Origin of the sequence: Comamonas sp. SY3, assembly GCF_041730275.1 — a bacterium.
GTDB classification, from domain to species: domain Bacteria; phylum Pseudomonadota; class Gammaproteobacteria; order Burkholderiales; family Burkholderiaceae_C; genus Comamonas; species Comamonas sediminis.
In genome coordinates, this window is the sequence record NZ_JBGTYN010000009.1 from 55,347 (window position 1) to 112,212 (window position 56,866).

The 56,866-nt window shown below is 64.7% G+C and carries 49 protein-coding genes and 1 riboswitch (2 of these 50 only partly in view); of the genes, 25 read left to right on the forward strand and 24 right to left on the reverse strand.

Annotation, left to right across the window (positions count from 1 at the left end; genetic code table 11):
- The 8 genes from ACCQ08_RS13510 to ACCQ08_RS13545 form a co-directional block, all read right to left on the reverse strand.
- Positions 1–662 carry the 5' portion of a histone deacetylase family protein gene (locus ACCQ08_RS13510; protein ID WP_373450085.1) on the reverse strand. The gene continues 391 nt to the left of window position 1, outside the view, so only the first 662 of its 1,053 coding nucleotides appear in the window; the start codon lies at positions 660–662; its stop codon lies off the left edge, out of view.
- An 8-nt stretch (positions 663–670) separates the two neighbouring features.
- Positions 671–2,053, reverse strand: coding sequence for an aspartate aminotransferase family protein (locus tag ACCQ08_RS13515; protein ID WP_373450086.1), 1,383 nt, complete (start codon positions 2,051–2,053; stop codon positions 671–673).
- Between the two features lie 55 nt (positions 2,054–2,108).
- Complete coding sequence (locus tag ACCQ08_RS13520; RefSeq protein ID WP_373450087.1) at positions 2,109–3,143, reverse strand: 2-hydroxyacid dehydrogenase; 1,035 nt, start codon at positions 3,141–3,143, stop codon at positions 2,109–2,111.
- Complete coding sequence (locus ACCQ08_RS13525) at positions 3,140–4,795, reverse strand: dipeptide ABC transporter ATP-binding protein (protein WP_373450172.1); 1,656 nt, start codon at positions 4,793–4,795, stop codon at positions 3,140–3,142. Before ACCQ08_RS13525 ends, ACCQ08_RS13520 begins: the two co-directional genes overlap by 4 nt.
- A gap of 38 nt (positions 4,796–4,833) precedes the next feature.
- Complete coding sequence (locus ACCQ08_RS13530; protein ID WP_312835045.1) at positions 4,834–5,733, reverse strand: ABC transporter permease; 900 nt, start codon at positions 5,731–5,733, stop codon at positions 4,834–4,836.
- 14 nt (positions 5,734–5,747) lie between these two features.
- Complete coding sequence (locus tag ACCQ08_RS13535) at positions 5,748–6,722, reverse strand: ABC transporter permease (RefSeq protein ID WP_373450088.1); 975 nt, start codon at positions 6,720–6,722, stop codon at positions 5,748–5,750.
- Positions 6,723–6,964: 242 nt separating this feature from the next.
- Positions 6,965–8,527 carry an ABC transporter substrate-binding protein gene (locus ACCQ08_RS13540; RefSeq protein WP_373450173.1) on the reverse strand — a complete coding sequence of 521 codons (1,563 nt, stop codon included), beginning with the start codon at positions 8,525–8,527 and terminating at the stop codon, positions 6,965–6,967.
- 120 nt (positions 8,528–8,647) lie between these two features.
- Positions 8,648–9,460 (reverse strand): class II aldolase/adducin family protein, encoded by an 813-nt coding sequence (locus tag ACCQ08_RS13545; RefSeq protein WP_230777563.1) that lies wholly within the window; start codon positions 9,458–9,460, stop codon positions 8,648–8,650.
- Between the two features lie 375 nt (positions 9,461–9,835).
- A riboswitch (TPP riboswitch) is annotated at positions 9,836–9,927 on the forward strand.
- Positions 9,928–9,992: 65 nt separating this feature from the next.
- Here ACCQ08_RS13545 and ACCQ08_RS13550 point away from each other — a divergent pair.
- The 6 genes from ACCQ08_RS13550 to ACCQ08_RS13575 are packed head-to-tail and all read left to right on the forward strand — an operon-like array spanning position 9,993 to position 15,974.
- Positions 9,993–11,075, forward strand: a complete 1,083-nt coding sequence (locus ACCQ08_RS13550; protein ID WP_373450089.1) for a long-chain fatty acid--CoA ligase — start codon at positions 9,993–9,995, stop codon at positions 11,073–11,075.
- Positions 11,072–12,577, forward strand: a complete 1,506-nt coding sequence (locus ACCQ08_RS13555; RefSeq protein WP_373450090.1) for an acyl-CoA reductase — start codon at positions 11,072–11,074, stop codon at positions 12,575–12,577. The genes ACCQ08_RS13550 and ACCQ08_RS13555 overlap by 4 nt, the downstream gene beginning before the upstream one ends.
- Before the next feature lie 10 nt (positions 12,578–12,587).
- On the forward strand, positions 12,588–13,334 hold the full coding sequence (locus ACCQ08_RS13560; protein WP_373450091.1) for an ABC transporter ATP-binding protein: 747 nt from the start codon (positions 12,588–12,590) through the stop codon (positions 13,332–13,334).
- Positions 13,331–14,104: an ABC transporter permease gene (locus tag ACCQ08_RS13565; RefSeq protein WP_373450092.1), complete on the forward strand. Its 774-nt coding sequence runs from the start codon at positions 13,331–13,333 to the stop codon at positions 14,102–14,104. The genes ACCQ08_RS13560 and ACCQ08_RS13565 overlap by 4 nt, the downstream gene beginning before the upstream one ends.
- 39 nt (positions 14,105–14,143) lie before the next feature.
- Positions 14,144–15,187 (forward strand): ABC transporter substrate-binding protein, encoded by a 1,044-nt coding sequence (locus tag ACCQ08_RS13570; RefSeq protein ID WP_373450093.1) that lies wholly within the window; start codon positions 14,144–14,146, stop codon positions 15,185–15,187.
- A gap of 1 nt (position 15,188) precedes the next feature.
- Entirely contained in the window at positions 15,189–15,974 is a 786-nt protein-coding gene (locus ACCQ08_RS13575) for an SDR family oxidoreductase (RefSeq protein WP_373450094.1), read from the forward strand.
- Between the two features lie 33 nt (positions 15,975–16,007).
- Here the strand turns inward: ACCQ08_RS13575 and ACCQ08_RS13580 are convergent, their stop codons facing one another.
- The 3 genes from ACCQ08_RS13580 to ACCQ08_RS13590 are packed head-to-tail and all read right to left on the reverse strand — an operon-like array spanning position 16,008 to position 18,507.
- On the reverse strand, positions 16,008–16,610 hold the full coding sequence (locus tag ACCQ08_RS13580) for a hypothetical protein (protein WP_373450095.1): 603 nt from the start codon (positions 16,608–16,610) through the stop codon (positions 16,008–16,010).
- A complete protein-coding gene (locus ACCQ08_RS13585) occupies positions 16,611–17,519 on the reverse strand; it encodes a glycosyltransferase (RefSeq protein WP_373450096.1) in 909 nt (302 codons plus the stop codon).
- A complete protein-coding gene (locus ACCQ08_RS13590; protein WP_373450097.1) occupies positions 17,449–18,507 on the reverse strand; it encodes a UDP-glucuronic acid decarboxylase family protein in 1,059 nt (352 codons plus the stop codon). Before ACCQ08_RS13590 ends, ACCQ08_RS13585 begins: the two co-directional genes overlap by 71 nt.
- 277 nt (positions 18,508–18,784) lie before the next feature.
- Between ACCQ08_RS13590 and ACCQ08_RS13595 the strand changes: the two genes are divergently transcribed.
- From ACCQ08_RS13595 to ACCQ08_RS13625, 7 genes are all read left to right on the forward strand, one after another.
- On the forward strand, positions 18,785–21,862 hold the full coding sequence (locus tag ACCQ08_RS13595; RefSeq protein WP_373450098.1) for a hypothetical protein: 3,078 nt from the start codon (positions 18,785–18,787) through the stop codon (positions 21,860–21,862).
- Complete coding sequence (locus ACCQ08_RS13600; RefSeq protein ID WP_373450099.1) at positions 21,816–22,790, forward strand: UbiA family prenyltransferase; 975 nt, start codon at positions 21,816–21,818, stop codon at positions 22,788–22,790. Before ACCQ08_RS13595 ends, ACCQ08_RS13600 begins: the two co-directional genes overlap by 47 nt.
- 197 nt (positions 22,791–22,987) lie before the next feature.
- Positions 22,988–25,390, forward strand: a complete 2,403-nt coding sequence (locus ACCQ08_RS13605) for a glycosyltransferase (RefSeq protein WP_373450100.1) — start codon at positions 22,988–22,990, stop codon at positions 25,388–25,390.
- On the forward strand, positions 25,387–27,963 hold the full coding sequence (locus tag ACCQ08_RS13610) for a phytanoyl-CoA dioxygenase family protein (protein WP_373450101.1): 2,577 nt from the start codon (positions 25,387–25,389) through the stop codon (positions 27,961–27,963). The genes ACCQ08_RS13605 and ACCQ08_RS13610 overlap by 4 nt, the downstream gene beginning before the upstream one ends.
- The gene (locus tag ACCQ08_RS13615; RefSeq protein ID WP_312451122.1) at positions 27,963–28,811 is read left to right on the forward strand and encodes an ABC transporter permease; all 849 of its coding nucleotides are present in this window, start codon (positions 27,963–27,965) and stop codon (positions 28,809–28,811) included. The genes ACCQ08_RS13610 and ACCQ08_RS13615 overlap by 1 nt, the downstream gene beginning before the upstream one ends.
- A 28-nt stretch (positions 28,812–28,839) precedes the next feature.
- Positions 28,840–29,592, forward strand: a complete 753-nt coding sequence (locus ACCQ08_RS13620; RefSeq protein WP_373450102.1) for an ABC transporter ATP-binding protein — start codon at positions 28,840–28,842, stop codon at positions 29,590–29,592.
- A gap of 74 nt (positions 29,593–29,666) precedes the next feature.
- The gene (locus ACCQ08_RS13625) at positions 29,667–31,124 is read left to right on the forward strand and encodes a deoxyribodipyrimidine photo-lyase (RefSeq protein WP_373450103.1); all 1,458 of its coding nucleotides are present in this window, start codon (positions 29,667–29,669) and stop codon (positions 31,122–31,124) included.
- 53 nt (positions 31,125–31,177) lie between these two features.
- Here the strand turns inward: ACCQ08_RS13625 and ACCQ08_RS13630 are convergent, their stop codons facing one another.
- The 3 genes from ACCQ08_RS13630 to ACCQ08_RS13640 form a co-directional block, all read right to left on the reverse strand.
- Positions 31,178–31,702 carry a GNAT family N-acetyltransferase gene (locus ACCQ08_RS13630; protein WP_373450104.1) on the reverse strand — a complete coding sequence of 175 codons (525 nt, stop codon included), beginning with the start codon at positions 31,700–31,702 and terminating at the stop codon, positions 31,178–31,180.
- Between the two features lie 170 nt (positions 31,703–31,872).
- Positions 31,873–32,118: a hypothetical protein gene (locus ACCQ08_RS13635; protein ID WP_373450105.1), complete on the reverse strand. Its 246-nt coding sequence runs from the start codon at positions 32,116–32,118 to the stop codon at positions 31,873–31,875.
- A gap of 88 nt (positions 32,119–32,206) precedes the next feature.
- Complete coding sequence (locus tag ACCQ08_RS13640) at positions 32,207–32,371, reverse strand: hypothetical protein (protein ID WP_373450106.1); 165 nt, start codon at positions 32,369–32,371, stop codon at positions 32,207–32,209.
- 214 nt (positions 32,372–32,585) lie between these two features.
- Between ACCQ08_RS13640 and ACCQ08_RS13645 the strand changes: the two genes are divergently transcribed.
- The 3 genes from ACCQ08_RS13645 (at position 32,586) to ACCQ08_RS13655 (ending at position 34,757) form a co-directional block, all read left to right on the forward strand.
- Entirely contained in the window at positions 32,586–32,840 is a 255-nt protein-coding gene (locus ACCQ08_RS13645; protein ID WP_373450107.1) for a hypothetical protein, read from the forward strand.
- A gap of 161 nt (positions 32,841–33,001) precedes the next feature.
- Positions 33,002–33,544: a Chromate resistance protein ChrB gene (locus tag ACCQ08_RS13650; RefSeq protein WP_239812316.1), complete on the forward strand. Its 543-nt coding sequence runs from the start codon at positions 33,002–33,004 to the stop codon at positions 33,542–33,544.
- Complete coding sequence (locus ACCQ08_RS13655; protein WP_373450108.1) at positions 33,528–34,757, forward strand: MFS transporter; 1,230 nt, start codon at positions 33,528–33,530, stop codon at positions 34,755–34,757. The genes ACCQ08_RS13650 and ACCQ08_RS13655 overlap by 17 nt, the downstream gene beginning before the upstream one ends.
- 203 nt (positions 34,758–34,960) lie before the next feature.
- Here ACCQ08_RS13655 and ACCQ08_RS13660 read toward each other — a convergent pair whose 3' ends face one another.
- Positions 34,961–35,455: a hypothetical protein gene (locus ACCQ08_RS13660; RefSeq protein ID WP_312409311.1), complete on the reverse strand. Its 495-nt coding sequence runs from the start codon at positions 35,453–35,455 to the stop codon at positions 34,961–34,963.
- Positions 35,456–35,733: 278 nt separating this feature from the next.
- Here ACCQ08_RS13660 and ACCQ08_RS13665 point away from each other — a divergent pair, with 278 nt between their 5' ends.
- Together ACCQ08_RS13665 and ACCQ08_RS13670 are read left to right on the forward strand one after the other, a co-directional pair.
- On the forward strand, positions 35,734–36,648 hold the full coding sequence (locus ACCQ08_RS13665; protein ID WP_312451139.1) for a transglutaminase family protein: 915 nt from the start codon (positions 35,734–35,736) through the stop codon (positions 36,646–36,648).
- Between the two features lie 394 nt (positions 36,649–37,042).
- Positions 37,043–38,689 carry an IPTL-CTERM sorting domain-containing protein gene (locus ACCQ08_RS13670; protein ID WP_373450109.1) on the forward strand — a complete coding sequence of 549 codons (1,647 nt, stop codon included), beginning with the start codon at positions 37,043–37,045 and terminating at the stop codon, positions 38,687–38,689.
- Positions 38,690–39,736: 1,047 nt separating this feature from the next.
- Here ACCQ08_RS13670 and ACCQ08_RS13675 read toward each other — a convergent pair.
- Both ACCQ08_RS13675 and ACCQ08_RS13680 read right to left on the reverse strand, forming a co-directional pair.
- Positions 39,737–40,744 (reverse strand): Bug family tripartite tricarboxylate transporter substrate binding protein, encoded by a 1,008-nt coding sequence (locus ACCQ08_RS13675; RefSeq protein ID WP_373450110.1) that lies wholly within the window; start codon positions 40,742–40,744, stop codon positions 39,737–39,739.
- A 20-nt stretch (positions 40,745–40,764) separates the two neighbouring features.
- A complete protein-coding gene (locus ACCQ08_RS13680; protein WP_373450111.1) occupies positions 40,765–41,946 on the reverse strand; it encodes a M20 aminoacylase family protein in 1,182 nt (393 codons plus the stop codon).
- Between the two features lie 128 nt (positions 41,947–42,074).
- Here ACCQ08_RS13680 and ACCQ08_RS13685 point away from each other — a divergent pair, with 128 nt between their 5' ends.
- A complete protein-coding gene (locus ACCQ08_RS13685; protein ID WP_373450174.1) occupies positions 42,075–42,983 on the forward strand; it encodes a LysR family transcriptional regulator in 909 nt (302 codons plus the stop codon).
- Between the two features lie 49 nt (positions 42,984–43,032).
- Here the strand turns inward: ACCQ08_RS13685 and ACCQ08_RS13690 are convergent, their stop codons facing one another.
- The 7 genes from ACCQ08_RS13690 to ACCQ08_RS13720 form a co-directional block, all read right to left on the reverse strand.
- Positions 43,033–43,659: a LysE family translocator gene (locus ACCQ08_RS13690; protein WP_373450112.1), complete on the reverse strand. Its 627-nt coding sequence runs from the start codon at positions 43,657–43,659 to the stop codon at positions 43,033–43,035.
- A 129-nt stretch (positions 43,660–43,788) separates the two neighbouring features.
- Positions 43,789–44,169 carry a DUF4440 domain-containing protein gene (locus tag ACCQ08_RS13695; RefSeq protein WP_373450113.1) on the reverse strand — a complete coding sequence of 127 codons (381 nt, stop codon included), beginning with the start codon at positions 44,167–44,169 and terminating at the stop codon, positions 43,789–43,791.
- Positions 44,170–44,224: 55 nt separating this feature from the next.
- On the reverse strand, positions 44,225–45,994 hold the full coding sequence (locus ACCQ08_RS13700; protein ID WP_373450114.1) for a cytochrome c biogenesis protein DipZ: 1,770 nt from the start codon (positions 45,992–45,994) through the stop codon (positions 44,225–44,227).
- A gap of 29 nt (positions 45,995–46,023) precedes the next feature.
- Positions 46,024–47,046 (reverse strand): alpha/beta fold hydrolase, encoded by a 1,023-nt coding sequence (locus ACCQ08_RS13705; RefSeq protein WP_373450115.1) that lies wholly within the window; start codon positions 47,044–47,046, stop codon positions 46,024–46,026.
- Positions 47,047–47,424: 378 nt separating this feature from the next.
- A complete protein-coding gene (locus ACCQ08_RS13710; RefSeq protein WP_373450116.1) occupies positions 47,425–48,174 on the reverse strand; it encodes a response regulator in 750 nt (249 codons plus the stop codon).
- Between the two features lie 29 nt (positions 48,175–48,203).
- Entirely contained in the window at positions 48,204–49,517 is a 1,314-nt protein-coding gene (locus tag ACCQ08_RS13715) for a sensor histidine kinase (protein ID WP_373450117.1), read from the reverse strand.
- 33 nt (positions 49,518–49,550) lie between these two features.
- On the reverse strand, positions 49,551–49,970 hold the full coding sequence (locus ACCQ08_RS13720; RefSeq protein WP_373450118.1) for an Ohr family peroxiredoxin: 420 nt from the start codon (positions 49,968–49,970) through the stop codon (positions 49,551–49,553).
- A 245-nt stretch (positions 49,971–50,215) separates the two neighbouring features.
- On the opposite strand from ACCQ08_RS13720, the gene ACCQ08_RS13725 reads away from it, so the two are divergent.
- The 6 genes from ACCQ08_RS13725 to ACCQ08_RS13750 all read left to right on the forward strand — a co-directional run.
- Positions 50,216–50,530 (forward strand): type II toxin-antitoxin system RelE/ParE family toxin, encoded by a 315-nt coding sequence (locus ACCQ08_RS13725; RefSeq protein WP_369461166.1) that lies wholly within the window; start codon positions 50,216–50,218, stop codon positions 50,528–50,530.
- A gap of 3 nt (positions 50,531–50,533) precedes the next feature.
- Positions 50,534–50,830: an addiction module antidote protein gene (locus ACCQ08_RS13730; RefSeq protein WP_259164108.1), complete on the forward strand. Its 297-nt coding sequence runs from the start codon at positions 50,534–50,536 to the stop codon at positions 50,828–50,830.
- 255 nt (positions 50,831–51,085) lie between these two features.
- Positions 51,086–51,637, forward strand: a complete 552-nt coding sequence (locus ACCQ08_RS13735) for a sigma-70 family RNA polymerase sigma factor (protein ID WP_373450119.1) — start codon at positions 51,086–51,088, stop codon at positions 51,635–51,637.
- Positions 51,638–51,681: 44 nt separating this feature from the next.
- Entirely contained in the window at positions 51,682–52,839 is a 1,158-nt protein-coding gene (locus ACCQ08_RS13740) for a FecR domain-containing protein (protein WP_373450120.1), read from the forward strand.
- A gap of 244 nt (positions 52,840–53,083) precedes the next feature.
- Positions 53,084–55,414: a TonB-dependent siderophore receptor gene (locus tag ACCQ08_RS13745; RefSeq protein ID WP_373450121.1), complete on the forward strand. Its 2,331-nt coding sequence runs from the start codon at positions 53,084–53,086 to the stop codon at positions 55,412–55,414.
- Positions 55,415–55,480: 66 nt separating this feature from the next.
- Positions 55,481–56,866, forward strand: partial view of an ABC transporter permease gene (locus ACCQ08_RS13750; protein WP_373450122.1) — the 5' portion only. The gene runs 576 nt beyond the window's last position; only the first 1,386 of its 1,962 coding nucleotides appear in the window; the start codon lies at positions 55,481–55,483; its stop codon lies off the right edge, out of view.

The window sequence follows — 56,866 nt, forward strand, 5'->3', positions numbered from 1 at the left end:
ACATCGTCCCGGGCGTAGAAGATGCTCTGCGTGCCATCGCCATGGTGGGCGTCGACATCGAGCACGGCCACCCGCCCAAAATGCGCGGCCAGGCGCGCGGTGGCGCAGGCGTTGTTGTTGACATAGCAAAAGCCGCTGGCCCGGTCCCAGTGCGCATGGTGGCCCGAGGGACGGCACAGCGCATAGGCCATGCGGTCGCCGGCAATCACCGCATCGGCAGCGGCCACGGCACTGTGGGCCGAACGCAGGATGGACTGCCAGCTGTCCGGCCCCAGCGGGCAGGACAGATCGCCCAGGTAGTAGCCGGTTTGCGGTACCAGCGCCGGCGATGGGCAGCGCGGGCGGCGCTGGCCGGCAGGCACGCCGGCGTAGGGCGCGAGGTTGGCCATCACCTCGGGGCCGGCATTGGCGCCGCTGGCCAGCATGGCTTGCCAGCGCGGCCAGGCGGTTTGCAGGTAGTCCAGGTAGTGCGGGGCGTGCACGGCCTCCAGCGGCGCGCGGCCCAGGTCGGGCGGGGTGCTGACGGCCAGGCCCGCCTGCTGCAAGGCATCGGCCAGGGTTTCGGCGCGGCTGGGCAGATCGGGCGCGGGCACCAGCTTGCCCAGCCGCATGAACTGGCTGGGGTGGTGCAGCGCTTGGTCAGGGCTGTAGAAGGCTTGCATGGCGGCGCTCATGGCAGGGTGGCCTGCAGCTTGTCCAGCGCCCGGTCCAGGCGCGCGAACATCTCGGCCATCTCGGCTTCGGTGATGATCAGCGGCGGGCACAGTGCCACCGCGTCGCCCATGGCGCGCACGATCAGGCCTTCTTCCTGTGCGTACTGGGCCAGGCGGTAGCCCAGCTTCAGCGCCGGGTCAAAAGGCTGGCGCGTGGCCTTGTTGGCTACCAGCTCGATGGCACCGATCATGCCCATGCCCCGCGCCTCGCCGACATGGGCGCGCTCCAGGTAGCCGCGCAGGCGGCCTTGGAAGATGGGGCTGAGCCGGTTGACATGGGCCAGGATCTGCTCGTCCTCGTAGACCTTGAGCGTCTCCAGCGCCACCGCCGCCGCCACCGGGTGGCCAGAATACGTATAGCCATGGCCAAAGGTTCCGATCTTGCCGCTGTTGGCGGCCATGGCCTCGTAGATCCTGGGCGAGACCATGACGGCCGATATCGGCACATAGCCCGAGGACAGCGCCTTGGCGCAGGTCAGGATGTCGGGCTGGATGCCGAAGGTCTGCGAGCCAAACATCTGGCCGGTGCGGCCAAAGCCGCAGATGACCTCGTCGGCCACCATCAGCACCTCGTACTTACGGAGCACGGCCTGAATTTTTTCAAAATAGGTCTCGGGCGGCACGATGACGCCGCCAGCGCCCATCACCGGCTCGGCAATGAAGGCGGCGACGGTATCGGGCCCCTCCTGCAGAATGCGCTGCTCCAGCGCATCGGCCAGGCGGGTGGCAAAGTCGGCCTCGCTCTCGCCGGGGTTGGCATAGCGGTAGTGGTGCGGGCATTCCACATGGCCGATGCGCGCAATCGGCAGGTCAAAGTCCTGGTGGTTGGCGGGCAGGCCGGTCAGGCTGGCGGCCGCCACCGTCACGCCGTGGTAGCCGCGCTGGCGCGCCAGGATCTTTTTCTTGGCGGGTTTGCCAATGGCGTTGTGGTAGTACCAGATGATCTTGATGGCTGTGTCATTGGCTTCCGAGCCCGAGTTGGCAAAGAAGACCTTGGCCATCGGTGCCGGGGCCAGCTGGATCAGCCGGTCCGCCAGCTGGGCAATCGCCGGGTTGGAGCGGTGGTTGAAGGTGTGGTAGTAGGGCAGCGTCTTGAGCGCATCGATGCCGGCCTGCACCAGGCGCGGGTGGCTAAAGCCCAGCGAGCTGCACCACAGCGCCGACATGCCCTCGATGTACTTGCGGCCTTGTTCGTCGATCACATGGATGCCATCGCCCCGCGTGATCATCAGCGGGCCCACGTCCTCATGCGCGGCCAGGTTGGTGTAGGGGTGCAGGTGGGCGCCAATGTCCTGTGCGTCCAGCGCGCTGCGTTTTGGGGTGTTGTCTGCTGCGTTCATGTCCAAATCTCCTGGGGGCTGGGTGGTGCTTACTCTCTAACGGGCTTGCGGGGCGTCAGTAACCGCGTCCCAGGTCCACGGCCACCTCGGCGGCCTGGCCTGCACGGATGCGGCGGAAGTTGTGGGCGGTCTGCCGGGCGATGACGCGCGGATCGGTGCGGGTGGCGATATGCGGGGTCACCAGAATGCGCGGGTCCTGCCAGAACGGGTGGTCCGCTGGCAGCGGCTCGGTGCTGAAGGTGTCCAGGGTGGCGGCGCCAATCTGGCCTTCGGCCAGCGCGGTCAGCAGATCGGCCTCGACCAGGTGGGCGCCCCGGCCCACATTGACCAGGTGCGCGCCGCGCGGCAGCTGGCGCATCAAGGCCAGATCGAGGAAGCCCTGGGTCTCATCGGTCAGCGGCAGCAGGCAGACGAGGGTGTCGCAGCCGCTCAGGAACTCCGCTTTCTGCGCCTGGCCGTGGAAGGTTTGCAAGCCTTCCAGACCAGCGGGCAGACCCTGCTTGGCCGACCGGCTCCAACCGCGCACCTGGTAGCCCATGGCCAGCAACGCGCGGGCACAGCCTTGGCCCAGGGTGCCTAAGCCGGCAATGCCCACTCGGTGCTGGCTGGGGGCAATGATGGGCTCCTCGCGCCACTGGCGCTGCGCTGCATGGGCCACATAGCGGTCCATATGGCGCTGGCGGTGGATGACGGCCCAGCTGACAAACGCTGTCATGCCATAGCCCATGGTGCTGTCCACAATGCGGCACACGGGCGTGCTTGCAGGCAGCGCCTGGGTGTCGATATGGTCAATGCCGGCGGCAATCGATTGCACCAGCTGCAGGCCAGCGTCCCGGGTCAGCTGCGCGAGTTGGGCAGCGGGCGGGTGCCAGCATACCGCTACCTCGATATCGCTGTGCTGGCCAGCGTCAAGCAGCGCCTGCAGCTCGGCACCCAGCAGCAGCCGGCTGCCGGGGAACTGCGCCTGGTAGGCGGGCAGCAAGAAGTCCATCGCAATGCTCTTGCTCAGAAAAGCGATGCTCCGGGGCGTATCCCCCGGGGCGTTGCCAGGCGCGGCGGCCTGGGCATCGGTGCTGGGCATGGCGGTCATGCGCGGCTCCGCTGTTCTGCGCCGGCCTCGTCGCTGCGGTGCTCCAGCGAGGGGATGGCGTCGATCAAGGTTTGCGTATAGGGGTGCTGGGGGTTGCCCAGCACCTGGGCGGTGGGGCCGTATTCCACAATGCGGCCCCGCTGCATGACCGCCAGGTGGTCGCACATCTGGCCCGCCACGCGCAGGTCATGGGTGATGAAGACCATGCTGAGCTGAAAGCGCTCGCGCACCTCTGCAAACAGCTTGAGCACCTGGGCCTGCACGGACACATCAAGCGCAGAGACCGGTTCGTCGGCCACCAGCAACGAAGGCTCCATCGCCAGTGCGCGGGCAATGCCGATGCGCTGGCGCTGGCCGCCAGAGAACTCATGCGGGTAGCGCTCGGCCGCCTCGGGCCCCAGGCCGACCAGCTCCAGCAGCTCCATCGTGCGGCGCAGGGCCTCGGCCTTGGGGACACCCTGGGCAATGGGGCCGCTGGCAATGGCCGCGCCAATCTTGTGGCGCGGGTTGAGCGATGCATAGGGGTCCTGGAAGACCATCTGGATCTTGCCCTTGGCCTGGCGGCGCAGCGCGGCGCCCGAGCTCAGGCGCTGGCCGTTGAAGAGGATGTCGCCGCTGTCAAACGGTGCCAGGCCCACAATGCAGCGGCCGAGAGACGACTTGCCCGAGCCCGACTCGCCCACCACGCCCAGGGTCTGGGCGCGGCCCAGGTCAAAGCTGATGCGCTCGGCGGCCACCACCTCACGCGCGGGCCGCAAAAAGCCGCCGCCAGTGCGGTAGACCTTGCACAGGTCCTTGACCTGCAGCACCGGCTGCGCGGTGCTGGCCTGGGTCTCGCGCACATTGCCATGCGGAATGGCGGCCAGCAGCTTCTTCGTATAGGCATGTTGGGGATTGCGCAGCACCTGGCGGGCCGGGCCGGCTTCGACCACGACGCCGGTCTGCATCACCACCACATGGTCGGCAATCTCGGCCACCACGCCAAAGTCGTGGGTGATAAAGAGCATGGCCATGCCGCGCTTTTTCTGCAGCGCACGCATCAGCTGCAGGATCTGCGCCTGCGTCGTCACATCCAGCGCGGTGGTGGGCTCGTCGGCAATCAGCAGGCTGGGCTCCAGCAGCATCGCGATGGCGATCATCACGCGCTGGCGCTGGCCGCCCGAGAGGCGAAACGGGTAGGCATCGATGAGGCGCTCGGGCTCGGGCAGGCGCACGTCGGTCAGCGCGGCGATAATGCGGCGGCGCTTGTCGGCAGCGGGCAGCTGCAGGTGGGCATCCAGCGCCTCGGCCATCTGGTCGCCAATGCGCATCACCGGGTTCAGCGCCGTCATCGGCTCCTGGAACACCATGGCCATGCGGCTGCCCCGCAGCTCGCGCAGCTGGTCTTCGCTCAGGCGCAGCAGGTCTTGGCCGTCAAACAGGATCTCGCCAGCCACCGGCTCCACCTTGGGGCGGGGCAGCAGGCCCATGATGGCGTTGGCGATCATCGACTTGCCCGAGCCCGATTCGCCGACCACACAGAGGGTCTGGCCGGGCAGGATCTGCAGGTTGGCCTGGGTGACGGCCAACGCGCGGTCGGCGCCCAGCGGCAGGCGGATGTCCAGGCCGCGCACGGTCAGCACCGGCTCCGGAGTAGTGGGCTGGTCAGGCATGTGTGCAAGCATATGCAGGGCTTCGGGTGAGTAGGCGTTCATTTCGTCTTCCCGTCCTGGCGCGCATTGAGTCCGTCGTTCAGCCCTTCGCCCACCAGGTTGAAGGCCAGCACGGTGAGCAGGATGGCGACGCCGGGGAACACGGCCATCCACCAGGCCTGGCGCAGCACGGTGCGGGCCGAGCCGATCATGTAGCCCCAGCTCATCAGGTTGGGGTCACCCAGGCCCATGAAGCTCAGGCTCGATTCGAGCAGGATCGCGGTGGCCACCATCAGCGAGGCCATCACCACGATGGACGAGGCCGCATTGGGCAGGATCTGCGCCAGGATGATGCGCGGCGTGCTTTGGCCGGCCAGCTGGGCGGCGGCGACAAAATCTCGCTGGCGCAGGGTCAAAAATTCGCCGCGCACCAGGCGCGCCACCGGCGGCCAGGAGACCAGTGCAATGGCCACGATGATGGAGTTGACCGAGGGCTCAAAAATGGCCACCAGCACCAGGGCCAGCGCAAAGCTGGGCACGGACTGGAACATTTCGGTAAAGCGCATCAGGCTGGCATCGACCCAGCCGCCAAAGTAGCCCGAGATGGCACCGATGCCCACACCGATCAGCAGCGACACCAAGGTGGAGATCACCGCAATCAGCAGCGAGATGCGGGCGCCCAGTACCAGGCCCGAGAGAATATCGCGGCCCATGGTGTCGGTGCCCATCGCAAAGCCTTCGCGCTCCATCGGCGGCAAAAACGGTTGCTCGACCATGTCCCAGGGGTTGTGGGCGGCCAGCAGCGGGCCAAAGCAGACCAGCAGCGCCACCAGCAGCAAGATGGCCAGGCCCAGCAGCGCGCCACGGTTGCGGCAAAAGCGGCGCCAGAAGGTGGACCGGTGCTTGTTCTTGGCGGGGGGCGTGTCGGCCGCCAGGGCCGGTTCAGAGAGGGCAGTCATCGCAAGGCTCCGTTTCAGCCCAGCTCGATCCGGGGATCGACCAGGGTGTAGACAAAATCAGTGATCAGGTTGAACAGCACTGCCACGGCGGCTGCGACCAGGAAGCAGCCCAGCAGCAGGTTGTAGTCGCGCTGCAGCAGGGCATCGAACATCAGGCGGCCAATGCCGGGCCAGGCAAACACGGTCTCGGTCAGCACCGCGCCGCCAATGAGGCCGCCGGCCTGGATGCCCGCCAGGGTGACGATGGGCAGCAGGGCATTGCGCAGAATGTGCTGGCGCTGGATGCGGCCCATGCGCACGCCCTTGGCGCGGGCGGTTTTGACAAAGTCCATCTGCGCGACTTCGAGCATCGAGGCTCGGGTCATGCGGGCATAAACCGCCATATAAAAGAGCGCCAGGGTGAGCGAGGGCAGCACCAAGTGCTGGGCAATGTCCCAGGCGCGGGCCAGGCCGGTGGCATCGCTGCCAACGGTGAAGTAGCCAAAACCGGGCAGCCAGCTCAGCTGCACCGAGAACACCAGCACCGCCATCATCGCCAGCCAGTACAGCGGCGTGGCATAGAACACCAGCGCCACAAAGGTAATGGCGCTGTCCACCCATTTGCCGGCATGGCGGCTGGCCGTGGCGCCCAAGGCCACGCCAAAGATCAGCGACATCACAAAGGCACTGCCGGTGAGCAGCAAGGTGGCGGGCAGGCGTTCGGCAATCAGCTCCAGCACCGGGCGCTGCTGCCGGTAGGAAAAGCCCAGGTCCAGCTGCGTGATGTGGCCTAGGTAGTTGGCCAGCTGGGTGGTGACGGGCTTGTCCAGGCCAAACTGCTCGCGCAGGTGGGCGACGAATTGCGGGTCCGAAGCGCCGGCTTCACCGGCGATCACCGCGACCGGGTCGCCGGGCGCAGCCCGTATCAGCATGAAGTTGACGGTGGCTATGCACATGAGTACCAGCAGACCCTGGAGCACCCGGACGGACATGTAGCGGAGGCGGTTCATAGCGGGGAGACCTTGGAGCGAGACAAAAGCGTAGCCATCCCGCACGCGCCAGTGGCGCTGGCAGCGTGCAGAGTTCAGCAAGAAGAGATGCGCTGCGGCCAGGGGCCGCAGCCGGTGCTTAGAGCTGCTAACACGACCCAGCAAACCGAAGGTTTGCGGTTGAGACTAGGCGTCCTGCCGCAGGCAGTACAGTAGTACGACAAGGCAGGGCAACGACGTATCAAGGGTTGTGTTAGCGGCTCTTAGCCTATCGAGGCACGGCTCAGGCTGTCGTTCAAGCCCACGCCGGAGCTGATCGGGTTCTTGATCTTGGTACGGTAGAGCGTGGGGAAGTTGATCTCATGCAACCAGGCCACCGGCACCTCCTCGGTCAGGATCTTCTGCACCTCGGCATAGGCTTTGGCGCGGTCGGCATCGGTCAGCGCCTTGGCGCCGGCGTCTAACAGCGCATCCACCTTGGGGTTGACATAGCCTTCGATGTTGTTGAACGGCGAGCCCTTGGCGATCGTGTGGCTGGTGTAGGTACGGGCCACGCCCAGCGCTGGATCGGGGTACTGGTAGACATAGATGATAGCCATGTCGAAATCCCATTCGGCGGTGCGCTGGTTCCAGCCGGCCACGTCAGTGCCGGTGGTCTCCACCTTGATGCCGGCCTGGATCAGGTTCTGGCGGATCATCTCGGCCAGGCGCTGCCAGGATTCGCCATAGGGCAGCGGCAGCAGGCGAACGGTCTCACCCTTGTAGCCGGCTTCCTTGAGCAAGGCCTTGGCCTTGTTCAGATCACGCGGGTACTTGGTGACGTCGTCGGAGGCGAACTTCACATGCTGGTTGAAGGGGCCGGCCGCCGTCTTGGCAAAGCCCTGCCAGGCGACCTTGACCATGGCCTCGCGGTCCATCGCATACATGACGGCCTGGCGGAACTTGGGGTTGTCAAACGGCGCCTTGCGGTTGTTGAGCACCAGCCAGGAATGGGGCGAGTAGAACTCCCAGCCCTTGGTGGTGACCGCCGCACCGGGCAGCTTGGCCAGGCGCGCCACGTCAAAGAACTCGACCGCGCCCCCTGGCACCACATCGACCTTGCCCGATTCAAAGGCCGCAGCGCGCGAGGCTGCATCGGGAATGATGTGGAAGTAGAGGTTCTCCACCATCGGCTCGCCCTTGGTGTGGTAGAGCTCATTGGCCACCAGCTGGATGTAGGAGCCCCGCACCCATTCCTTGTACTTGAAGGGACCCGTGCCGATGGGCTTGGCATTGGCCGGGTTGGTGGCGTAGTCGGTGTTGTCGTAGATGTGCTTGGGGATCATCGGCATCGAGCCGGTGTCGAACAGGCTGATGAAGGGGCCAAACGGGTACTTGAGCTTGAACTCCACCGTCTGCGCATCGATGGCGCGCACGCTCTCCAGCGGCTCCAGCGATGCGCGCAGGCGGGCATGGGTCTTGCGCAGAAACTTGTCGACCGAGAACACCACGTCATCGGCGGAGAAGGGCTTGCCGTCGTGCCACTTGACGCCGGACTTGAGCTTGAAGGTGTAGGTCAGGCCGTCGTCGGAGCGGCTCCAGGCCGTCGCCAGCAGGCCATGGGGCTCCAGCTTGTCGTCGTAGCGCAGCAGACCCTCGTAGATATAGCCGGATACCAGCTGGGTCGGGCCGTTTTGCACGATGCCCAGCATCAGGCCCGAGGGCTCGGGCTGCACCATCACGTTGATCGTTCCCTTGGTCTGCTGTGCCAGGGCCGCCATGGGCACGCCCGCGATGCTGAGGCCGGCTCCTGCCAGGCTGTAGGAGATGAGTTCACGCCGATTGATCATGGTTGCTTCCTGTCTTGGTATCGAGGGGTGCCTGGCCCGGTGGGGTTGCGGCGGAGGGGCCGCAAAGGCGGCGGCATGCAAGGGTCGGGGGCGTCAGTCGCAGGTCCGTCGCGCTGGTCAGTCGCGGTAGTGGCTGCGGCCCGGGGGCTGCAAAAAGCCCAGCAGGCCCTGCCATTCGCGCTCATGCGGGTCGGCGCGCTTGGGCTGGCCGGGCATCACATCGGTGTCGCCGCTTTCGTACTGGCGTGCGGTCAGCTCGCACACCTCGGGCGGCACGGGGTTGATGGCCTGGCCGCTGGACTGGATGGCCAGCTGCACACGGCAGGCGCGGTCCAGGTTCAGCATCAGGATGAAGGCCTCGGCGACGCTGTTGCCCAAGGTGAGCAGGCCGTGGTTGCGCAGCACCATCGCCTTGGCCGTGCTGCCCAGGTCGGCGACCAGGCGCTCGCGCTCATGCAGATCCAGCGCGATGCCTTCGAAGGTGTGGTAGACGACGCGGTTGTAGAACTGCAGTGCCCATTGGTTGCTAGGCTGCAGACCACATTGCAGCGAGGAGACGGCCACGCCCGCTTCGGTGTGGGAGTGCACGACACAGGCGGCGTCGTGCCGCGCGGCATGCACGGCGCTGTGGATCACAAAGCCGGCCGGGTTCACCTGGTAGGGCGTGTCTTCCACGATGCGGCCCTCGGCATCGATCTTGACCAGCGAGCTGGCCGTGATGTCCTTGAACAGGGTGCCAAAGGGGTTGATGAGGAACTGGTCAGTACGGCCCGGCACCCGCGCCGAGATGTGCGTGTAGATGCTGTCGTCCATCCCGAAATGGGCCATCAGGCGATAGGCGGCGGCCAGGTCTTCGCGAACCCGCTGTTCGCTTTCGGTATGCGATTTGTCGTAGCCGGATTGGACGTCGGCATCAGCCATTGCAAGCATTGTTGTCCTCGTTGGATTTATGTCGTCTAGCGATAGTCGTCTGTCGACAGGACATAAGTTAACAGACTGAATCGCAGAAGAAAAGGGTGCCGGACTAGGTGATTTCCAGCATGGCTGCTTTGATCTGCTGCAGAAAATTTGCAAGGCACCACAATGGGTTACGTGGATGCCGCGCCGCCTGGATATGGTGCAGGAATCGGCAGGAAATGCCTTGGCCTGGTGCATGTGCGACTGGTGGAAGGACGCGCATGCACCATCGCGGTGGCCCTGGTGTTTTCCCTGATGTGGGGTTGGCGGAGGTCGTGGGATTGACCGTGGCGCAGACCCTGGCTTGACGCCAGCTCGGCCTCGTGCCTGTGGTGCTCGGTTAAGATGGCGCCTGCTCCGGGGTGCACGCCAGTGCTGAGATCTACACCCGAGAACTTGAACCGGGTCATTCCGGCGGAAGAAGAGCCAGTTCCCTGCTATGGGCCGCGTTGCGCGCATGGGGGGAGCCTTCGGAGCATGACGTCACCGCTCTCGAAGGAATTCCATGGACAAGGCCGATACGCTGGTCGCAGACCTGCTTGCATTCATCGCAATGGATGGCTGCACCGATGACCAGTTTGACCAGCTCGCGCTGCGCCTTTTTGCCTACCAATACGCATCGAATACGCCGTTCCGCAGCTTTTGCCAGCGCCGTGGCGCCAGCCCGCGCACGGTCAAGACCTGGAGCGATATCCCGGCCGTGCCCATCGATGCCTTCAAGGCGCTGGAGCTGCGCAGCGAGCCGCCATCGCAGGCCGAACGCGTCTTCATGACCAGCGGCACCACCGGCCGCGCCGCGCGGGGCCGGCATTTTCATCCGGCGTTGCAGGTGTATGACCTGTCGATGCAGCGGCACTTCGCCACCCGCTTCATGCAGGGCACGGCGCGCATGCCGATGGGCATCCTGTTCCCCGATGAAGTGGCCATGCCCAACTCGTCGCTGGCGCATTACCTGGCGCTGGCCAAGTCGAGCTTTGGTACGCCGGAGAGCCGCTATTTTCTGGGGCCGGAGGGCCTGGATATGGACGGGCTCTGCGCCGTGCTGGAAGCGGCCGAGCGCACCGGCCAGCCCTATGCGCTGCTGGGCGCGAGCTTCAGCCTCGTGCATGTGATGGATGCGCTGCGCGCCCAGGGCCGCCGCTTTCAGCTGCCGGTGGGCAGCCGCATTTTGGACACCGGCGGCTACAAGGGCCAGTCGCGCGATCTGCCGTTGGCCGATTTTTATGCCGGCCTGACCGAGCTGCTGGGTGTGCCGCCCGCGCTGTGCATCAACATGTATGGCATGACCGAGCTGAGCACCCAGTTCTATGACAACGGCAATGCCCGCTTGCCTTCGGTCAAGTCCGGACCGCACTGGATTCGCTCGCGCCTGGTCGAGCCCGTCAGCGGCCGCAGTGTGGCGCCGGGTGAGCGCGGCATTCTGGTGCACTGCGACCTGGCCAACTACAACGCGGTCAGCACCATCCTGACCGAGGATGTGGGCCAGTGGGCCGAGGGCGGCTTTTTGCTGCTGGGCCGGGCCGAAGGGGCTGCCGCCAAGGGCTGCTCCCTGGCCGTTGATGAGTTTGTGCAAGCGGCGCGCGCATGATGCAGGCACAAGCGCTTGAGCGCATGGCCGAGCGCATGCGGGCCGGCTACCTGCCTGGCCTGGATGACAACCAGGTGCGCTGGCAGGTGCTGGTGTTTGAGCGCGCGGGCGCCCACCTGGAGGTCGAGGTGCCAGTGCTCAGCGGCGCGCAGATGCAGGCGCTGACCGCGCGGGTGCGAGCGGCCGCGCAGCGCCAGCTGCAGCCAATGCCGCTGGCCGAGATCGTCGCCGCCATTGACCGCGCGATGGCCCGCCTGCTGGACCCGGCCGACCCCTATCGCCGCCAGATCGATGCCTGCCTGCCGCTGGTCTGCGGCTATGACGCGGCAATGGTGCGTCTGGGGCTCAACGGCCTGTTCAAGACTTTTCGGGCGCCCCAGCTGTGGCGCTTTGCCGGCGAGGATTTTGCCAACCCTGCTGTGCTCGATGGCTTTGTGCCCGCCGTCAAAGGCGGGGCGGTGCGCGCCCATGGCCCGGGCCTGCTGCTGCACAGCTGGGCCGGCAATGTGCCGGCGCTGTCGCTGTGGAGCCTGGTCTGCGGCCTGCTCGTCAAAGCGCCCAGCATTGGCAAGCTGGCCAGTGCCGAGCCGCTGTTTGCCGGCTGGTTTGCGCGTTTGCTGGCCGAAGTGCATCCACCCCTGGCCGACTGCCTGGCGGTGGTCTGGTGGCCCGGCGGCGCGCAGACGGGCGACAGCGCCGATGGCGCGCAAGTGCTCTACGCCCAGGCCGATACCGTGATGGCCTATGGCAGCAACCAGACGCTGGCCGCACTGCGCCAGCAGTTGCCGGTAACGACGCGATTTTTGCCCCATGGCCACAAGCTGGGGTTTGGCATGGTGGCTAAGGCGGCGCTGGATGCCGTCAAAGCGCCGGCCCATGCGCGGCTGGCCGCCTGGGATGTCATGCGCTACGACCAGCAGGGCTGCTACTCACCCCATGTGTTCTATGTAGAGCGGGGCGCTACCGTCGCGCCCCGCGCCTTTGCCGATTACCTGGCGGCCGAGCTGGCCAATCTGCAGCAGCGCTTTGCACGCCGGCCGCTGGACCTGGAAGAGGGCGCCGGCCTGGCACGCTGGCAGCAGTCGCTGGAGTGGCGCGCGCCGGCCGATGATGGCGCGGCGCCATTGCTGATCGGCCCGGCCGATGCGCCCTGGAGCGTGGCCTATAGCGACAGCCTGGAGCCGCTCGCGCCCACCGCGCTGTACCGCAGCATTGTGGTGGTGGGGGTGGACCGCCTGGAGCAGGCGCTGCCGCTGGTGGCAGCCCAGCGCGACTACCTCCAGACCGCAGGCCTGGCCGTGGGACCCGAGGATTTGTACCGCCTCGCCGGCCTGCTGGGCGCTGCCGGGGTCACCCGCATCAGCGCCTTGGGCGCCATGGGCGTGCCCGAGGCCGGTTGGCACCACGATGGGCGCTTTAGCCTGCTCGACCTGGTGCGGATGACCGAGATCGATGCCGCTGCCGAGGCCGCTGCGCAGCCGCTGGCCCGCTATGCAGACTGAGGGCGGCGCGATGGCATGGATTGATATCGAGCGCCTGAGTTTTGCCTACCCGGGCCAGGCCCCGGTTGTGGATGGCGTGAGCTGGCAGATGGCGCAAGGCGCCTTCCACTGCCTGCTGGGCCGCAGCGGCTGCGGCAAGACCAGCTTGCTGCAGCTCGTCGCTGGCCTGCTGCAGCCCCAGGCGGGCCGCATTGTGCGCGCCGGCGGCAGCCTGGCCGCACCCGGCCCGCAGTTGGGTGTAATGTTCCAGTCGCCCACGTTGCTGGACTGGTTGACGGTGCTGGACAATGTGCTGCTGCCGCTGTCGCTGCAGCGCAAGCCCACGGCGCAGGATCGTCACGCGGCCGAGCAGCTGCTGGCCCAACTGGGCCTGGCAGCGCTGGCCCGGCAGCAACCCGGCCAATTGTCCGGCGGGCAGCAAAGCCGGGTGGCGCTGGCGCGGGCCTTGATGCGTGAGCCCGCCTTGCTGCTGCTCGACGAGCCCTTTGCCGCCCTCGACGCCATCACCCGCGCCGAGCTGCAGGATGAGCTGCTGCGCAGCTGCCGCGCACGCGGCACCACGGTGCTATTTGTCACCCATGACATCAACGAGGCCGTGTACCTGGGCGACCGGGTGGCGCTGATGCATGGCGGGCGCCTCGTCGCCGACATCCGCATTGATCTGCCGGCGCCGCGCACCCAGGCCATGCGCCATGGCCCGGCCTTCAACGCCTATGCGGCCCAGGTGCGCGCCGCGATGGACGGGGCCAGCGCATGAACCCCCTGTTGAAAGCCCGGCTGTGGGCCGCTGCGCTGCTGGTGCTGCTGCTGGCCGTGTGGGAGGGCGCAGGGCGCCTGGGAGGTATCTCGGCGCTGGTGCTGCCGGTGCCGTCGGCGGTGCTGCAGGCCTTGTGGACGGGGCTCGCATCCGGCTACTTCTGGCCGCATGTGGCGGCCACCGTGCAGGCGGTGCTGCTGGGCCTGGCGGCGGGCGCATCTTTTGGCTTGCTGGCCGGCATGGCCTTGGCCGAGTCGGTCTTGCTGGAGCGCGTGCTCCGGCCCTATGTGGTGGTCAGCCAGGTGGTGCCCAAGCTGGCGCTGGCGCCGTTGTTTGTGCTGTGGTTTGGTTTTGGCATGCTGCCGACGGTGCTGATCACGGCCCTGGTCTGTTTTTTTCCGCTAATGGAAAACACCTTGACGGGCCTGCGCCAGGTCGATGTGAAGCGCTTGCAGCTGTTTCGCATGCTGGGGGCCAGCCGGCTGCAGACGTTATTGCGGCTCAAGCTGCCCACAGGCTTGCCGGCCATTCTGGCCGGCCTGCGCGTGGCTGTGGTGCTGGCGCTGGTGGGTGCGGTAGTGGCTGAGTTCATGGGCGCCAGCCAAGGGCTGGGCGCGGTGGTGATTGCCGCGCAGGGAATGATGGACACCACGTTGATGTTTGCCGCACTGCTGCTGATCGCAGCACTGGGCCTGCTGCTGTACCAGGCCTGTTTGCTGCTGGAGCGCAGATTGCTGCGTCGCCATGCGGTCGCTGGCCCAGGCCGTTGATTTTTGATTTTTGCCCGATTGCTTCTGGATGGACCGCTTATGTCTGCACCTTTTCTGACCTCTTCCCTCTCGCGCCGCCGCTGGCTGGGCGCCTCTGCTGGCCTCTTGGGCCTGGGCCTGGCGGGCACGGGCATCACAGCGGGCGCTGCAACCCCGGTCAGCGGCAAGATCCGCCTGGCCGGCTGGAGCAAGCCGATCAGCGAAATCACCAACATCCTGGCCGAACCGGACAAGGGCTTTTTCAAGGCCCAGGGGGTGGACCTGACCTACCTGCCGGGTGCGGGTGGTGGTGACGCGATCCGCAATATCCTAAGCGGACAGGGCGATGTGGCCTTTACCGACCCGGGCTCGTTCTTCATGGCGCTGGACAAGGGCGAGAAGCTGGTTGCCATCTACGACATCTACCCGCAAAACGTGTTCAACGTGGTGTCGCTGCGCTCCAGCGGCATCCGCAGCCCGGCGGATCTGAAGGGCAAGACCATTGGCGTCTACAGCCTGGCCAGCGGCACGCGCCAGAACCTGCTGGTGATGCTGCACCAGGCGGGGCTCAAGGAATCGGATGTGCGCATTGTCGTCACGGGCCTTTTGAACTTTGCGCCGCTGATGCAAGGCCAGGTCGATGCGACGGCCGCCACTGACACCGGCCTGGCCGTGGGCCTGCGCAAGGGCATGGGCATGGGCGAGGTGCATGTGATGCCCGTGCGCGACTACCTCAATATGTCCAGCGACATGTTTGTGGTGCGCCGGCAGACGCTGGAGCAGCAGCCGGCGTTGCTGCAGGCTTTCTTGCGCGGCTACCGCGACAGCGCGGCCTGGATGATCGCCAACCCCGAAGAGGCCGCCACTCTGGCCACCAAACGCGCCATCGATGGCACCCAGCGCGACATCAACCTTGATGTGATCGGCCTGCGCAATGCATCGGCCCAGCCTAGCTTGCGGGTGCAGGGCAAGGCAGCGCCGCTGGGCAGCTTTGACTTGGTCGCGCTGCAAAAGGGTGCCGATGCCTACCATGCGCTGGGCCTGGTGCAGCAGCCCATCCAGGTGGCCGATGTGGTGGACAGCCGTTGGCTGCCGGGGGCCTGAGATGCTGGACAGCAGTGCGTTGAACCTGCGCGGCAAGGTGGTGCTGGTAACAGGTGCCAGCCGGGGCATTGGCGCGGCCATTGCCCAGGCCTTTGCGCGCGAAGGCGCCACCGTGGTGGTGAACTACCTGGCCAATGAGGCTGCAGCGGCCCAGACCGTGGCCGCCTGCCAGGCCGCCGGCGGCGACGCCTGGGCCGTGCAGGCCGATGTGGGCAACCCGGCCGCGGTGGACGCGATGGCCCAGGCCATTGCGCAGGAGGCCGGGCCCATCGATGTCGTCGTGAACAATGCCTTGCGCCCCTATGCCTTTGACCCGGAGCGCCGCCAGCAGCTCGATGCCCTGGCCTGGAGCGACTACCAGGCGCAGTTCGATGCCGCCGTGGGCGGCGCCTTCCATGTCTGCCGTGCGGTGCTGCCGCAAATGCGCCAGCGCGCCCGGGGCAGCATCGTCAATATCACCAGCAATCTGGTGGAGCACCCGGTTGTCGCTTACCACGACTACAGCACGGCCAAGGCCTCGCTGGTGGGCTTCAGCCGCAACCTCGCCAGCGAGCTGGGGCCCTTTGGGATACGCGTCAATTGTGTCGCCCCAGGCCTCGTCTACCCCACCCAGGGCAGCGCGCAAACCCGCGAATCCTTCCGCGAATCGCTGATGGCCGCCACCCCGCTGCGCCGCCTGGCCAGCCCCGAGGATGTGGCCGGGCCGGTGCTGTTCCTGGCATCGGACCTGAGCCGGTTTATGACGGGGCAGGTGTTGCTGGTGGATGGGGGCTTGGTGATGCGTTGATGGGCCACAGGAAGCCCAGGCCACGCAAGCCGTTCAATGGCAGCGGTAGTCGGGCGCTGACTGGCTGTGGGCAAAAGGGTCAACCAGATCGGCCGAGTAGCTGTCGCCAATCAGGCGCTGGTGTGGCAGGCCATAGTGGCGGAACCACCGGCTGAAATGCGCCAGACGCTCGCCCCGGGGCGTCAACAGCACGCAGCCTTGGTCATCGATGCGGATGGTGCCCGATACCAGTTGTTCGGTGAGCCGGATGTCGATCAGGCGGTGCTCGTGCATGTATTCGTCTTTGAAGACCTGGTCCATCTTGCTGTGCGCAATGCCGCCGCCCCGTTGCTGCAGCTTCTCCAGAATGTAGAACGACAGCGAACGGTCAATCACCGTGGGCACGCTCAGGGCCAGCGCGTAACCCGTCAGCGCGCAGACCAACAGATGCTGGCATTTCTCCAGGATGCTGAAGGCCCGCCAGGTTGACAGACAGCACAGCAGCAGTGCCTGCAGCACCAGCGCAAGCGCTGCAGCGGCCAAGGCAGCGTAGAGCACTACATCGACCGTGAGCAGCCGAATATAGAGCAGGTAGCTGAGGGCCGCCAGCACGGGGTAAGCCAGCCAGGACAGAAGCGCGAACCGCAGCTTTTTCATTCAGGCCTCCGGTGCCTTGCGGTCAGGTGCTGGCACATCAATGGTCGCGGCGACCATGGCCATGTCGGGCTGAGGATAGCTGTCTCCCAGCTTCCAGGCCAGCAGCCCGTACACCAGCGCGTACAGCAAGGCCAGCGCCGTGCAGCCCCAGAACCCGAACAGCGCCAGGCCTGCGCCCCTCTGCCCGGTGCTGAGCCAGGCCAGCACGGCCGCCAAGCCCGCCAGCAGCAGCGCGGCGTGGCGCAGACGCTGCAGTACGCGGGCCTTGAATACCCGGATGGCGCGCAGCCCATGGCCCACCAGTGCAGGCAGGTTGGAGACCCCGGCATAGCGCTTGGCCCGGTCCACTGTATGGCGGCCCAGGCGCAAGTCGCTGGCCAGCAGGCTGGCGGCAATATGGACGGGCAAGCTGGGGTGGGCGGCGAGCGCCTGCGCGGCGGGCGCAGACAGCACCATGAAGTTGCCAAAATCCAGCACCCGCCCTGTGCTGAGGCGAAAGAGCAACTGGTAGGCGCGGTAGCAGGCGACAAAGGTCCAGCGCTCACGGCGCTTGCCCCGGGCTGCGACGATGGCATCGATGGCGCCGGCAGATTGGCTGAGCTTGGCCAGCAGGCCGGGGACGGCCTCGGGCGCATCTTCGCCATCGGAATCCATGAGCACCAGTTGCTGCTGGGACTGCAGATGTGGGGCCAGGTACTGCAGGCCCAGGGCCAGCGCCTGCTGGTGGCCGGCATTGCGGCGCAAGCGCAGAATGCGCCCGGGCAGTCCTGCGTTGGAGAGTGCGCTCGCTGTCAGGGACTGCTGGGGCGAGCAGTCATCGACGAAGAGCACAAAGCAGTCAGGTCCGAGCTGTGCGTGCAGCGCTTGCAGCAAAAGCTGACAGGCCTGGATGTCCTCGTAGTAAGGCATCAGCAACAGGGTCTTGGCTGTGGGCGGTAGCAAAGGCGGCAGCACGTTGCAGCTGGGCATGGGTGTGGGAGAGTCCATTGTCAAGCGAGACCTGGGGAGCCCAGCCCAGCATCTGCCGCGCCTGGGAAATATCGGGCTTGCGCTGCCGAGGATCGTCCGGCTGGCCGGGGAGAAATACCGGAGCAGCGGCGCTCCCTGTCAGTGCAGCAATCTTTCTGGCCAGGCTGAGCACGTCGATCTCTTCGGGGTTGCCCAGGTTCAGCGGGCCGGTGATGGCGGCATCGCTGTTCATCATGCGCATCAGGCCCTCTACCATGTCGCTCACATAGCAAAAACTGCGGGTCTGGTGGCCATCTCCATGAATGGGCATGCCACTGCCTTGTAGTGCATGGCTGAAAAAGCTGCTGATGACCCGGCCATCACTGGGCAGCATACGCGGCCCATAGGTGTTGAAGATGCGCACGATCTTGATGGACAGGCCGTGCTGGCGCTGGTAGTCGGCAAACAGGGTTTCCGCGCAGCGCTTGCCCTCGTCATAGCAGGCGCGTGGGCCAATGGGGTTCACATTGCCAAGATAGCTCTCAGGCTGCGGGTGCACCAGCGGATCGCCATAGACCTCGCTGGTGGACGCCTGGAGCACTCTGGCTCCGCAGCGCAAGGCCAGATCGAGCACCTGCATGGCGCCCAGCACATTGGTCTTGAGGGTCTGTACCGGGTTGCGCTGATACAGCTGCGGTGAGGCAATGCTGGCCAGGTTGTAGATCTGGTCGACTTGCAGCAGCCCAATGGGATCCACCACATCCTGCTGCAGCAGACTGAACGCGGGGTGGCCGAGCAGTGCGGTGATGTTGCCCGGCGAGCCGCTGGAGAAATTGTCCAGGCAGACCACCTGGTGGCCTTCGGTCAGCAGGCGTTCGCACAGGTGGGAGCCCAGAAAACCCGCACCTCCGGTGACCAGAATGCACTTGGGAGATGGTGTGACTGTCATAGGGCTCTGCGCAGCGGATGGATTAGAAAATAAATTCGATCAATTGGTAAATAAATTACTAATTTCAATAATCACAATAGCTTGCATCGCATTGTGCAGTATCAAGCTATCTTTCGCAGATATTTACATGCGGCAGTGGGCGCATACTGCCCGACAAACGTAGAATTATGCTTGCAAAAAGTAACGTGTAGCAACATTTAAATAACCGCCGTGTATGCGTTTTCACTTGGTTCGCAGGGTTTGGGAGAAGGCTCTGAGAGCACTGACGCAGATACCGGTGCTGAGCCATCGACCCCAGCCCTTCCGTATAAGGCATCTCGCGGCCTGTCTGCTGCTGGGCGTGGTCAGCTTTGCGGTGTACAACGCGAATATGCGCTCTATAGGCGCGGGCGACAACTATCCAGCGCGCTACCTGCCACTGTCGCTGTGGAAATACACCACCCTGAGCCTGGACCCCGTTGCTGACCTGGTGGCACAAGGGCACAGGCTGCCCAGCAAGCCTGGCGAGATTGGCAAAGCTGGCTGGGTGGTGCGCGGCACGGACGGACGCCTGTTCTCGCTCTATCCCATTGTCACCCCCTTGCTGGTAGCGCCGCTGTACCTTCCCGCTGCGCTGTATCTGTCGTACTGGGACTGGGCCCCTGCGCATGTGGATTCGGTGGCCCGCATCATGGAAAAGCTCGTGGCCTCGCTCGTCGCATCGGCTTCGGTGATGCTGATATACCTCTTGCTGCTGCGCCAATGCAGTGGCCGCATGGCAATGGGGCTGGCGCTGGCCTATGCCTTTGGCACCAGCACCTGGGTGATCAGCAGCCAGGCGCTGTGGATGCATGGTGTGGCCCAATTGCTGGTGACTTGCGCGCTATGGATTGCTACCAGTGAGCGCTGCACTCCCAGGCGGGCCTGGGCCTATGGCCTGGTATGCAGTCTGATTGCCTGTAACCGCCAGCCCGACACGTGGCTGGCACTGGGCTTTGCCGCCTACGCGCTGGTCTGGGCACGGGGGCACTACCGGCTGTTTCTGGCCGGCGCCTTGCCACCGGCGCTGCTGACCCTGGCCTACAACCTGTGGTGGGTGGGCTCATACATGGGCGGCTACTACGTTTTTGTGCTGAACCACAGCACCGATGCCTCCTGGCTGGGCCTGCCCGAAGGGGTCGCCGCCTTGCTGTTCAGCCCCGTGTATGGGTTGTTGGTGTTCTCGCCATTCTTGCTGCTGCTGCCGCTGCGCGGGTCCGCCATCTGGCGCCTTAGCCGCTGGCGCTTACTGGCCATGGTGATGGTGGCGGCGGTGGTGCTGCAGATTCTGTTCTATGCGGCTGCGCACTGGATCCAGGGCATCAGCTGGGGAAGCCGTTTTTTGACCGACATGCTGCCCATCCTGGTCTGGTTGCTGCCGCCCGCGTTGCTGGGTCTGTCTGCTTGGGGTAGAGGGGCATTCACGCTGGCTGTGCTGGCGGCGGTGGTTGCAGAAGCCATTGGGGCCTTTGGCTACACTGGGCAAGCCCATGCGGCCTATATTGAGCGCCAGGGCGCAGTCACAGTGGCCGAGCGTTTTGCCGCGCAAAAGCGTGCGGCCTGGCAGTTGCAGAACTCGCCGTTACTCAGCCATCCGAGGTTGCTGCATGACCTGGGCTGGCTGCTGCACGGCGGGGTGGAACAGGTCAGTCTCAGCAATGACGACCAGGTGGTTGTGGAGGGCTGGGCGCTGGCGGGGGGCCGTACACCGTATGACTTGCACCTGCTTGTCGATGGCCAGCCATGGCCTGCCGCCACGGCCCAGTTTGCGCCCCGCAAGGGGCAAGGGGCGGGGGCAGGCCAGGCACCAGCGAGCGGCTGGGCGCTGACCTTTCCGCGTGGCAATTTGGCCTTGGGTGAGCATGCGTTCAGCGCTCTGGTGCGGGCAAGTGCCGATACCCAGCCCCGGTTGCTGCCCGTCACCATGCACCGCGTAGCCGCTGCACCGCAGGCCTCTGGCCGCTTGCCCGGAGCGCATGGATCGATCGACACGGCCCAGGTAACCGCTGGTGACGCCGTCGATGTGGCCGGCTGGGCCCTGGTCGATGGGCAGACCCCTGCCGGTGTCGCGGTACTGCTGGACGGCGGCCAGGTGCTGGCCAGCAGCAAGGCGTTTTTCACGCGCCCGGACGTGGTGCAGTCGCTGGGCATCGCGAATGCAGCAGGCTGGCGGCTGCGTTTTCCGGTCGGCACTTTGGCGGCTGGCAAGCACCGGCTGCGTGTGCTGGTGACGCCGGTGTCGGGCGCGCCTGTCTACTTGGCGGCCAGTGCGGAATTTGAGGTCACTCGGCCAGCACCCGTAATGCCATCCCAGGGCAGCCCGCTGTCCGAAGCGGCGCGCTACGCGGCCCAGATGTTGGCCTACCGGCAGCAAGAAGGCGGTTACTGGCTGACCGAGCACACCCAGACTGCCATGTTCCGCCAGCCCGCGCCAGAGCTGAATATCTTTGCCAATGCGCAGATCGTGGACATTCTGACGCCCGTGGCGGCGGCTGCTGAGGTGCAGCCGATGGTGGCGCGTACGCGCCAATTTCTGCAGCAGCAGATCGAAAGCACCGGCCTAGTGCGCTACCACGGCAACCCCGCGCTGCCGACCCACGGCAGCCTGAGCTGCAAGATCACACCGGATGCCGATGACACAGCCCTGGTTTGGCGTCTGGCGCCATTGGCCGATACCGCGTTGCAGGACAGAGCGCTGGCGACACTGCAGCGGTTCCGCAACAGCGATGGCCTTTACCGGACTTGGTTGGCCCCGCGCGAAGATTACGAATGCATAGATCCAGGCAGAGACCCCAATCCGGTCGATATCGGCATCCAGATCAATGTGTTGCGCTGGCTGTGCGAAGTGCAGCCGCCCGCCGCCCAAGCCTTGTGCCAGGCACTGCAGCAGCGGGCAGGAGATGCGAACTTGTGGGTCTACTACCAACGGGCACCGGCGGTGGTGCGCTGGTCGCGTGATGGCTTGCAGCGTGCTGGCTGCACGCTGTCGTTGCCTGAGGGACTGCTGAGCACCTCGGTGCCTGGCCAGCAGCGCTGGCTGGATCTTATTGACCGCATCCACCGCCTGGGCGCACCACAGCGCTCGCAACCCACGCCAGCGGAGCGAGCCGCCGACGCGCAGATGCTGGCGAGCCTGGCAGCCGACGGCTTTGCGGCAATGCGGCAGGAGCCGCTGCTCTTCTACCACAACGACCTGACTGCCACGGTTAGCCGCTATTACTGGTCGCAAGAGATGGCCTATGCGCTGTGGCTACGGCTTTATTACGAGCATCTGGGCCAGGCGCAGGGAGATGCACCGCCTTCTGGCCGACAAGACCCAGGTGGACGCCATGGCTGAGGCCCGCCAGCCCACTGCTGGCGCCCGCCAGTTCCTCCAGCCGCAATGGCTTCGCCTGTTGGCCAGTATCCGGCTCGGCGAGGTGCTGGTGTTGCAAGGCACCCCGCTGATGGGTGGCATCTTGGCACTGGGCAACCTTGCGCCATGGCATGGGTGGACCATAGGCTGGCAAGGCCTGTGGCTGGTGACTGCCAACCTCTTGTTTGTGGCGCATGTGTTTGTCGCCAACGATTGGGCCGGCATTGATGCGGATTTGCGCGACCCCCAGCGCCAGGGCCTTACTTTCGTGAATCAGGGCGTAGGGCGGCGCCTGTTTGGTTGGCTGGGCGTGGTGCTGTTTGTGGGCGCCCTCCTGGCGCTGCTGCCTCTGGGCTTCCAGGCGCTGCTCCTGGGGCTGGCGCTCTGCGCCGCCAGCGCGCTGTATTCGCTGCCTCCTTGGCAACTGAAGGGCCGGCCACTGTGGAGCTCGCTAATGCATTTGCTGGGAGGCAGCCTGCACTTTCTGCTGGGCTGGGTGGCATTTGCGCCCATCCATGGCCCCAGTCTTGCGATCAGCGCATATTTTGGTCTGGTGTTTGCGGCCGGCCACCTGGTGCATGAGGCCCGAGGTGTGCAGGGTGACTGTCTCAATGGCATCCAGACCAATGCCGTTCGCTTTGGCGCCAAGCGCTGTTTTGTAGCCGCGTTTGTGCTGTTCAGCGCCGCCTACCTGCTGCTCGCCGTGCTGTGCCTGCGCCAACTGCTGCCCACCGCGCTGCTGCTGTCGGTCTGCCTCTACCCCCTGCATGTCTGGGCGACCTGGCAGGCCTACCGGCAGCAACTGAGTTACCTGAGCCTGCTGCGTCTGCAAAAGTGCTACCGAGCCATGTATGCGCTGACAGGTATGTTGATCCTGGGGGCGGTGTTATTTAATAGGGCTATAGAGTGATTCAGCGAAACCGCGTTGGCATTGGTAGGGGAGTACTGTATGTATCTGTCACATCTGCAACGTGACCACCCAAATTCGCCGTCTTATACGATAATTCACGATGTTTCACAAAGTGAATCTGGTAAACATCTGATATCCGTACAGGCGCTCCAGTGCAGGTCTGGGGTGTGTTTGCCAAGGCATCCCCTGGCATATCCATGATTCCGAACAGCCGGCGCACTATTTTTACCATCTGCTCGAACAACTACCTGCCCATGGCCAGGGTGTTGCTCCAAAGTGCGGGCCAACAGCATCCCGAAGCAGATATCTATCTTTGCCTGGCCGATGCGCTATTGGAAGAGCCCGACTTTTATGCGGGCGACTTTGAGGTGGTCACCGCCGAGGCGCTGGGCATTCCGGATTTTCGGGAGTTTGCGTTTCGCTACGGGATCATGGAATTCAACACGGCGGTGAAGCCGTTCATGTTCCGCTACCTGATGGCGCAGGGCTATAACCAGATGGTCTACCTCGACCCGGATATCGAGGTGATGGCGCCGCTAGTCCATGTCTTTGCCTTGCTGGACGATGGCGCTTCCCTGGTGCTGACCCCGCACCTGACCCGGCCCGCGGAGCGGGACGCGTTTCCGGACGATGTGGGCATCATGCGCGCGGGGGTTTTCAACCTGGGTTTTCTGGCGGTGAGTGCATGCCCGGAGGCCGAACGCATCATGGCCTGGTGGGGCGGACGGCTGCAGTACCAATGTGTTAACGAGCCCGAGCGCGGCCTCTTTGTCGACCAGAAGTTCATGGACCTGGTACCGGGCTTTGCCGCGGATGCTCGCATTCTGCGCGAGCCGGGCTACAACCTGGCGTACTGGAACCTGCACCAGCGCAACCTTCAAAAGCACGGCAATGGCTGGACGGTCGATGGTGAGCCGCTGCGGTTTTTCCATTTCAGCGGCATTGACCCGGCAGACCTGCGGCAGCTCTCCAAATACACCACGGCCTTTGGCCCCGGCGCCATCTCCCCTGCATTGGCGGCCCTGATGCAGCGCTATGCTAAGCAGGTGCTGGCGAATGGCCATGGCCGCGTGCCAGCGGCCAGCTATGTCTATGGACGGTTTGCCTCGGGCACGCTGATCCCCGATGCCGTGCGCCGCATGTTCCGGGATGGGCACCGCTGCTGGTCGGGCGGCGATCCTTTTGAGACCTATGAGGCCTACCTGCAACTGCCCAGCCCCCACAGCCCCCTGTGTGGCAAAGGTTATGTTACGCGGCTGATGGCAGGGTTGCATGCGCGCGAGGCCTGGTTGCAGCAGACCTTTGACCTGCGTTCCACGCAAGGGGTCGCTGCCTATATTGACTGGTTCTGTCTGCATGCCCGCACCCAACTGGGCGATGCACGCTTGGTGGAGCCGGTGCAGCTGCGAGCGGCGCGCGTGTCCGTTGCGCTGCCGCCAGTGCGCATGCCAGTGCCGGCCTCGCTTGGCGAGGCACAGTTGACTGTGGTGGGCTACCTGCAGGTGGCATCGGGCGTTGGGGAGGCTGGGCGGCAGACGCTGAGGGCCGCGATGCATGCGGGTTTTCGCGCGCAGGGCCTGGCGATCCGGCCACCTTCCTTGCCTGAGGCAGTCGACGTGGAGCAGGAGCCCTGGATCACCGAGGCCCAAGCCGCCCAAGTGCAGATCTTCAATGTGAATGCCGACCAGTTGCCCACGGTCATCCGCGACCTGGCGGACCGCTTGCCGCGCAACAGCTGGCGGTCGGTGGTGCCATTTTGGGAGCTGGAGCATTTTCCGGATGACTGGATGCCAGCCTTCGACCTGGTGGATGAGGTGTGGGCCCCGACACGCTATGTGCAGAAAATGCTGGTCAACCGTTTGAACAAGCCGGTGCTGTATATGCCGCCGCAACTGAGCTTTGTGCCGCCGCCGCCGGCACCGCGAGCGCAGTGGGGCGTGCCCGAGCGGGCCTTTGTGTTCTTCTTTGCATTTGATTTTCTGTCTTATGTCGAACGCAAAAATCCACAGGCCTTGTTGCGTGCGTTCCGCGATGCCTTTCCGTCCCAGGGAGCCGCAGAGGTTTGCCTGGTCATCAAGACGCTGAACGGCCACCAGGCCGGCGCGCACAGCCAGGCCTTGTTGGAGACGCTGCAGCGCGATCCCGGCGTGGTATTGGTCGACCAACTGCTAAGCCGTGCGCAGAGCCTGCAGTTGATGGCCTGCTGCGACGCCGTAGTATCGCTGCATCGCAGTGAGGGGCTGGGCTTGCTGGTGGCTGAGGCCATGCAGCTGGGGCTGCCTGTGGTGGCGACTGACTATTCGGCCACTACCGAGCTTGTTTCTCCCTCCACCGGATGGCCGGTGGCCTGCAAGCTGTGCCCTGTGCCGGAAGGTGCTTATCCCTACCACGAAGGGCAGGTGTGGGCCGAGCCGGATATGGAGCATGCTGCCTGGCAAATGCGGCAGGTCTACCTGCACCGTGCCGAGGCCGCGCGCCGTGCCGGCCATGCGCGTGCGCGGCTGGAGGCAGAATTTGGCGCCGATGCCACTGCACAGCGGCTGCGCCGCCGGCTTGCAGCATTACTGGCCGGTGGCGAGCGCTTGGGAGATGCGGCATGACGGAACAGGCCAGCACCCCAGCAGCGACCACGATGCGGCGCTGGCTCGTCGTTGGTGATATCGGCGGCGCGGCGCAGTTCCATGTCGGTGACGAGGCCATGTTTGCTGCCAATCTGCAACTCCTGCAGCGCCTGTGCCCGCAAGCGCAGCGCATAGCCGTCTCCCGGGATCCGGCATTCACGGCGGCCACCTATGGCATCGCGGCCGTGCCGCGCCTGGGCTTTGCCGATTGCGCGGATGAGGCCGAGCGCGAAGCCTTGCTGGCGCAGCTCTGCGCAGCTTCGCATGCCCATTGGACGCAGCGCAGGCCCGCCGCGATGGAGGCTTTGCGTAATGCGCAGGATGGCCTGCTCATCTCCGGTGGTGGCAACCTGCGCAGCACCTGGCCGGCTTTTTTGTACGAACGCCTGGCCTTGGCGCGCCATGCACAGCGCCTTGGTGCGCCCGTCGTGGTCCTGGGCCAGACCCTGGGCCCGGAGCTGACCCACCGCCACCGCGCCATGCTAGCCGAGCTGCTGGCGATGGCTACGTGGGTCGGGGTGCGAGAGCAGCCCAGCTACCAATTGGCGCTGGCGCTGGGCGTGGATGCCAGCCGGCTGTCTCTGCAGCTGGATGATGCCCATGGACTTTGGCAGCAGCCCATTCGCGATGGCTATCTGCCGCAGCCCTTTGCGTTGGACCGGCCCTGGATGGCGCTGAGTTTTCATCCACTTTGCGATCTGAGCCGCAACGATCGCTTACTCGACAGCCTCGCCCAGCAGCTGGAGCAGGCGGCGCGGTTGACCGGCTGTAGCCCGGTGTTCATCCCCCATGCAAGGGCAGATGCAGCCTATGGCGCGCCCTGGTCCGATGAGGATATGGGTCGGGCGCTGGCGGCGCGCATGCGTCATACCCCCATGCTGCTGCTGCCTGTGATGTTGCCGGAGCAGGTGGCATGGCTCACCGCACAGGCCCATCTGGTGATCAGCTCGCGCTACCACCCGCTGGTGTTTGGCCTGGCGGCTGCCAAGCCTTGTCTGGGTGTCTGGAGCGACCAGTACACCCGCACCAAACTGCGAGGCGCCTTGGAGCATCACGGCAGCGCCCATGCCGCCTGCAATGTGCAAGAGCTGGGTGAAGGCTTGCTGATCCGCCGCCTTGCCGCGTTATGGCAGGGCCGCCTAGCTTGGCAGGCCCACCTGGCCGCGCAAGGCCGGTTGCTGGCCGAAGACGAAGCGCGCAGGCAACAGGCGCTGGCGACCTTGCTGGTGACCGGCCAGAGGCTAGAAACGCCCATTCCTTCCATCGCTGTCGGCAAGTCCACCGCTGCGGTGGATGACACGCCGGCCAGCGCACCGCCTCTTTCTCCCGACGCTTTCCACAGGAGGTCTCCGATGCTTACCGAGGCAGACTGGCAACAATTCGCCCAAGACGGTTATCTGCACCTGGGCCAGGTGCTTGCGCCCGAGGCGCTGGAGGCATTGCGGCAGCGTGCCGATGCGCTGGCGCTGGGAGAGGTGTACAACCCGGGGGTGCAGATGCAGCTCGATACCGGTGGGGCCTACGAGGAGCTGCCCGGGGCCGTCGAACGCTTTGACGAAGGCACACTTCGTTACCGCAAGATCCAGGGGCTGGAGCATGACCCGCTGTACGCAAAGCTGATCGAGCAGCCGGTCTTCAGGACCATCTGCGCAGGCATGTATGGCGCGCATGCGGCGGTATCGATCTTCCGGGCGATGGTGATGAACAAGCCTGCCGGCCATGGCACCTTACTGCCCTGGCACCAGGATGGCGGCGCCGTCTGGCAGCTGGACCGTGACCCCTTGGTCACCATCTGGGTCGCGCTGGACGATGCCAATACCTCCAATGGTTGCATGGATGCGGTCCGGGGATCGCACCGGCTGGGCTTGCTCAGCACGCAGGGCAGCACCTTGACCGAAGACGCGGTGCGCGCGCATTGCCCACCCGAATTGACAGTGCCGCTGGAGGTGAAAGCCGGGCATGCGCTGCTGATGCACAACTGGCTGATCCACCGCTCGGGCCTCAATACGTCGCCCACGCCCCGGCGCGCCTTCACGATGTGCTGCATGGATGCGCGCACGCGCAACCTGCTGACCGGGACGCATTTTCCGGTGGTGTATGGCTCGCAAGTCAGTGCGCCCGATGCCTACGTGCAACAGCTGCAGGCGGACCTAGTCGCGCAGACTGAGCGATTTGACAATGCAGAGCGCTATGCCCAGGACCTGCTGGCGACCAATGACGAGCGCCAAGCGATGATCGATGAGGCCACGCAATATGCGCGCAGCCTCGAGGCCGAGCTGGCGCGTTGTCAGCAAGGTGGCAACGCTGCGCAAGACGTAAGGCGTGCCAGCGCTGCGGTGGCGCAGATGCGTGACGAGATTCTGGAATTGAACCATGCCCTCAAAACCGCGTATGAGCAGGGCGTTGGAGACGGGCACGAAATGGCGCGCTTGCGCCAGCAGGTGGTCGATTTGCATGCCAGCGTCGAGGCGCTGCACCAATCGGCTTCATGGCGCATCACCGCGCCACTGCGCCACTTGTATGAGCTCCTGGTGCTGCGCACGAAACGCTGATGGCCCCACGTAGCATCCCCCCCACAGAGCGACAGGCTCCGGAAAGCCGCTGGCAGCACCAGGCTCAGTTGCTGCTGCAGGACCTGTCGCAGTCGCTGCGGCAGTGGCCGCTGTGGACACATCTGGGCTGGCAAGATTTGCTGCGGCAGTACCGTCGGTCTGTATTGGGACCAGCCTGGATTGCCATCAATATGGCGATATTTACCGCTGCCTTTGGCTGGATCGGCTCACAGCTCTTCAACCAAAACCCCAAGACCTATGTGCCTTACTTCTGCCTGGGCAATGTGTTTTTCGGCTTTCTGACGACGATGTTCAATGAGGGCTGTCGTACCTATGTCGATGCAGCGGCCTTCCTCAAGCAGGCCGCTTACCCCAAGTTCAGCTTTGTGTTCCGAGTGATGTGGCGCAGCCTGCTGATGTTGCTGCATCAGCTGCCGCTGATCGTGGTGGTGCTCTGGTATGGCGGTAACCTGGGTGGCGCGCTGTGGCTGCTTTGGTTGGCAGGGCTGGCCCTGACCGTGCTCAGCGCCACGTTGGTGTTAGCCGTGTTGGCGGCACTGGCCACGCGCTACCGTGATGTGCCCATGGTGGTGGCCAGCGTGCTGCAAATCGCCTTTTTTGTGACCCCAGTGATGTGGCATGCCAGCCAACTGAGCAGCGAGCGCGCGCAGTTGCTGACCGCCCTCAATCCGCTGGCCGTTTGGCTGGATCTGATGCGCCAACCGCTGCTGGGAGCTGCGCCCCCGACCAGTACTTGGCTGGCGTCCGGGCTGGTGTTGGGACTTCTGCTGGTGGTGTGCAGCTTCACCTATCTGATTGCGCGCCGGCGTATCAATTACTGGCTCTAAGCCCTGCAAGACACCCCGAGGAGGCAGTATGCAACCCTTCATCCAGCTCCGCGATGTCGACATTGCGTTCCCTGTGTTTGATGCGCAAAGCCTGGGCCTCATCAATACGCTGGTGCGGTTCGGCGGCGTGCGTGGCAGGCGTGTTGCGGGGCCGGCGCCGATGCGCTCCGTGCAGGCCCTGCATGGCATCAACCTGTCTCTGCAGTCGGGCGACCGCATTGGCCTCATCGGCCACAACGGAGCGGGCAAGTCCACGTTGCTGCGGGTGCTATCCGGGGTGTATGAGCCGGTCCGGGGTGAGGTGTGCCAGCACGGCAGCGTCTCGGCACTGACTGACATCATGCTGGGCATGGACCCGGAGGCCTCGGGCCTCGATTTCATCATTACCCGTGGCATTGTGATGGGACTGTCGAAACGGCAGGCGGCTGACTGGGTAGAAGAGATTGGCGCCTTTACCGAGCTGAGCGAGCGGCTGCACATGCCCGTGCGTACCTATTCTGCAGGCATGCTGCTCAAACTCGCCTTTGCGGTGGCCACGGCGATCACGCCCGATATCTTGCTGATGGACGAGGTCGTGGGTGCCGGGGATGCCAAGTTCCAGGAGCGGGCGCAAAAGCGCCTGCATGCACTGATGTCGCGGGTGAGCATTCTCGTGGTGGCCAGCCATAACGAGCAGCTGCTCAAGTCCTTTTGCTCGCATGCGCTGGTACTGCGGCAGGGCACAATAGAGTACCGGGGCACGGTGGACGATTGCCTGGCTTACTACCATGCACATGCCTGAGCAGCCGCAGGGCAAGCAGCAGGCTGCCGTATCCCCATCACCGGATAGATAGCCAGAACAGGAAACCGATCACCATGGCCAGCCGCGCCCTGGTATGGATGCGCCGCGATTTGCGCTGCGATGACCATGCCGCTCTCTACCATGCCTTGCGCCGCTTCGAGCAGGTGTATTGCGTCTTCGTCTTTGACACCGACATCCTGGACCTGCTGCCAACGCGCGAAGACAGGCGGGTGGACTTTATCCATGCCAGCGTGCTGGCGCTGGACGAGGACCTGCGCCAGTTGGCGGCGGGCAGCGGTGCGCCTGGTGGTGGATTGTTGGTGCGCCATGGGTCTGCCGCGCAAGAGGTGGTGCAACTGGCGCGCACGTTGGGCGTGCAGGAGGTACTGACCAACCGCGACTACGAGCCCGAGGCCATCGCCCGTGACGCGCGCGTGGCTGGCGATCTGCAAGCGGCCGGCATTGCCTTTAGCGATTACAAGGACCAGGTGCTGCTGGACCACGATGAGGTACTGACCCAGCAGGGCCATCCCTACCGCGTGTTCACCCCCTACAAGCGCGCCTGGCTGCAAAAGCTCGATGCCTTCCAGTGCCAGGCCTACCCGGTGGCGCGCTATGCCGGGCATCTGGCCGCGCTGCCCCAGGGCGAAGCGATACCGTCGCTCGCCGATCTGGGTTTTGCGCCCAGCAATCTGGCATCGCTCAAGATACCTACCGGCAGCCGGGGCGCGCAGCAGCTGCTCCAGGATTTTTTGCCGCGCATGGCGGCCTACCAGGAGGCGCGGGATTTTCCGGCGGTCAAGGGCGTCTCCTACCTGTCGGTGCATCTGCGCTTTGGCACCGTGTCGATCCGCCAACTGGCCGCCCTGGCCGTGGCGCAAGCGCGTACCGGCTGCGAAGGCGCGCAGACCTGGCTGTCCGAGCTGGCCTGGCGCGACTTCTACGCGATGATTCTTTGGCACCACCCGCAGGTGGTGACCCAGTCGTTCCGCCCCATCTACGACAAGGTGCAGTGGGACGATGCGCCCGAGCTGTGGCAGGCCTGGTGCGAGGCGCGCACCGGCTACCCGCTGGTGGACGCCGCGATGCGCCAGCTGCTGCAGACCGGCTATATGCACAACCGTTTGCGCATGGTGGTGGCCAGCTTTTTGACCAAGGACCTGGGCATTGACTGGCGCGCGGGCGAGCGCTTTTTTGCCCAGCACCTCAATGACTATGACCTGTCATCGAACAACGGCGGCTGGCAGTGGGCGGCCTCGACCGGCTGCGATGCCCAGCCCTGGTTCCGCATCTTCAACCCCATCACCCAGTCGGAGCGCTTCGACCCGGATGGCAAGTTCATCCGCCGCTACTTGCCCGAGCTGGCCAAGGTGCCGGACCGGTACATCCACTTTCCTGCGGCGATGAAGCCGCTGGAGCAGCAGGCCTGCGGTCTGCAACTGGGGCGCGACTACCCGCAACCGGTGGTGGACCACGGCCGGGCACGCGAGCGGACCTTGATGCGGTTTCACTTCATGAAGAATCCGGATTGACGGAGCAGCCTGGCTGCAACTGCGCTAACGCGCAGGCCCGCGCCGTCTCTTGATCAGCGCGGCGCAGTGACCCTGGCTACCGGAAGCCGCATCGCGATGCGCCGCTCGGGCGGCTGCCCATGCAAGGCCTCCGCGTCCAGGGTGTCTTGCAGACGTGGCCCCGGCTGCGGCAGCTGCTCAAAGCCCCGTTTGGCATAGGCAGGCGCACACCACGCGAGGTCTGAGAAGGTCGTCAACGTCAGCGCGCTCAAACCCTGCGTGATCGCATGCCGGTAAGCACTGTCGATGAGCAGGGTGGCAATGCCTCTGCGCTGCCAGTCCGCGTGGACGGATAGCTCCCAGAGGTGAAGCTCGGTGCCGAAGATCTCGGTGCTGATGAAGCCGGTCAGAATGCCGTTATCGGCCTCGGCCACCCATACCGATTGCTGGAGGATGCGGCTTTCATGCTCAGCCTGCGCGATCAGGGGGCCATCTGCCAGCCAGGCTAGGTCAGCCGCACTGCCATACAGCTGTGCGGCAGACTTTTCAATGGCTGGCAAATCTGCAGCGTCTCTGAGGCGGGCAGGGCGGATCAACATACAGGGGCTCCTGAGGCATAAACGTGCGCTGTGGGGAGGAGGGCTCACGGCCTGGCATTGTAGTTCTGGGCTGCGGACCCAGAATGCGCTGCTGCCGAGCCGCATCCTGCGCGCCGCTCAGCATTTGCATGGGGTCATCACGACTGGCTCCGTGCAAGACCCCTCAAAAATCAATCAATCTTCAAACCAATCGCGCTGAACATCGCGCCATAGCGGTCCAGCTCGTCCTTGCTGCGCACGCCTAGCGTGGTCAGACGCCCCCTGGCATCGGCATCGTTGAGCGCTTCTTGCAGAGCCCGATTCAGTTGGGCGAGGACCCCGGGGCTGGTTTTGGCGGGCGCTCGATGCTGGCCATGGCCAGGGGGCGTACGTAGGCTGATGTGATCAGCGGCGTGGCGCTGGTCTTCAGCAACCACCCGTTAGTCACTGTCGTGCTGGTTGCTCCCTAGGGACCCTCTGCAAAACTCCCTGCCGTGGGCTGAACGCGGCCTCGGGCGATCCGCGCTACTTCCTGGCGTTCTGCAGCGCGATCAGCCTGCGGTATTTATCGAAGGTCCTGCTGACGTCGGTGGATGCTGCAGGCACATAGCGTTTGGGTTTGGCGCCTGCCAGTGCGACCAGGGGGCGCGTGGGCATCGTCAGCATCGGTGGGGTGGTGGGGGATGGCATGGTTGTCTCCGTCGATGGCCTTGATGTTGCGTGGCCCGCAGCGCAAAAAATGTCGGCGGTTGCCGCGAGTGACTGTCCCCAGCCGTGCCATGTGAAACAAGCTGCTCTAGCTATGTTATGTTTCCACTAATTTCAGGATGACTGCAAACGGCCGGACGGAGGGCCGGAGGCACAGACCTGATTGTCCTGGCGATGCGCCCGAAGAGGAGGCTGTATGAGATCCCGTGCAAAGTCTTTGTCGGAACTGCAGATCACCGTCGTCACACCTGACCAGAGCAAGCTGTTCAGGATGGCGTATCTGGCGGGCATCACCGATGCTGCGGCCATCTTCAACGTAGACAGTGCGCTGGTTGCCAGCGACGAGGCGGCAGCCCGGATTACGCAGGCGCTCGATGACGCGGTCACCGCATTCGAAGAAGACTGCCTCTCGGTCGGGCCCGGCCATCTGGCGCCGGAATCCGATACCTGACTAGCCTCCGATGCCCTGCCAGCCCCGCACCACATGCGGGGCTTTTTATTGCTTTCGCAGCTACCCGCGTACCGCAACGGCCCTATACCTTCATCGGGCATCGTGGAGAGTACCTGTTGATAAACATACAATGAAACGGTCGTCACAAATTTCGATACACAATGGATTCCATAAAATGGTTGCTGCTGACTTATAAAGTCCCGGCCGAACCCACCGCCAAGCGGATGGCGCTATGGCGGCGCCTCAAGGCGCTCGGCGCGGTATACCTGCAAAACGGCGTATGTCTGTTGCCCAAGACCGACGACCATGTGCGCCGCCTCAAGGTGCTGGAGAATGACATCGCGGCCATGGATGGGGACTGTGTGCTGCTGGAAACGGTGGCGCTGGACCGCTTGCAGGAGGACAAGGTCATCACCCGCTTCAAGGCCGACCGGGATGACCAGTACCGCGAGCTGCTGGGCCGTTGCCAGGATTTCGAGGCCGAGATCGCCAAGGAAATCGCGATCGAGAAGTTCACCTATGCCGAGCTGGACGAAGAAGAGACCGATCTGAAGAAATTGCAGGCCTGGTACGAGAAGATCCGCAAGCTGGATTTCTACGATGCACCGTTGGCCGTGACAGCGGCCGAGCGGCTGCAGCACTGTGAAGCCTTGCTGGAGGCCTACGCCCAACGGGTGTATGACGCGCATGACGAAAACCGTTGAAACCCCCCAGCCCGCAGACGACAGCGCATTGCCGCGCGGGGCGCGAGCGGTGCCGCGCAGCGTCTGGGCGCTGGGCTTTGTCTCGATGCTGATGGATATCTCGTCGGAAATGGTCCACGCGCTGCTGCCCATCTACATGGTGGCCGTGCTGGGCACCTCGGTGCTGGCGGTGGGGCTGATCGAAGGCATCGCCGAGGCGACGGCCTCGATCGTCAAGGTGTTCTCCGGCGCCATCAGTGACCGCTTTGGCAAGCGCAAGCTGCTGGCCGTGCTGGGCTATGGCCTGGGCGCGCTGACCAAGCCGGTGTTTCCGCTGGCCGGCGGCCTGGAATGGCTGGTGGGCGCGCGCTTTGTGGATCGCGTGGGCAAAGGCATACGCGGCGCTCCACGCGATGCGCTGGTAGCCGATGTGACGCCGCCGCATCTGCGTGGCACCGCTTATGGTCTGCGCCAGACCCTGGACACCATCGGCGCCTTCACCGGTCCCTTGCTGGCCATCGGCCTGATGTGGTGGACGGCTGACAACTACCAGCAGGTGTTCTGGCTGGCGGTGTTGCCCGCATTTGCGGCGGTGGCCGTGCTGGTATTTTTTGTGAAGGAGCCTGCCGCGCCGGTCGCCCCCAGACCCCGCCAGTGGCCACTGTGCAAGCGCGAACTGCTGCGCCTGCCCAGCGCCTATTGGATGGTGGTGGGACTGGGTCTGGTGTTCACGCTGGCACGCTTCAGCGAGGCGTTTCTGATCTTGCGTGCACAGTCGGCAGGTCTGCCGCCGATGTGGGCGCCTGCGGTGCTCGTCGTGATGGGCATCGCCTATGCGCTGTCCGCGTATCCAGCGGGGGTGCTGTCGGACCGCCGTCCCCGGCAGGATGTACTGCTCGCGGGCCTGGGGCTGTTGATGGCTGCCGATCTGGTGCTGGCTTTTGTACCGGGAGTTTTGGGTCTGGGGCTGGGCGTGGCGCTGTGGGGCCTGCATATGGGGTTCAGTCAGGGCTTGCTCAACGCGATGGTTGCCGACAGCGCGCCCGCTGAACTGCGGGGCGCTGCCTTTGGCATTTTCCATTTGCTCACCGGTGTGGCGCTGCTGCTGGCCAGCGTGATTGCCGGCCTTCTCTGGGATACCCTCGGCTACCGGGGCACCTTTGTCTGTGGTGCAGGTTTTGCGCTGCTGGCAGCGCTGGGCTTGCTGCTGCAACGCCGGCGCGCCGGGGCTTGATGGGGCTCCGAAGCCGGTGCGCGCAGGGCGCGGGCCGGGCTGGCCGAACAGGTTGAACGTCGGCTTCTGCGCCAAAACATGCCAAGTCCTCATGACAACTGCGGACAGCTTTGGTCTGCAGGCCCCTGCAATGGTCTGATTTTCCACGCAACAACGCCGCGCCAGGCATGCCTGACGCGGCGTATTCATCAGCGCGTAGCGCTTCAGCCCTGGTTGGTCTGCTTGTAAGACCGGTTGGCACGCTCCCACGCTGCCTTCACGGCAGGCTCTGCCTGGGTCCAACCCAGGCGGCTCTCAGCGCGCTCGGCTTCCCAACGGCGTTCCCAATCGCTGCGGGCATCGTTCCAATCGACAATGCCGTCGCGCACCGATTGGTAGCCCGCGCGGTAGGCGGGGGCATAGTCATCGTAGGTATAGCCTTGCGCAAAATAGGGCTCGCGCTGGTAGGCATCGGCCCAGTAGGCGTCTTCTGCCGTTGGGTTCACCGCTTCTGCAGCACCCTTGCCTGCCAAGCCGCCAATCACGGCGCCGACCACACCGCCGACAGCGGTGCCAATTGGCCCGGCGACCGAGCCGGCAGCTGCGCCGGTAACGGCGCCACCTGCGGCACCGATACCCGTGCCAATCGGATGCGCGCCTGGCTCATCGGTGATCGGATCGGGGTTCAGGTTGTTGTTGGGGTCATGGGGATGGGTCATGTCGTGCTCCTGAGTGGATATACCGATTGATTGGGCGGATCCCGCATCGGGTGCAGGTCTCCGTCCTCGCCACTCCATGGTGCAACGCAGCCCTGGCGCACACCGTAGGACAAGCGCAGCAGCACCAGTACGACGGACCTGCGCAGCCCTGTCAACGCTGCCTTGCAGGCTGTCGCCTGGGACCACAGCAGCGCAGGGCGTTTGCCTGACAGACGGAAATGGCGGCGCTGCGCACACTGGAGCTGGCGCAGCTGCGTGCACTTTGCATGCGCACCGGCATGCACGCACTGCCACAAATCTTCCTCAACGATGACCCAGAAACCGATGCCATGATCCGATTGCAGTTCTCTTTGGAGCTTGCCTACACGGTACTGACTCCGAGCGCCGACTTCTTCTTCAACTTTCATCCCGCCTTCACCGCGCACCAGACCGTGGCGCATGAACGGCTGACCGTCAACCAAAGCGGTGCCACCTGGGCGCTGCAGCAGGACGCCGCCGGCCAGCGCAGCATGCGGCTGCAGGCCCAGACCGGTCCGCTTCAAGTCAACTACGAAGCAACGGTGGAGATGCGCCACTACAGCGATGACCCTGCGCAGATTGCCGAGGTACCCGTCTACCAGTTGCCGCTGGAGGTGTTGCACTACATCTACCCCAGCCGATACTGCCAATCTGACCGGCTTGCGGGCTTTGCCTACGACCTGTTCGGGAATCTGGCTCCCGGCTATGCGCGCGCTCAAGCCGTGTGTGACTGGGTGCAGCGGCATGTGAAGTTCCGCTCCAACAGCTCATGCGGCACGACCTCGGCGATGGACACCCTAGTCGATTGTGTGGGCGTCTGCCGCGATTTTGCCCACCTGATGATCGCGCTGTGCCGTGCCATCAACCTGCCAGCCCGTTTTGTGACCGGTACCGACTATGGCGCCGATCCGAAGCTGGGGCCTCCGGACTTTCATGCCTATGTCGAGGTCTACCTGGGTGGCCGTTGGTACCTGTTCGACCCCTCGGGCACGGCCATCCCGATGGGCATGATGCGGCTGGCCACCGGGCGCGACGCAGCCGACGCTGCGTTTGCAACGATCTTCGGCGGCGTCACCAGCGAGCCGCCGCGCATCGAGGTGGTAGCCGAGCAGGACGGCGCGCAGTGGCAGATGCCTGTGCATACCACTCAGGGTTTGTCGACTGCGCAGGTGTGATGCCTTGCAGACACGCGCCACTCAGTGGGCGCTCAAGCCCACTGCGGGCCCACGCTTGTTGGTATGTAAGCCGGCGCTCATTGACAGCGGCTACTTCACGCAGTAGGGCCTAAGCGCGAGTCAGCATCAAAAAGGGGGCGAATTTCAACACTAGGCGTCCAGATTCCACGCGCTCACAAGCTTTTTTGCTTCAGATGGCGCGAGTCTGGTCACCCATTTGTATGAATTAAACAACTCCCATCTACATACGAGACACATTTTAGGTATCCAAGGGTAAACGAATTGTTAATTCTGTGACAATTCTTGCGCAAATCTTACCCTTTGGAAATCCATGAACTTATTTAAAGAGTTGTTTAAGCGATGGGCTGCTGCCAAACGCGCTATCGCGGCAGCCATGTTCGCAGTGCTTGCGGCGTTACCGGGCATCGCATTGGCCCAAGAGGTGCTCTACCTCACACCGGATAAAGCCACCCCGGATAACTTCAACATCCTGACCTTTACCGCTGGAGGTTTGACCAATCGCTTCGGCAAGGCTGGCGAAGGTTGGGTGGATGGCCGGGGTTGGCTGTCACAGGAAGCCCCGTTGAATCCCACTATCTTTGACGGCAAGAAGCTGGTGGTGGTAACGACGGTATTTGAGCCGCTGAACGTCAACCAGATTGAAGTGCTGAAAACGGCGATGACAACACGCCCCGAAACCGCGTTTGTCATCTTCTCCGATGGCTGCTGCGCGGTCAGTGGCAATCTGACGCCGATCGTGAAAATTCTCAACGATGCCACCCAATGGGGTATCAGCCTCCCTGCGACACAGGTGGGTGGCAAGGTCGCGGCACCCCTCAATACTGCCTCTCCGTACCAGGCCAGCTTCAGCAGCCTGAACCCGTTGCAGGGCGCGGCGTATCTGACCATCAGCAATGTGCCGACCCCTAACGCGCTGTACCTGCCGCAAGGCACTGCCGTTCCGGTGGTTGCAGCGCGTACCTCCGCCTATGGTTTCTTTGTGCCGAAATCTGCGATGAACGGGGGAAGCTGCACCTTCCTGACTGCAGATGCCTCGCCTTTTGGTACCGATAGCGACACCACCCAGGCCCGCTCCAACGAGATCATCAGTGCGTTCGCCAAGGCGGCATTGGATGAAGATGGTGCTTGCAATCAGGCGGTGCCCGATGTGGATCTGGCTGTCAGCTTCACCGGCCCTGCTGCGCTGGCCGCCACGCCCCAAACCTATATGTTGCAAGTGAAGAACTTAGGCAACACCGCCAGCACCGCGCAGGCGATGGCCACCGTGACGCTGCCCGCTGGCTACACCGCCCAGCCATTGCCAAACGGCTGCACCAGCCTGGCGGCGCCGCAAAATGGGTTTGCATGCACGGTCCCGCCTCTGGCCGCATTGGCTGGGCAGATCAGCTACAGCATCGATATGGTACGTGCCACCGGTGCCGCGCCGGCCACGAGCACGGCGTTTGTCAACCCCGTCGTGAACGGCGAGACGGTGACGGCGAACAACACGTCCACGTTGCTGTTCACCACCGCTGCCGATGTGCGCATCGACCTGGCTGGCCTGCCTGCTTCCGGCAAGCAGGGTGATGCCTACAGCGGCAGCTTCCAATGCACGAACAGTGGCACAGCAGCGATGGCCAATGCCGTCTGCACCGTCACCGGCCTGCCTGCGGGTGTGCAGATCGCCGCATGTTCGAGCAACGGCGCCGCCTGGACGTCTCCCGCTACGATTCCTGAAGGTCAGACTGTTGTCTGCCAGGTCAGCGGTACCGCTACGCAGGAGAGCGTTTTCCCGGTGCAGGGCACCGGTGGCAGCACCACGGCGGCTACCGATGTGACCATCGCCGCGCCAACGCCAGACCCTGTTCCGACACCTGTACCTGAGCCAGCGCCACAGCCGGTTCCTGAGCCTGAACCCGTCCCAGAACCTGGCGCCGCCATCCCTGTGCCATCGCTGTCGCAGTGGGGCCAATGGCTGCTGAGCGGTCTGCTGGTAGCGCTGGGCTTGGTGGTGGTGCGCCGCAAGCATGGTCAGCGCTGATGGGTGAGTGATAGCTGCGGTGCGGGCCTGGGTTTGCACGGTGGCAGGGCGTTGTGGACTGGTTACCATGCCCCAAGCCTCGGTGTTCAGTCCCTGCGCTGAGTGCTGCAAGCATTTACGAGTCGCGTCTCCAGGGACGACTGCTTGATTGATAGGGCGCAGAGCTTTGTGATTTATGCAGCGTCTGCACTCAACCAAAAAAATGCCGCCCCTGTGGGGGCGGCATTGCATTTAAGAAGAAAGCCGATCCTGAAAATCAGGGTGTTCATGCAAGTCAAGAGAGGGAGGGAGGGTACGCATGAACTCGGCGAAACCGATGCTCAAATTCTAGGGCGGCCATCAGTATTTGCCTGTTAAACGCGATGCGCAATAGTCAGCAATTGACAAAAAAAGAGCCCGCATGGTGCGGGCTCCAAGGTTGTTTTCCTTTTCTTGTACTTCTACCTCCCTCCAGAGGAATCGAGATCATATGCCGAAACTATGATGGCTTGTTTGTCATAAATTCAACAAATGTCAGTTTTTCCGAAAGCTTATGGATTTCTAGAAGAAATCCCATGGCATTATGCAAAATGCTATCAACATATACATAACGCGAGTATTTCAATATCCCTTGAGGTACCTTGTTTGAATACACCCGTTGCCGCTGCGCTATCAAGAAGGCAGCCAGGTCATTTGTGTCAATAGTTACTGGGTGTGGAGATTGCTAGCACGCACACTGCGCAACTGATTGTTGGCAGTGCAATATTATGTACTAATTTTGACGGTGCTCACGGGCACACGGCCGGGCGCGTAAGCGATTCAGGGTAAGCGATAGTGCTGGGGATTCGGCCATGAAAAGCGCGGGGCTTGGGAGAAGGCCAGACCTCTGTGTAAGGGCTGCGATCAAGACGGGGCACTGGGCCGGTTTTGTGCTATTAGGCCTCCGCACAACTCGCTGCGCTGGCCTGAGGGGGTCTTGGGCGATCCGCCGGGTGGTCCATCCCGGCAATACGGCGTCTCATCCCAATCCGCGCCCAGCCCCACAGGCCAGGATGCTGCAGCGTAGGTTCAGGCGACCGGTTTGCGGCCTACCGTGCGCATGAGCTCGGCCACGCGCTGCAGATACTGGTCGAAGACCTGGTTCGCAGCGGCTTGGCTGTCGATGGGCTGCGCAACCGTGCGGCCTTCGGCCTCCAGCCGGGCGCGGATGTCCGGGCTGAGCAGCGCGGCACCAATGGCGTTGCGCAGGATGCTGACCCGCTCGGCGGGGCAGCCTTGCTTGACAAAGTAGCCTCCGCTGATGGTGTATGCAAAGTCTGGCACCAGCTTGCTTTGGCTGATCAGTGGGATATGGGCCAGCGGCGTGGGCAGCTCTTTGGAGAAGCTGGTGACGACCTTTAGACGGCCCTGGGTCTGCATCGCATCAAAGCTGGTCTGGTAGGGCAGGATGGCCAGGTCCACCTCGCCCCCAGCCACGCCCTGCAGCGCCGGAGCACCACCCTTGTAGGGCACATGCAGCAAGCTTGCACCCACGCGTGCGGCCAGCGCCTCGCCCATCAGGTGGTAGATGGAATCAATGCCCACGGTGGCATAGGTGAGCGGCTTGGCGCTGCTTTGCTTGGCCAGCGCAATCACCTTGTCCAGCGAATCGGCCTGCAGGCCATTGCGGGCCAGCAGCACGATATGCGCTTCGCTGATCGGTGCGACCAGGCTGAAATCCTTAGGCGTATAGCGGGCCGAGGGGTTGAGCATCGGCGCCAGAAACACCTCGTTGATCGAACCATGGAAGAAGGTATAGCCATCGGCCTGCGCGCTCAGCACCTTGTTGGCGCCAATCAGGCCGGTGCCGCCGCCGTAGTTCTCGACGATGACCTGCTGCTTGAGGCTCTTGCCAATCGATTCACCAAAGATGCGGGCGGCAGTATCGCTGGCGCCACCGGCGGGGTAGGGCACGACCAGCGATAGCGGCTTGGCGGGGTAGGTGTCGGCGGCCCAGGCCTGTTGCGTGGCAAGCCAGGGGGCGCCCGCCAGCAGGCTGGCGTATTGGAGAAACTGGCGGCGATGGGTGGCGGTCATGGTGCTCTCGCTCGGTGGGTTTATTGCAGATAGCTCTGTGCCAGGCTGGCCCAGAATGCCGCGCCGATGGGCAGGGCCTTGTCGTTGAAGTCATACAGCGGGTTGTGCACCATGCAGCCGCCGTCCTGCCCCAGGCCATTGCCCAGCCGCACATAGGCGCCGGGGCGGTGCTCCAGCATGTAGGCAAAGTCTTCGCTGCCCATCACCGGGCCCCGGGTCACCACGTTGTCGGCGCCCAGCAGCTGCGCGGCCACGGCGCGGGCGCGCTCGGTTTGCGCGGCATGGTTGACCAGCACCGGGTACTTGCGCTCGTACAGCAGATTGGCCTGGAGCTGGTAGCTTTGGGCCTGGGCGCCGACAAAGTCGCGCAGCCGGGTTTCGATCTGGTTGCGCACCTCGGGGTTGAGGGCGCGGATACCGATCTTGATCGTCGCGCTCTCGGGCACGATGTTGTAGGTGGCACCGGCCTGGATGGAGCCGACGGTGATGACGGCCGACTTGAGCGCATCGACCTCGCGGCTGACCAGCGACTGCAGCCCCAGCACGATGCTGGCGGCGGCCTGCATCACATCGATGCCGTGGTGGGGCATGGCGCCATGGGCGGAGCGGCCGGTCAAGGTGACGGTGGCACGGTCGAACGAGGCCATCGCGGGCCCGGTGATCATGCCGATCTGGCCCACCGGCAGGCCCGGTGTGTTGTGCAGCGCATAGATTTCATCGCAGGGAAACTGCTCGAACAGGCCGTCATCGACCATGCGCAAGGCGCCGCCTTCGTTCTCTTCCGCCGGCTGAAAAATCAGGTTCAAGGTGCCGTTGTAGTCCACCGATTCGGCCAGGTAGCGCGCCGCGCACAGCAGGATGGCGGTGTGGCCATCGTGGCCGCAGGCGTGCATCTTGCCGCTCAGGGTGCTGGCATAGGGCAGGCCGGTTTTCTCCTGGATCGGCAGCGCATCCATGTCGGCGCGAATGCCGATGCTGCGGCTGCCCTGGCCTTTTTTGAGGCGGCCCACGACGCCGGTGCTGCCCAGGCCCCGGTGCACTTCATAGCCCCAGGACTGCAGGCGCTCGGCCACCAGGTCGCTGGTGCGCAGCTCTTCAAAAGCCAGCTCGGGGAAAGCATGGATCTGGTGGCGGATGCCGACAAACTCAGGCGCAAGGGCCTGTACGGCAGATAGCAAGGCAGGGTTGAGAGGTGCGTTCATGGTGGGGCCGTCACAAAAAAGTCAAACCATTATCGAAAGCGCCATCCGTCGCGTCCATGACAACACAAGCAATCAAACGTTGCAAGAATCACAACAATGGGCGGAGGCGAGCAATGTTGAACCTGGGTATGGACGATGTGCTGGACCGCAAGCGGGCGCTGTGCCTGCTGCAGATCATGGAAACCGGCTCGGTGCGCGGCGCCGCTGATGTGCTGGCGGTGGACCCGTCAATGGTCAGCCGCACGGTGGCCCGGCTGGAGCAGGACACCGGCCTGGTGCTGCTCGAGCGCCGTGGCCGGGGCGTGGTGGTGACCGATGCCGGCCGCATGCTGGCGCTGTTTGCCCGCCGCCAGCAGGACCTGCACGACACCTTTGTGGCCGAGGTCAACAGCCTCAAGAACGCGCAATCAGGCCATCTGGACCTGGTGCTGGGCGAGGGCACCCTGGACATGGTGATGGGCCCGGTGCTGCAGGATTTTGTCAAAGCCCATGGCGATGTGCGCTACCACGTCAAGGTCGCCGGCACCGAGGAGGCCGTGCAGTGCATTCTGGAGGACCGTGCCCATATCGGCATCGTGTTCCAGCCGCCGGCCGATGCACGGCTGCGCTCCCACCATGCCCGGCTGGCGCCCGTGCGGGTGCATGTGCGCAAGGGCCATCCGCTGGCCAGCCACAGTGGGCCGTTGACCCTGGCCGATCTGGCGCCTTACCCGGGGGCGGCGCTTGAGGAATCCTTTGGCGTGCGCAAGCACATCCAGGCCGCCGAGCTGGAGGAGAACGTCCGCCTGCAACCCATGCTGACCACCAACTCCTTCAAGGTGCTGTGGGATTTTGCGGTGATGGGCCTGGGCTACATCATGACGCCGCGCTCCATCCCGCTGCAGGGTGTGGCGCTGGATACCCTGGTATCGCTGCCGCTGGCCAGCCCGGTGCTCAACCACAGCCAGCTGCATGTGGTCACCCGCAGCGGCCGGCCGCTGTCGCCGGTGGCGTCGCAACTGCTGCGGCATATGGTGGGGGTGTTTTCAGCCGCTTAGGGGGCCTGGGCCTTGGTGCTGCGTCCTGTCCCCAACCTGGCGCCTTCGCTTACCCCGGCCGCCGGGCCAGCAGTGCCCACACCCCTGCTGCCGACAGCAAACTGCCACCGGCAATATGGAACCGGCGCAAAGCTGTTGGCGAGGACAGGAGCTTGCGCGCAGACGACGCAAAGACGGCATACAGCGTGGCATTCAGGGTGGCCATCGCGACAAAGGTGAGGGCCAGAATCCAGAGCTGCTGGTGAGCGGGCGCGCCTGCGCTGATGAACTGCGGCAGGAAGGCCACAAAAAAGACGATGCCCTTGGGGTTGAGTGCTGTCACCAGGTAGGTATTGGCAAACAGCTTCCAGCGCGAGCTGGAGACGGGTGCGGCAGCCAGCTTGGACGGCGAGATGCCTGCGCGCAGCAGCTTGATGCCGAGGTAGATGAGGTACAGGCCGCCTGCCCATTTGACGGCGCTGAACCAGAAGGCCGATGCGGCCAGCAACGCACCCAGCCCCAGCAGCGACACGACCAGCGCCGTCGAATCGCCCAGTGCCACCGCTGCGACCAGCGGCACATTGGCGCGCCGCCCTTGCGCCATCGAATAGCTGATCACCGTGAGAATTGTCGGCCCCGGGATGATGAGCAGCACCGCGGATGCGGCGACAAAGGCTAACCAGAGTTCGATGGGCATGGGGGCTCCTGTTGGCGGGGGATCAGAGGCGATGGCGCTGCCTAGCTGGCACGGCCACTGTGCATGGTAAGGCGGATCGCAGCTGACCGCTGTCGGTAGCGCGCCTGAGCGGACCGGGCCCGCCATCCGCTACCAGTTATCGAGTGCCGGCGTGCCCTGGTGGTAGCGCAGCTGCCAACGGCCATCCGTCAGCAACCAAATCGACGAGCGCAAGGTGTGCTTGCTGCGGGTGCCTTGCGCATCGCACAGGGCGCTGCGGTAGGTCAGCAGCGCCACGCCGGGCGCCAGCACGGTGGCGGCATAGCCGTCCGCCACGATCTCGGCGGCGTTCGATTCGGCGCGCAGCGCTTCCACCACCGTTTCTCGCGTGTAGCGCTGGCCGGATCGGCCCGTCTCCTCAAAGGCCGGGTGCAGCAGTTGCGATACGTGCTCGGGCTGGTGGTGGCGGATCTCCGGAAGGTGGAGCTGGGCTTCCAGTTGGGAAAGCTGCTGGGTCAGGGTGGGGTCCATGCTGGGGTGTGCTGGGTGAAGGCTCAGATCTTAGTAGGTGCGCAATGCAAAGCCTCTAGCCAAACGTAAACGCATAGCCCTGCGCACCCGCATCCAGAAACTCGATCTCCAGCGTGCGCTCCTTCACCGCGCCCTGCTGGCGCACCAGCTGGTACAGCCGCGTGGCATCGACCTGGCCGTAGCCCTGGGCATCGACATCGCTGCCGTGGTGAATGCCTGGGGGCTGGCCGTCAATGGTCAGGCGAAAACGCAGCGGGGCTGCTCCAGCAGCGCCCAGCACCAGGTTGGCATCGCGGGCCTCAAAGCGCAGCGCCAGGCGGCCGCCCGCATTGTTGGCTTGTACAAACTCGGGCTTCAAGGTCCAGTTGCCCTGCAAGGTCCAGGTGTTGAGCCGCAGCGCCGCTGGCTGGTAGTCGGCTGGCTTGTCGGGGGCAGGGCGGCCTGCCAGGCGCAGGCTGCCGCCTTTGTCGTAGCCCAGGTAGAGCTCCGGGCTGCGCAGGCTGGCGGTGTCGGCGGCCATGCCCAGGCCTTGGGTGTCGGGGACCGTGTTGGCGGTAGGCGCAGGCGCTGTTGCTGCCGATGGCGCCTGGGCTTCGCGCAGCAGCTCGTTCAGCGCGCGCTCGGTGGCTGCATAGCCGCCTTCGCCAAACTGGTGGTGGCGCACCCGCCCTTGCGCGTCGACCAGGTAGAGCGCCGGCCAGTACTGGTTGTTGAAGGCGCGCCAGATGCGGAACCCGTTGTCCTGCACGACGGGGTAGCTGATCTTGAGCTGCTGCAAGGCCTTCTCGACATTGCTGCGGTCCTTCTCGAAGGCAAATTCAGGCGCATGCACCCCCACTACTACCAGGCCGCGATCGGCATACTTTTGCGCCCAGGCATTGACATAGGGCAGGGTGCGCAGGCAGTTGACGCAGGAGTAGGTCCAAAAATTGACCAGCACCACCTTGCCGCGCAGCGCGGGGATGGACTGCGGCTCGGCATTCAGCCATTGCGTGCCGCCTTCCAGGCTGGGGCGGGTCGATTCCACCGGCAGGGGGCTGGTGTAAGGGGCACCGCCGCCCAGCGGTGCTGCGGTATTGCCCGCCCGCTCCGCCGCTTGGGCCGAGGGCATCGCTGCTTGCAGCAGGCTGCTCTCCAGCCCATTGCTGCCCAAACCGCTCAATGCGCCCGATTGTGCAAGCAGGCGGCTGTCCAGCCCGGTGGCCACGGCCAGCACGGCGGCCAGCATCGCCGCGCCTGCGGCACGCCGGCCGCGCTCGCCCGGCAGCCAATGGGCCCGCAGCCGCGCCATGGTGCCGGCGCTGATGCGCAACGCGGCCCACAAGGCCAAGCCGGCACCGGCCGCATAGCTCAGCAGCAGCAGGCTGGTGGCGGTGCCCGCCCCCGCCAGTGCGGCACCCGATAGCAGCAGGCCCAGCACCGGGCCGGCGCAGGGCGACCAGATCAGACCGGTGGCCACGCCCAGCAGCGCGGAATGCAGCCAGCGCTGCTTGGGGTTCTGGGCGGCCAGCTTTTCTCCGATCTGCACCAGCGGCCGGCTCCACCAGGCGGCCAGCCCCGGGAACAGCAGGGATGCTGCAAACACGCCCAAGCCCAGCAGCGCGAGGCCCCGGCCCCACTGGCTCAACTGCACCGCCCAGGCGCCAGCGGCAGCGGCCAGCGATGCGGCGGCGGCAAAGGCCAGTGCCATGCCGATCAAGAGCGGCAGGCTGCCGTGGCGGCTGGGTTGGCCCTGGCGTGCAAAGACAAAGGGCAGAACGGGCAGGATGCAGGGGCTCAGCACGCTGAGCACCCCGGCGGCAAAGGCAACAAGGTACAAGGCCATGGCAGCTCCTTTTGTGGCTAGTTAAGGGCTTATATGCGGGTGACGTCGATGACGGCCTGGGCAAAGGCGGCAGGTGCCTCTTGGGGCAGGTTGTGGCCAATGCCGCCTTCCAGGTTGCGGTGCTGGTAGGGGCCGCTGAACTTGGCCGCATAGGCAGCAGGCGCGGGGTGCGGCGCGCCGTTGGCATCGCCCTCCATCGTGATGCTGGGCACGGCAATGCGGGGCGCGCTGGCCAGCCGGGCCTCCAGCGCATCAAAGCGCGATTCGCCCTGTGCCAGCGCAATGCGCCAGCGGTAGTTGTGCACCACGATGGCGGCATGGTCGGGGTTGTCAAAGGCCTGGGCGCTGCGCTGGTAGGTGGCATCGTCAAACTGCCATTGGGGCGAGGCCTGCTGCCAGATAAAGCGGTTGAAGGCGGCGGGGTTGGCGGCATAGCCGTCGCGGCCCCGGTCGGTGGCCAGGTAGGACTGGTACCACCAGGCGTATTCGGCCGCAGGCGCCTGGGGCTTGGCATTGGCCTGGGGGTTGCCGATCAGGTAGCCGCTCACCGACACCAGGCCGCTGACCCGCTCGGGCCAGATCGCCGCCATGATGCAGGCGGTGCGCGCACCCCAGTCAAAGGCGCCCAGCACGGCCTGGTGAATGCCGAGCGCATCCATCAGCGCAATGATGTCCTGCGCAACTGCGCCTTGCTGGCCATTGCGTGCTGTGCTGGCCGACAGAAAACGCGTGCCGCCGTAGCCGCGCAAGTAGGGCACTATGACGCGGTAGCCCGCTGCCGCCAGGCGCGGCGCCACATCGACAAAGGCATGGATGTCATAAGGCCAGCCGTGCAGCAGGATGGCGACGGGGCCGTTGGCGGGGCCCGCTTCGGCGTATTCCACGCGCAGGTCGCCGGCATCGATCTGCTTGAGCGGGCCAAAGCTGGTGGCGCCTGCCGGGCTGGCGGCGCGCGCGCTGCTGGCCAGCAAGCTGCCCATGGGCGCCAGGGCCAGGCCCAGGGCGGCATGGCCCAAGAAGCTGCGGCGGGAGGAGGAGGTGATCGGGTTCATGGAGGGCCTTTGCTTGGTGAAGGGGGGTGGGGTGCTCGGTGCCGAAACTTGTTTGTCTTGGCTGTCAGCCAGTAGACCGCCGCCATGTATGTGGCATGTGTCATGCGCCCCCCCAAATGCATGGCCGTGTAGCACGCGGCGCGGGCAGATACACAGCTATACAAAGCCGTGATGGCCGACCCCGAAAACGCCACCGCCACCTGAAAGGTGGCGGTGTTGGGTGTGGTGGGTGTTGCTTGGCGGTCTTAAGCGCGGGGCCCGCGTTTGCGCAGCGGGGTCGAGCTGCTGGCCAAGGGGCAGGGCCGGCCTGCGGGCGAGGCGATCTCAGCGGCCGCACAACCCAGCAAGAACATGCAGGCATACAGCCATTTGCGAACACTAAACATCCTGGGCCTCCACCTGGCTGGCAAACACATAACCTTCGCTGCGCACCGTCTTGATATAGCGCGGCTCGCGGGCATCATCGTTCAGGCATTTGCGCAGGCGGCTGATCATCAGGTCGATCGAGCGCTCAAACAGCTCGGCCTCGCGCCCCTGGGTGATGGACAGGATCTGGTCGCGGCTGAGCACCTTTTGCGGATGGTCCACCAGCACGCGCAGCAGCCGGTATTCGGCGCCGCTCAGCGACACCATCACGCCATCGTGGTCCAGCAGCACACGCTCCACGGTATCGAGCCGCCAGTCGCCAAAGGCCAGAAAGCGCGCTTCTTCACTGCTGCGCATATTGGGCGGCAGCATGCGGGTGCGCCGCAGTACCGATTTGATGCGTGCCAGCAGCTCGCGCGCGGCAAAGGGCTTGGGCATGTAGTCATCGGCGCCCATCTCCAGCCCCAGCACCCGGTCGGTCTCATCGCCGCGTGCCGTCAGCATGATGATGGGCGTGGTCTTGAACTTGCCGGCGCGCAGGTCGCGGCACAGGGTCAGCCCGTCTTCTCCGGGCAGCATCAGATCCAGGATGACCAGGTCGAACGGGCCGGCGATCTCCAGCAGCTGCCGCATATGCCGGCCCGTGGGTGCGGTGGTCACACGCAGGCCATTTTTTTGCAGGTAGGCGCTGACCAGGTCGCGGATATCCCGGTCGTCATCCACCAAAAGGATGTGGTCGCTGGCAGGGGAGGTGCTTGTCATGGCAGAAGGTGTCGGTGGGTCAGTGGGTGTCAGCGGGTGGCCGGCAACTGCAGGCTGGCGCGCAGGCCGCCTTCGGGGCGGTTGTGCAGGCTCAAGGTGCCGCCCAGCGACAGGCTCAGCTGGTGGGCAATGGCCAGGCCCAGGCCGGAGCCGCCGGTGTCGCGGTTGCGGGAGGCCTCGACCCGGTAGAAGGGCTGCAGCACGGCTGCAAGCTGCTCCTCGGGGATGCCCGGGCCGGCATCGCAGACGTCGATGGTCAGATGGCCGGCCTGCAGGCGCAGATGCACTTCGGCGCGCTGGCCGTATTTCAAGGCGTTGTCGATCAGGTTGCCCAGAATGCGGCGCAGCGCATTGGGGCGGGTGCTGATGGGCTGGCCTGCAGCGCCCTCCATCGTCACCGGGCTGCCGGTGTCGGCATAGTCGTTGACGATGCTGCGCAGCAGCGCATCCATGTCCAGGCGCCGCACTTTTTCGTCGGAGCCCTGTAGGGTCTTGGCATAGTTCAGCCCTTCGTGCACCAGGCTGCGCATGGCTTCGAGGTCCTGGCGAAACTTGTCGGCATCGGGCATGTCGTCCACCAGGTCCACCCGCAGCCGCATGCGCGTGATGGGGGTCTGCAGATCGTGCGAGATGGCGGCGAGGATCTGCATGCGCTCGTTCAGGTAGCCGGCCATGCGCCGCTGCATGGCATTGAAGGCACGTGCGGCGCGCACTACCTCGGCGGGGCCGGCCTCGGCCACCACGGTGGCTTGCAGGTCCGGGCCCAGCTGGTCGGCCGCCGTTGCCAGCCTCTCCAAAGGCCGGGTGACCAGGCGCACCGCCAGCCAGGCCAGGCCTGCCAGCACCAGCAGCTGGCCCAGCAGCAGCCAGGTGACCCAGCCCGATACGGGCATCGGCACGCGGCGCGCCACGATGTACAGCGATGCGCCGTCACTCAGCCGCAGCTGCATGCGCACGGCATCGGGCCGGTCGCCCAGCTGGCCCATCGCCAGCACCGGAAAGGGCTGCAAGGCATCGGCCACCACCTGCGCAAAGCGGGCCAGCGCCGGGTCGGTGGGCGCGGCGTTGCTGACTGCGCCCTCCAAAGAAAAGCTGTAATTGGGCCGCTCGAGCTTGGGGAACCAGTCCTGGCGCTCGCTGGCGGGCAGCCGGTCGATCAGCGCGACCGAGCTGGCGATATCGCGCTCAACCCCGCTGATCATCAGCCGCATCAGCGCCTGCTCACGTTCATGGCGAATGGCCATATAGGTAAGCAGCTGCGCCACCCCCATGCCCAGCACCACCAGCAAGGCGACGCGCGCCAGCAGGGTGGAAGGGACAAGCCGTTGAAGAATGCTGCGCATGGAGGTCAAGCCGGAAGGGAAGCCAAGGGGCGATCAGGCCACCGAAAGATCGACCTGGATATTGCCGCGTGTCGCCTTGGAGTACGGGCAGATCTGGTGCGCCGCCTGCACCACGGCCAGCGCCTTGTCATGCGCCACGCCCGGCACCCTGACGCTCAGCCGCGCCGCCAGCGCAAAGCCCTCGGCGTTTTGCACCAGGTCCACCTCGGCATCGACCGCCAGGTCTGCCGGCAGCTTCACGCCCAGCGGCTGCGCGGCGCGTGCCATCGCCCCCATAAAGCAGGCCGACCAGCCGGCCGCAAACAGCTGCTCGGGGTTGGTGCCCGTGCCTGCCGTGCCAAACTGGGTCAGGCGAATATCCAAATGCCCGTCATCGCTGCGCGATGCGCCGGAGCGGCCGCCAGTGGTCGTCGTGCGGCCGGTGTAGAGAACCTTGTCTTGTGCTGCGCTCATGGTCAAATCCTTTGGGAGGGGTTGTTTTGTCAAACTGACGGAGCGATTGTTCAAGCCCGCGGCGCTTTGGCAAAGGGGTTTTCTGACCGAATGTAGCGCTGGGAGAGGCAGTGTACAAAACTATACAAAAGTCTTTGTTCAAGCGCATCGCTTCGTGCCTGCGAGCGATGGCATGGGGTCTGGAGTGTGTGCTGCCGCTAATGCAAGGACTGGTGTTGGCGTGAACGAACGATTACAATGCCGAAATGTTCACCGTCAAGCGCACTGTTGAATTCGATGCCTGGCTCCTTGGCCTGCGTGACACGATGACGCGTATTCGCCTGGCCAAGCGTTTGGACAAGGTCACACGTGGTTTGATGGGCGACTGTAAATCCGTTGGCGCAGGCGTTTACGAAATGCGAGAAGACTTTGGCCCAGGCTGGCGTATGTACTACGTGCAGCGTGGAGATGTGGTGGTAGTCATGCTGGGCGGTGGTGACAAGTCCAGCCAACAAGCGGATATCGCTGCTGCCCAGGCGCTGGCTGCCACTTTGGAGCCGGAAGAGGGCGAGAAGGAGTAGATGATGGTCAAGATTGCAGACCTGCCCAACTTTGACATGGCAGAGCATTTGAAAACGGATGAAGAGGTGGCCGCCTATTTGACCTTGGTGATGGAGGAAGAAGATCCTTCCGAGCTTGCGCATGCCCTGGGTGTGATTGCGCGCGCGCGTGGTATGGGCGACATAGCAAGTGCCAGCGGCCTGACCCGAGAGGCGCTGTACAAGGCGCTGCGTCCGGGCAGTCATCCGCGCTTTGACACTATTTGGCGTGTGTGTGCAGCGCTCGGCGTTCGCCTGGTTGCGCAGCCGATCAATCCCTAGGCGCAGACGCGCTGGACACCCGAAGAAACAAGACCCATCCATGCCCGCCTTCCCTGCCAAGCCCAGCGTTGTTGGCTTGTGAACGGCGGCGTATGAAGTGTTCCAATTCTGGCTCTCTGTAAATAAGATGAATTCTCATTTGCATCTATAATTCCCCGCTTACCGTCTCGCTACGCGCTACAGATCCAGCGGCCGCCACATCTTGATTGCCACCTGACGGGCAATACCAATGCACCTGATGGGGCTCGATCCGCTGTGGCTGCGCATGCTTACTACAAAGAACTGCTGAACTTCTGCGCCCGCACTTTGAAAAACCGCGACACGGCGGCCGATCTGGTACAGGAGGCCTATGTGCGCCTCTTTGGCGTGCAGCAGTCGGGCACCCAGGTGGCAGATCCGCGCGCGCTGCTGTTCCGCACCGCGCGCAATCTGCTAACGGACGAGTACCGGCGCGAGCAGGTGCGCAGCCACCAAAGCCTGGAAGCGCTGGACGAAGCGCAGCAGCCGCTGGCACCCAGGCACCTGCAACCCGAGGAGGTGCTGGCCTTCAGCCAGTATGCGAGAGCGGTATACCTTGCGATTGAAAGCCTGCCACCGCGCTGCCGCGAGGCCTTTGTGTTGAACCGCTTCGATGGTCTGTCGCACCAGCAAGTGGCCGAGCACATGGGCATCTCCCGCAATATGGTGGCCCAGCATGTGATCCGTGCGGTCCTGGTCTGCAAGGCCTGTGATGACCGCTTCCATGGCCGTGCTGCCGCCGCAGCGCCCGCTGGCCATGGCGCCGATACAAAGGTTCGGCGCCCATGAGCCAGCCAGAGCTCCACCACCGCCACAGCGCGCCCAGCAGACCGTTGCCAGCTTCCCCCCAGGAGGCAGCGGATGCGCGCGACTATGCCGAGTTCATTGCCGGCCAGGATCCGCTGGAGGTTGAGGCCATCGGCTGGATGGTGCGCCGCCAGGACGGGCTGACCGCCGAAGAAGAGGCGGAGTTGCAGGAATGGCTGGAGCGCGACCCCGAGCATGCCAAGGCCTTGGAGCAGGCCGAAGGCGTTTGGGGCCGCATGGATGAGCTGCCTGAGGAGGGCGTGGATGCGCTGAAGGCGGGCTTGCCAACCAGCGCTGAAGGCCCAGCACCCTTGGCGCTGCCACCGATAGCGGGCCGTGCCGCTGCTCACGAGCGACGCCGCCCATCAGGCGCACCAAGCTCGCCCGGGCGCCGCGCCTGGTTGGCCAACCTGGGCTGGCTCGTTCCCCAGGCTGGCGTGGCCGCCGTCGCACTGGGCGTGGTGGGCAGCGGCTGGTATGGCTGGAATATCTGGCAGCAGCAGCCGACCTTTACGCAAAGCATGGCGACGGCCCGGGGCGAGCAGCGGCAGCTGGCGCTGCCCGATGGCAGCACCCTGTGGCTGGACACCGCTACGCAGGTGGAGGTGACCCTGTACCGCCAACGCCGCGAGGTGCGGCTGCTGGAGGGGCAGGCCTTCTTCAGCGTACAGCCCAACAGCGCCCAGCCCTTTGATGTGCTGGCCGGCGCGACGAGGGTCACGGTCGTGGGCACGCGCTTTTCGGTGCGGAACACGCGCAGTGGGCTGGGGGATGAGGGCCAAGTCAGCGTGGCGGTGGAGCAAGGCCGCGTGCGCGTGGCCAGCCGCCAGCGCACGCAGGAGCTGGAGGGTGCAGCGGTGGAGCTGGTCGCAGGCCAGTCCGTCAGCACCGATGCCAGCGGTCTGCCCGGGCCGGTGCAGCACGAGGCTGCACCTGCGGCCAACTGGCGCGAAGGCCGGGTCAGCTTCAACGGCAGCACGCTGGCCCAGGCGGTGGCCGAGTTTGAACGCTATGGCGATACCGGTCTGGTGATCCGCGATCCGGCCGTCGGCGCACTCAAGGTGCATGGCAGTTTTGAGCTGCGGCAGCTGGCAGCCTTTGCCCGTGCCTTGCCCCGGGTGCTGCCGGTGCGCCTGGTGCCCAAGGATGGCAAGACGGAAATCACCGCTGCACGCGGTGGTTGAGGCCATGGTGGAAGCAGTGGGGCGCAGCGCAAATGCACGGCATGGGCAAGCCTGCGAGATGGAGACAAAAAATTTTCAAGAATTTGTTGGCAGCGACCTCAACACCTCGGCCCCTCATGCGTCAGCACAGCTAGGAACCTAACTTTCTACTGTGGAGATCGTATTCATGCCGCAACCGCGCTTCCAACTCGCGCCCCTCGCTTTAGCCACCGCGCTCGCCCTGCCGCTGCTGGCAATCAGTGCCATGCCCGCCCATGCCCAGACCAGCGCCGCTATGCCCATCTCCGTGCCAGCGCAGCCGCTGGGCACGGCCTTGAACGAGCTGGCGCGCCAGGCCCGCTTGCAGCTGATGGTGCATCCTGACCTGGTCGCCGGCAAGCAGGCTCCGGCCGTGGCGGGCAACCTGACGCCCCGGCAGGCGCTGGACCGGGTGCTGCAGGGCAGTGGCCTGGTCGCGGAAGTGCAGGGTGCCGAGGTGATCGTCAGAAAAGCGCCTTCGCCTGATCCCCGGGATGCGGCCACCTTGTCGACGGTGACCGTCACTGCCCAGTCCGACGTGAGTGGCGTGACCGAGGGCACGGGTGCCTACACCACCAACAAGGTACGCACGGCGACCAAGATGGACTTGTCCATCCGCGAGACGCCGCAGGCCGTCAGCGTGGTGACGCAGCAGCAGATGCGTGATGCCAATATGCAGTCGCTGGACGATGTGACCGAAGCGCTGCCCGGGGTGACCTACAGCAAGCTGGGCACCGAGCGCTCCTACTTCTATTCGCGCGGCTTCCAGATCACCGACCTGCAGATCGACGGCATGTCCACCAGCATGGCCGAGAGTTTTTCCGCAGACGCCATGTCGCTCAACAACATGGCGATCTATGACCGGGTCGAGGTGGTGCGCGGCGCCAATGGACTGCTGCAGGGCTCGGGCAATCCGTCGGCCGTCATCAACCTGGTGCGCAAGCGACCTACGCGCGAGTTCCAGATGAGCGCCGAGCTGGGCGCGGGCTCCTGGGCGGATTACCGCGCGCAGCTCGATGTGTCCGGCCCGCTCAATGCCGCTGGCAGCTTGCGCGGCCGTGCCGTGGTGTTCGACAACCAGGCCAACAGCTTCAAGCAGGGGGCCGAAGCCGACAACCGCATGCTCTACGCAATCGTAGAGGCCGACCTGGGCAGCGCGACCACGGCCAGCCTGGGCTTCAGCGCCCAGCGCGACAACCACCAGGGCTATGACTGGGGCGGCTTCAACACGCGGGCCGATGGCTCCTTTTACGATCTGGACCGCTCGGCCTCGCAGGCCGGCGCGGGCGCGCACCTCAACCGCGACAACTACAGCGTTTTTGGTGACCTCAAGCACCGCCTGGGCAACGGCTGGAACCTGACGGCCGCGTTCAACACGGTGCGCTCCGACGCCAGCTTTGTCGCCAACTACCCGGCGCGGGTATCGGACACAGGCCAGACCCTGTCCTGGGTGGATGCGGAGTACAAGGACAAGCAAGTCGCCTTTGACCTGCATGCCACCGGCCCCTACACGCTGTTTGGCCGTGAGCACCAGCTGATGCTGAGCCTGAGCCGCCGCCGGGACAACTTCGACTACGACATCTTTGCGGCCCAGAGCTCGCAGACCATCGACATCTCCAGCTTTGACTTCTCATCGATCCGGGTGCCGGGTTTCAGCAGCACACCCACCGCGTATGCGCTGGAGCGCAACGAGAAGGGCGCAGCGGTGGCTACCCGCCTGAGCGCCACGGATGCGCTGAGCTTCATCATCGGCAGCCGCCTGAGCTGGTCGGACTATGCATCGCGCAGCCCCTACACCAACGCGTCTTTCGACTCCGGCCGCCAGGTGATTCCGTATGCCGGCGTGGTCTATGACCTGAGTGCCGCGCATGCGCTCTACGCCAGCTACACCGATATCTACGCGATCCAGCAGTACTACAGCCCGAACGGCCTGCTGGCGCCGGTCAAAGGCAAGAACTATGAAGTGGGGATGAAGAGCCAGTTCTTCGATGGCCGCCTGCAGACGGCCGTGGCCCTGTTCCAGACCGACCAGCTCAACCTGCCAGTCGCCCTGAACGTGGCCTCGACCTGCGGTTTGACCGGCGCCATCCGTTGCTACACCGAGGGCGCCAAGGTGCGCAACCGGGGCATTGATCTGGAGGTATCGGGCTCGCCCACCCCCTGCTGGAACCTGGCCGCCGGCTTTACCTACAGCGATCCGAAATACGTGGCTGGCCCCAATGACGGCCTGCCCTACAACACCACCTTGCCGCGCAAGATCTTCAAGGTCTCGACCGACTACCGCCTGCCGGGCGGGAAGTGGCGCCTGGGTGGCAATGTGCAGGCGCAAAGCGCCATGTCGTACAGCGGCAGTGGCTATCGCATCCAGCAAGGCGGCTATGCGCTGCTCAACCTGCATGCGGCCTACCAGTTCAACAACCACCTGCGCCTGCAGCTGAATGTGCGCAATGCGCTGGACAAGCACTACTACCAGTCGATTCCTACCAACAACAACTACGGCGGCGTGTTTGTAGGCACGCCGCGCAGTTTTGCGATGACCTTGCGCTATGACTATTGAGCGAATGCCAGTAACTGCGATCCAAGCGGCGGATGCAGCCAGCAGCCCCAACAACCGGAGGCTCCATTGCCGACTCCCTTGATCGAACTGCGCGGCATCCGCAAATGCTATGGCGGTGGCAGCACTGGCCGGCCCGAGGTGGAGGTGCTGCATGGCATTGACCTGTCCATCCAGGCGGGCGAGTTTGTCGCCATCGTCGGCCAATCGGGCTCGGGCAAATCCACGCTGATGAACCTGCTCGGTTGCCTGGACCGGCCCAGCGCCGGCAGCTACCACTTCAACGGGCAGGATGTGGCGGCGCTGGATGCCGATGCGCTGGCCTGGCTGCGGCGCGAGGCCTTTGGCTTTGTGTTCCAGGGCTACCACCTGATAGCGACCGATTCCGCACAAGAGAACGTGGAGATGCCCGCCATCTATGCGGGCAGCGCTAGGCCAGCGCGGGCATCGCGTGCCCAGGCCTTGTTGGGCCGGCTGGGGCTGGCAGACAAGCGGCATCTGCGGCCCAACCAATTGTCCGGCGGGCAGCAGCAACGGGTATCGATTGCGCGGGCCTTGATGAACGGTGGCCGCATCATCCTGGCCGATGAACCCACCGGCGCGCTGGACAGCCAAAGCGGCGCCGAGGTGATGGCCCTGCTGCACGAACTGGCCGATGCCGGCCACACCATCCTCTTGATCACCCATGACCGCAAGGTAGCGGCGCAGGCCCGCCGCGTGATCGAGATCCGGGATGGCTGCATCGTCAGCGACACCGAGCCGAACCCTTGCACAGCGCCATCGCAGGCCGCCTTGCCACCGCCGGACATGGATGAGGCAATGCAGAAGTCTGGCAGCCAACCCTTTGCCGACCTGCGGGAAGCGCTGCACTCGGCCTGGCGCTCCATGCGCATCCACCGCGCACGCACGGCCTTGACCCTGCTGGGCATCGTCATCGGCGTGGCCTCTGTCATCGTGATGCTGGCCGTCGGCATGGGCGCCCGCCAGGAGGTGGTGGCACGCATGGGCGCGATGGGGGCGACGGTGATGTACATCAACAACCGCAAACCACCCCAAGGCGGGCCGACTGGTGTGACCACCTTGGCGGACCTGGAGGCAGTAGAACAGCTGCCCGAGGTGGCCCATGCCATGCCGGTAGCACGCGACCCGGCCACCGTGCGCTACGGCAATGTGGCCTGGCAGGGCGACACCATCGCAGCCACCAGCGCATGGCCAGCCATCCACAACTGGCCCGTGGCGCAAGGGCGCTTTTTTACCGATGCCGAAGATGCTGAGCTGGCCCCCGTCGTAGTGATTGGCAAGAAGGTGCATGAGCGCTTTTTTGAAGGCCGCAAAGCGCTGGGCGAGCTGCTGCTGATTGGCACCACGCCATTCCAGGTGGTGGGTGTCATGTCAGAAAAAGGCGCAGGCGATGGCGGCCAGAGCCAGGATGACCTGGTCGTTGTTCCCTACCGC

Excerpts from the sequence above, each read along its gene's own strand:
- ACCQ08_RS13515 (WP_373450086.1), bottom strand. The coding sequence starts at position 2,053 with ATGAACGCAGCAGACAACACCCCAAAACGCAGCGCGCTGGACGCACAG.
- ACCQ08_RS13520 (WP_373450087.1), bottom strand. The coding sequence starts at position 3,143 with ATGACCGCCATGCCCAGCACCGATGCCCAGGCCGCCGCGCCTGGCAAC.
- ACCQ08_RS13525 (WP_373450172.1), bottom strand. The coding sequence starts at position 4,795 with ATGCCTGACCAGCCCACTACTCCGGAGCCGGTGCTGACCGTGCGCGGC.
- ACCQ08_RS13530 (WP_312835045.1), bottom strand. The coding sequence starts at position 5,733 with ATGACTGCCCTCTCTGAACCGGCCCTGGCGGCCGACACGCCCCCCGCC.
- ACCQ08_RS13535 (WP_373450088.1), bottom strand. The coding sequence starts at position 6,722 with ATGAACCGCCTCCGCTACATGTCCGTCCGGGTGCTCCAGGGTCTGCTG.
- ACCQ08_RS13545 (WP_230777563.1), bottom strand. The coding sequence starts at position 9,460 with ATGCTTGCAATGGCTGATGCCGACGTCCAATCCGGCTACGACAAATCG.
- ACCQ08_RS13550 (WP_373450089.1), top strand. The coding sequence starts at position 9,993 with ATGGACAAGGCCGATACGCTGGTCGCAGACCTGCTTGCATTCATCGCA.
- ACCQ08_RS13555 (WP_373450090.1), top strand. The coding sequence starts at position 11,072 with ATGATGCAGGCACAAGCGCTTGAGCGCATGGCCGAGCGCATGCGGGCC.
- ACCQ08_RS13560 (WP_373450091.1), top strand. The coding sequence starts at position 12,588 with ATGGCATGGATTGATATCGAGCGCCTGAGTTTTGCCTACCCGGGCCAG.
- ACCQ08_RS13565 (WP_373450092.1), top strand. The coding sequence starts at position 13,331 with ATGAACCCCCTGTTGAAAGCCCGGCTGTGGGCCGCTGCGCTGCTGGTG.
- ACCQ08_RS13570 (WP_373450093.1), top strand. The coding sequence starts at position 14,144 with ATGTCTGCACCTTTTCTGACCTCTTCCCTCTCGCGCCGCCGCTGGCTG.
- ACCQ08_RS13575 (WP_373450094.1), top strand. The coding sequence starts at position 15,189 with ATGCTGGACAGCAGTGCGTTGAACCTGCGCGGCAAGGTGGTGCTGGTA.
- ACCQ08_RS13580 (WP_373450095.1), bottom strand. The coding sequence starts at position 16,610 with ATGAAAAAGCTGCGGTTCGCGCTTCTGTCCTGGCTGGCTTACCCCGTG.
- ACCQ08_RS13585 (WP_373450096.1), bottom strand. The coding sequence starts at position 17,519 with ATGCCTTACTACGAGGACATCCAGGCCTGTCAGCTTTTGCTGCAAGCG.
- ACCQ08_RS13590 (WP_373450097.1), bottom strand. The coding sequence starts at position 18,507 with ATGACAGTCACACCATCTCCCAAGTGCATTCTGGTCACCGGAGGTGCG.
- ACCQ08_RS13600 (WP_373450099.1), top strand. The coding sequence starts at position 21,816 with ATGCACCGCCTTCTGGCCGACAAGACCCAGGTGGACGCCATGGCTGAG.
- ACCQ08_RS13605 (WP_373450100.1), top strand. The coding sequence starts at position 22,988 with ATGATTCCGAACAGCCGGCGCACTATTTTTACCATCTGCTCGAACAAC.
- ACCQ08_RS13610 (WP_373450101.1), top strand. The coding sequence starts at position 25,387 with ATGACGGAACAGGCCAGCACCCCAGCAGCGACCACGATGCGGCGCTGG.
- ACCQ08_RS13615 (WP_312451122.1), top strand. The coding sequence starts at position 27,963 with ATGGCCCCACGTAGCATCCCCCCCACAGAGCGACAGGCTCCGGAAAGC.
- ACCQ08_RS13620 (WP_373450102.1), top strand. The coding sequence starts at position 28,840 with ATGCAACCCTTCATCCAGCTCCGCGATGTCGACATTGCGTTCCCTGTG.
- ACCQ08_RS13625 (WP_373450103.1), top strand. The coding sequence starts at position 29,667 with ATGGCCAGCCGCGCCCTGGTATGGATGCGCCGCGATTTGCGCTGCGAT.
- ACCQ08_RS13630 (WP_373450104.1), bottom strand. The coding sequence starts at position 31,702 with ATGTTGATCCGCCCTGCCCGCCTCAGAGACGCTGCAGATTTGCCAGCC.
- ACCQ08_RS13640 (WP_373450106.1), bottom strand. The coding sequence starts at position 32,371 with ATGCCATCCCCCACCACCCCACCGATGCTGACGATGCCCACGCGCCCC.
- ACCQ08_RS13645 (WP_373450107.1), top strand. The coding sequence starts at position 32,586 with ATGAGATCCCGTGCAAAGTCTTTGTCGGAACTGCAGATCACCGTCGTC.
- ACCQ08_RS13650 (WP_239812316.1), top strand. The coding sequence starts at position 33,002 with ATGGATTCCATAAAATGGTTGCTGCTGACTTATAAAGTCCCGGCCGAA.
- ACCQ08_RS13655 (WP_373450108.1), top strand. The coding sequence starts at position 33,528 with ATGACGAAAACCGTTGAAACCCCCCAGCCCGCAGACGACAGCGCATTG.
- ACCQ08_RS13660 (WP_312409311.1), bottom strand. The coding sequence starts at position 35,455 with ATGACCCATCCCCATGACCCCAACAACAACCTGAACCCCGATCCGATC.
- ACCQ08_RS13665 (WP_312451139.1), top strand. The coding sequence starts at position 35,734 with ATGCACGCACTGCCACAAATCTTCCTCAACGATGACCCAGAAACCGAT.
- ACCQ08_RS13670 (WP_373450109.1), top strand. The coding sequence starts at position 37,043 with ATGTTCGCAGTGCTTGCGGCGTTACCGGGCATCGCATTGGCCCAAGAG.
- ACCQ08_RS13675 (WP_373450110.1), bottom strand. The coding sequence starts at position 40,744 with ATGACCGCCACCCATCGCCGCCAGTTTCTCCAATACGCCAGCCTGCTG.
- ACCQ08_RS13680 (WP_373450111.1), bottom strand. The coding sequence starts at position 41,946 with ATGAACGCACCTCTCAACCCTGCCTTGCTATCTGCCGTACAGGCCCTT.
- ACCQ08_RS13685 (WP_373450174.1), top strand. The coding sequence starts at position 42,075 with ATGGACGATGTGCTGGACCGCAAGCGGGCGCTGTGCCTGCTGCAGATC.
- ACCQ08_RS13690 (WP_373450112.1), bottom strand. The coding sequence starts at position 43,659 with ATGCCCATCGAACTCTGGTTAGCCTTTGTCGCCGCATCCGCGGTGCTG.
- ACCQ08_RS13695 (WP_373450113.1), bottom strand. The coding sequence starts at position 44,169 with ATGGACCCCACCCTGACCCAGCAGCTTTCCCAACTGGAAGCCCAGCTC.
- ACCQ08_RS13700 (WP_373450114.1), bottom strand. The coding sequence starts at position 45,994 with ATGGCCTTGTACCTTGTTGCCTTTGCCGCCGGGGTGCTCAGCGTGCTG.
- ACCQ08_RS13705 (WP_373450115.1), bottom strand. The coding sequence starts at position 47,046 with ATGAACCCGATCACCTCCTCCTCCCGCCGCAGCTTCTTGGGCCATGCC.
- ACCQ08_RS13710 (WP_373450116.1), bottom strand. The coding sequence starts at position 48,174 with ATGACAAGCACCTCCCCTGCCAGCGACCACATCCTTTTGGTGGATGAC.
- ACCQ08_RS13715 (WP_373450117.1), bottom strand. The coding sequence starts at position 49,517 with ATGCGCAGCATTCTTCAACGGCTTGTCCCTTCCACCCTGCTGGCGCGC.
- ACCQ08_RS13720 (WP_373450118.1), bottom strand. The coding sequence starts at position 49,970 with ATGAGCGCAGCACAAGACAAGGTTCTCTACACCGGCCGCACGACGACC.
- ACCQ08_RS13725 (WP_369461166.1), top strand. The coding sequence starts at position 50,216 with ATGTTCACCGTCAAGCGCACTGTTGAATTCGATGCCTGGCTCCTTGGC.
- ACCQ08_RS13730 (WP_259164108.1), top strand. The coding sequence starts at position 50,534 with ATGGTCAAGATTGCAGACCTGCCCAACTTTGACATGGCAGAGCATTTG.
- ACCQ08_RS13745 (WP_373450121.1), top strand. The coding sequence starts at position 53,084 with ATGCCCGCCCATGCCCAGACCAGCGCCGCTATGCCCATCTCCGTGCCA.